The organism is Rhodospirillaceae bacterium (assembly GCA_002728255.1).
In the GTDB taxonomy this organism is placed as follows: Bacteria; Pseudomonadota; Alphaproteobacteria; order UBA7887; family UBA7887.
Genome location: PBWV01000019.1, coordinates 1 through 57671, shown reverse-complemented (window position 1 = coordinate 57671; position 57671 = coordinate 1). Strand labels below are relative to the sequence as shown.

Below are 57671 nucleotides of genomic sequence, written 5' to 3'. Positions count from 1 at the left end.
TGTGAGCTGATTGATCGGACACGCTTTGCAATGTCGACAGAGGAGACGCGCTATTATTTGAATGGTATTTTTCTCCACCCTATAATCGAGGGACAACANAACAATCTCCGAGCCGTTGCGACGGATGGCCACCGGCTGGCAAGGGTTGACGTGGACCTGCCGAAGGGTGCAGATAAGATGCCAAGTGTAATTTTGCCACGAAAAGCGGTATTAGAGCTACGCAAGCTACTTGAGACCATAGATGGGGAAGTGGTGCTGTCGCTTTCGGATACAAAAGCGAGGTTCTCAGCAGGTTCTGTGGTGCTAACTACAAAGTTGATTGACGGAACTTTTCCCGACTACCAGCGGGTTATCCCCGACGGGAATAGTAAGGTATTATCGCTAACCAATGCGCTGTTTTCGAAAGCTGTGGACAGGGTCTCAACCGTTTCAAAAGACAAGACTAGAGCTATCAAATTGGCTTTGGAAAAAAATAGACTTCTTTTGAGTACCCACATACCGGATCAGGGTAGTGCCTCCGAAGAGTTAGANGTCGACTACGATGCGGATGATTTAGAAGTCGGCTTTAATGCGCGCTACTTGCTGGAGATGACGGAACAAATAANAGGCGATCGTATTTCCTTTAAGATGGAGGATGGAGCGTCACCAGCTGTGGTTGGAGACAGCAACGATCCCGGAACTATTTATGTCCTCATGCCCATGCGAGTTTAGGCTAAAACGTTGGTTTTTTTTCATGAGAAACGGAGGTTCAGCGATGNCGCCCAGGCGATGGGGGCTGATTGGCTAACTGACTTCCGGTGGGTGGAGTCGGGCGAGGTAACGTGGAACTGCTAGATCGGCGGGTGGCCGAGAGTGGAGAAGTGCATCCCTTCAGGCTATCGGTGGAAAAAATCGTACTTACTCAGTTCAGATCCTACGCCCACCTCGTGTTGGACGTAGGCCCTGGTCCAATTGTTTTAATTGGCGGGAATGGTGCTGGTAAGACTAATTTATTGGAAGCGCTCTCTCTCTTAGCCCCCGGCCGAGGCCTTCGAGGTGCTCGTATGATGGATATGAGACGAAGAGGTGGTGAGGAAAGGGTATGGGGAGTATCAGTTGAATTGAGTACCGCTGGGGGCAGTATTCACATCGGAACAGGAACCTCTAATAAATCTGCGGGAAAAAGAGAAGTGCGAGTGCAGGGAATCCAGAGCTCTAGCCAAGAGGGTCTTGCGCGCGAGCTCCATGCCATTTGGCTGACGCCGCAGATGGATCGCATCTTTATAGACTCGCCGGGAGACAGAAGGCGTTTTTTTGATAGGCTGGTTGGAGGGTTCGATCCGGGCCACAGTGCCCGCTTAGTTGCCTATCAGCGTACCCTGGCAGAAAGAGGACGGATACTTCGTTATAGGCCGGATGACAGTGAGTGGTTGGATGCCTTAGAACGCACACTGTCGGAGAGTGCTGTTGCAATCTCGGCGGCTCGTCACGAGGCACTTTGGCGGTTAAACACTGCTCTGACTAGTCCTTTCGGTACTTTGTTCCCGCCAGCTAAAATGGAGTTGGTTGGTGTGGCCGAGGACTGGTTGCGGGACATGCCGGCTTTAGAGGTCGAGGAGCGCTTGCAAAGTGCCTTTGCCGCCGCTAGGGGAGAAGACGCCGAGAGAGGGGGGGCAGCCGTGGGTCCCCATCGCACTGATTTATCCGTGAGGCATGTGGCGAAAGATATGCCTGCTGAACATTGTAGCACTGGGGAACAAAAAATGTTGCTGGTCTCGATAATATTGGCTCATGCGCGGGCCCAATCCAAATTGTTTGGTCAGACCCCCCTGATATTACTGGATGAGGTAATGGCCCACTTGGATCAGGTGCATCGGGGTGCGCTCACTGAGGCATTATGTTCCCTAGGGAGTCAAGTTTGGATGACTGGAACCTCAGATGAGTTGTTCTCAAACTTTGGTTCCCGCGCCCAGTTCTTGTGTGTCTCAGGCGGGGCTGTCCGAAATTTGAGTATGAGGGAACTTAATTTATGACTGACAAAAATACTTCTAACGAATCCTCGGCTGATTATAGCGCTGATTCTATAAAGGTTCTTCGTGGGTTGGACGCCGTTAGAAAACGGCCGGGCATGTATATCGGAGATACTGACGATGGTTCAGGTCTGCATCACATGGTTTTTGAGGTGGTGGATAACGCGATAGACGAAGCGTTGGCCGGCTTTTGTGATGAAGTAAAAGTCACTCTAAATCCCGATGGATCTGTTTCGGTGACCGACAATGGTCGAGGGATCCCAACTGATATACATGAGGAAGAAGGTGTTTCAGCNGCGGAGGTGATCATGACCCAATTGCATGCTGGGGGAAAATTTGATCAGAATTCATATAAGGTTTCNGGGGGCTTGCATGGAGTAGGAGTGTCTGTTGTTAATGCGTTATCAGAGCGGCTAGAGCTAGAGATTTGGAGAGGTGGACAGTACCATTCCATGGTATTTCAGCACGGGGAGCCGGAAGAGGCTCTTGTCTCAGAGGCAAATACCACAGCCCAAAGTGGCACGCGCATTACTTTTAAGCCTTCAGTTAACACATTTTCNAACATCTTGTTTGACTTAAATGTCCTGGAACATCGACTCCGGGAGCTGGCCTTCTTGAATTCGGGGATAAGGATAATCCTAGAGGATAGCAGGGGGGTGGAACCNGTTATAGTTGATATGTTGTACGAGGGTGGCATTGCGGCATTTGTCGAGTATCTCGATCGAAATAAACAAGCCTTACATATGCCTGCGGTGTGTATTACCGACGAAAGGGACGATATTATTGTAGATGTCGCGTTGCAATGGAACGACAGCTACCACGAAAATATGCTGTGCTTTACTAATAATATTCCCCAGGGTGACGGAGGCACCCATCTAGCTGGGTTTCGTTCAGCGCTAACTCGGACGATCAATACTTATGCATCAGAACTGGGAAGTACAAGAAAAGAAAAATTACAGCTTGGTGGAGATGATATGCGAGAGGGCCTTACTTGTGTGTTNTCCCTTAAAGTGCCAGATCCAAAATTTTCATCTCAAACAAAAGATAAATTAGTTAGTTCTGAAGTAAGACCAGTCGTTGATGGTGTTGTGGCCGATAGACTTGGGCAATGGTTTGAGGAGAACCCAAAGGAAGCACGATTGATTGTAAATAAGGTGATTGAAGCTGCTGTAGCTCGGGAAGCGGCGAGAAAGGCTAGGGATTTGACCCGGAGAAAGGGTGTTCTTGATGTGACCTCGCTTCCTGGGAAGCTAGCTGATTGCCAGGAACGTGACCCAGCAAAGAGTGAGTTATTTCTTGTGGAGGGTGACTCAGCGGGTGGCTCGGCAAAGCAAGGAAGGAATAGGACAAATCAAGCTGTCCTCCCCCTCCGAGGAAAAATTTTAAATGTCGAACGGGCGAGGGTGGATAAAATGCTCTCCTCTACAGAAATTGGCACAATGATTTCAGCTCTGGGAATGGGGATAGGGGACGACGTAGATATTGCAAAGATTCGATATCATAAAGTGATTATAATGACCGATGCTGATGTTGATGGATCCCACATTCGTACTTTGCTCCTAACTTTTTTCTATAGGCATATGCCTACCTTGGTGGAGAGTGGATATCTGTATATCGCTCAACCTCCTCTATTTAAGATAAAAAAGGGAAGTGCTGAGGTATACAAAAAGGATGAAAGAGCGCTGGATGATTTTCTTATTGATGAAGGTCTCAAGGATACTCGTCTTCTGGTTGGTCCAGGGGTGCAACAAAAAGGGCATGCTGGGGATGATTTGCGGCAAATTTTGGATAAGGCTCGGATGCAGTGTAACTTGTTAAAAAAACTGGCTGACCGGATTATTGCACCCCTCATAGAACAAGCGGCCATATCTGGGGTCTTAAATCCAGCGCTGCTCGATGATGAACAAAATATTGAAAATGCGGCAGGCTATATTGCCCAGCGTCTGAACGTTTTGGCTCTTCCAGGCGAAGACGGGTGGAGTGGAAAAGGAATTCCAGGCAAGGCTTTGTCGTTTGAACATAATCGCCGGGGAGTGGTTAGCCGCTATGAAATTGATGAGGCGTTGATCAACAGTGCTGAGGCCCGTGCACTCAACGAAGACGCGGAAGAGCTGCAGAGCATGTTTGAGAGGCCTGCGCAATTTGAGTCAAAAACTGGNATTCAAATAATTCACGGGCCAACGGAATTATTTGAGGTTGTTTTGTCGCTAGGGCGCAAAGGCACAACTATTCAACGATACAAAGGGTTGGGTGAAATGAACCCAGAGCANCTATGGGAGACAACTTTAGATCCGGAGGCACGGAACTTATCTCAGGTTACGGTCAGTCATGCGGACGCCGCTGATAATTTATTTACAACTTTGATGGGNGAAGACGTTGAGCCTCGTCGGGAGTTTATTCAAACGCATGCTCTGGACGTGGAGCATCTGGATGTCTGATTAGGAGCGATGTCGCTGGAGCGTAGTTCATGGTGAGTGGTGGCCGCCGCTCTAAGTCTGCTAAAGAGCATCGGAAACCATCCCGTAGGCGAGAGAAGGCTAAGGGCACGCCTAGTAAAATATTGAAGCGGCTGACATACTGCACGATTGTGGCCTTTGTGTGGTTTGCAACTGCTTTGGTATTGACTACCATTTATTTTGCACATGACCTTCCCAATCCTGAGGTATTAACGGGTAATTTCCGGGCTCCAGGGATCACGATCGTCGGGGTGAACGGATCTGTTATAGGAACTTCCGGAGCTGTCCATGCTGACNTAGTTCAACTCGCTGAGTTACCGGAAGAACTTCCAGCCGCGGTTCTTGCTACGGAGGATAGGCGATTCTTCCGACATCACGGAGTGGATTGGTTTGGGATCTTGCGAGCAGTTTTCCATAACCTGCGTGCGGGCAGGGTCGTACAAGGGGGAAGCACGATTACCCAGCAGTTAGCTAAGAACGTCTTCCTAACGCCTGAGCGGAGTATACGCAGGAAATACAAGGAGCTTTTGCTTTCCTTTTGGCTTGAGTACCGCTTNACCAAAAATCAACTACTGACTATTTACTTAAACAGGGTTTATTTGGGGGCTGGAGTTTACGGAGTTGAAGCGGCGGCCAAGCGTTATTTCGGTAAATCTGCCAGAGCGTTAGACCTAGCTGAATGTGCAATGTTAGCGGGTCTGCTTAAGGCTCCCACTCGTTATGCACCAACTAATGATCTCAAGAGATCTCAAGCGCGTGCCTCCCAAGTATTAAATAGCATGGTAGTGGCTGGTTATATATCACAAGTAGCGGCAGAAGGGGCGCGGCAACGTCCAGCCATGCCGTTGGGGGCGTATACAGGAGGGAGCAACGTCCAGTATTTTGTGGATTGGATTTTGCTTCAAGTGCCTTCGCTAATCGGCCAACCTGATCGGGATATAATTGTTGATACTACTTTTGAACCGGTCCACCAAATGATAGGGGAAAGGGTTTTCCGTGACTATTTCAGTGAACTCAAAAGCCGTTCAGCTGATCAAGCGGCCCTTATAATAATTCGGCCGGATGGCGCGGTTAGCGCTATGATTGGCGGACATGAATACTCTAAGAGCCAGTTCAATAGAGCGGTGCAGGCCCGTAGACAGCCGGGGTCAGCCTTTAAGCTTTTCGCCTATTTGGCAGCCTTGGAAAGGGGATTAACTCCATCAGATACTTTTTCNGCTAATCAAATAGTTGTTAATGGTTGGAGCCCCAGAAATTATGATGGGCATTATGCTGGCCGACTAAGCTTAAAGGATGCTTTTGCGAATTCGGTGAATACCGTGGCCGTTCGGCTTGGGGAGAAAATCGGGCGGGGGAGGATTTTAGAAATGGCCCGGCGGCTGGGTGTGACTGGCCCCATTCGTGATAGCCCTAGTCTAGTTCTTGGAACAGCTGAGGTTACACTGCTGGACCTGAGTGTTGCGTATGCCGCTGTAGCTAATGGCGGTTCACTTGTTTGGCCTCACGGGATTGTAAAAATTACGGATCGGGAAGGGCAGGTGCTCTACAAGCGCATGTCTGACGGCATTCGTCGGCAGGTTCTCGATGGGGCTGTTGTTGCNTCCATGGATCATTTGTTGCNAGCTGTCATTGAGGATGGTACAGGCGCCAAGGCAGGNCTACAAGGTGCCGCTGGAAAAACAGGAACCAGTCAGGATTTCAGAGATGCTTGGTTTATTGGATATCGGGGAAATCTGACATTGGGTATCTGGCTCGGGAACGACGATGCCACTCCCATGGAAGGAGTGTCAGGCGGTGGGCTGCCCGCCAGAATTTGGGGCGAAGTAATGTCAGGTCTTTAGCCAACTCTTAAAAGGNGCTGCCCTTTTGTCTTTAGCCACACCTTGGCTTGTTTGTAGCGTGGGCATACGCTTTGCACAATAGCCCAAAATTCATTGCTGTGATTGAATTGCAATAGATGGGCAGTTTCATGCGATACCACATAGTCCATTACCCAAGGAGGTGCGAGAATTAGTCTCCACGAGAAAGATACGGACCCACCTTCAGAGCAACTTCCCCAACTAGTCTTTGGGTCTCGAATTGATATGGGGGGTGGAGGCAGGCCGAGAGATCTTGCCTTGGATGTCGAAGCTTCTACCAAAGACTCTTTTGCAAATTCCTTTAGCCATTTAATCACCTCTGTATTCGGTTCGGCATAACCACCAACAACTAGATCCCGGCCTTCTCGCCGAATTTCTTTTGGTAGGAGCGGGAGGTGTCTGATCCTGTATGGGTTGCCTAGTATGCGAAAGGTTNCTCCGTNGTTAAACGATTGGCGTGGAGGGAGTTTTTCAAGTTCTTCGAGGATCCATTTAGTTTGGCGTTGCAAGAAGCGTTGGCCCTCCCGAATTGAGGCCCTTGTTGGAAGTACTAGCAAGGCACTTCCATCGGCGACATCAATGGTTAGTGAGAGCCTCCTAGCTCTCTTACTTCGTCTCAGTTTTACCGGAAAGGGAAAGCGAAACGGGCACGTGGACATTTGTTCTTCTAAAAACTTGATAGACGACGATTCGTTCTACACAATCTAATCAGTCGCAATTTCAGTGGGTGGTGTATATCCTACTTCGGCAAGAGATTCTAACAGGGTTTTGCGGGCAATGGGTGTAAGAGGTAGCAGTGGTGGACGGACTGTCAACCATGCATCGTCTTTTAGGCTGTCAGCAAGAACAGTCTTTAGGGCCTGAATTAGTGGAAANTTTTGGATAGCTTTCCTAACTGTTGTGATTTCGGCTTGTTTTGAGGTGCCGTTCGAACCATCCCAATTTTCGAAGAGAGAGCAAATTGCAGGAGCGTTAATGTTTGCAGAAGCGGTTATTGTGCCACATCCTTTCGCTAAAAGATTATCCCGAAGAAAAACCTCTGAGCCACTGAATACACCGAAATCAGGTAGGGTTTTTAGTAGGGTATCCGTGTACTCCCAGACCCCCGAAGAGTCTTTGAGCCCAACCACGTTATGAGGGAAGTCTTTGACCAGTTTTTTTATTAATCCTATTTCTAGAGGTACTCCCGAGAATGGCGGAATGTGATACAAATACACCTTCAATCCATTATTCCCGATGTCTTCAATAACAGTGGCGAATGACCTGTAAAGACCTTCCTCTTCAACAGGCTTGTAGTAATAGGGAGGGAGCATCAGTACCCCTGCGCAGCCTGCTTCAAATGCGTGTCGGGTCAGGGCGATGGTATCTGTTAAAGCGGCACATCCTGTTCCNGGAGCGATCAGCTCTGGTGGTATGCCTGCTTTTAAGAGCTCCTCCAGAAGCTCAATCCGTTCTTTAACCGAGAGAGAGTTTGCTTCCCCAGTTGTTCCAAATACGGCAAGTCCATGACATCCTTGTCGCAAAAGGCTTTTGCAATGTTCTACAAAACGACTTGCATCTGGCCTCAATTGCTTATCAAAGGGTGTTAGTACGGGGCAGTAAACCCCTCGCAATTCGGCACTAACCATCGTATCTATCCCCCACATCCAATCCACATCAAATATTAAGGACCGCTATTTTGATGCTTCTGCGGCATGATAACAAGTCTTCTTGGGCATGGCCTGGCTATGAGGGTAGGCAGCANTTACTCAGTGCTTTATTCGTGTATCGCAAGTAATAATTTTTTGTGGAGTTTCTCNGGAAATACGAGTGACCATGCTCAAGGCCTTGTGTAATTATTGACGTAGTTTTTTCATAGATGCAGTTATGGTCTGTTTGGCTTTTATCCCTGGCGATTGGATAAGTGCAGGAACGCGAGAGGTTAGCCTGCTGGTGACTGGTGTGATGTCACAGCAGCTTGCTATGGTGACAGCGTCTTTGAGGTAAAGTGCAGGTGTTGATGCTCGTGATGAGCTCGGTCGAACTCTGCTAATGCGAACGGCTTTCCATGGTACCTCGACGATACTGGAGATGAAGGTGCCNACGTTAATTCCCAAGACAAAATGGGACGAACTGCTGTAATTGGGGCGGGAATTAGCGGGAGAGAGAATTGGATGGTTGTGTTCTTCGGAGCGGATGCGGACATGTCTGCTAGGGATCCGAATGGGCTGAGTGTTGTGGAGAGCACGACAAAGGAGGATCACATTTCACATTCGGACTGGCTAAAAAATAGGCTGCCGGCTGAGGACTAACGATAGTTGGCCAATGTCGTTAACTAATGTTATATGTGTTTATGAATAGTTTCAGTACACTCTGGTGTTTGTTTGGAGCCATAATTATTGATTTATATGCTGGCAGCTGGTTTCATGCGGGCAGCAGCTTATGGCANCCAAAAAATATTTTGAACCATTTGACGGAAAAGTTGGCCGAGAAATTAGATCGGCAAGGCCGTTCTTCCAATACTCTCCTAATACGCGGTGCGCTTAGTCTTGTGTGTACGCTAAGCTTAGCTGCTTTGGTTGGTGTACTCGTCCATTGGTTTTTCAGGGAGGTCCCTCTTGGCTGGGTCCTAGAATTAGCGATTGTGACGAGTTTGGTAAGTGTTGGAAGGTCNTGGAAAACAGGCAACCTNTTGGCGTCGTCGCTCGAATTGGGTAGTACAGAGGATGCCAGGCAACAGCTCCAGGCTTTTTCCTCTCGTGATGCCACTTACTCCAACTCAGATGAAATAACTCGGCTTGGAATAGAATCAGTGGTAACAAACTTTATATCTGACTTCATCGGACCCGTGTTGTTTTATATGGTACTCGGGCTACCAGGATGTTTCATGTATTATGGACTAAAGTTTTCTGCGTCATGTCGCGCTTCTCGTGAGTATTTAATATTCAGCANAGGCCTTATAGTTGCGGTGGATGGGCTCTTATCATGGTTAGGTTCGATATTGCTGCTATGTGCTATCTTATTGTTCTCAGAAACCTCTGCTATAGGCGCCCTGCTTCAGGGACGAAGAATGATTTTAGTAGGTCAAGGTATTAAGTATAGGTTAGCAAAATCAGTGATAGCGGGAGCACTAGATATCACTCTAGAGGGCCCAAGACGTTATCTTTCTGGCCAGGTTGAGAGACCATATTTGGGAGATGGTCCGCCTCCCTCCCCAAAAGATTTGGTCCAAGTTGTCAAACTAGCCCTAACAGCCGCAGGCATAACTGCTCTTTTAATTTTAGCCTGCGCCCCGTTTTTTTAGCGTCAAGCTCTATTGGGTTGCCAGGGCTGCCTGCAATGTCGTAGCTCTCCCGTTGTCTGAGGTATCAGAGAACAGTATCTGTTTTGCCGTTATGGCTCGGCCGTAGTAGGCCTTATTGTATGCCTTGTCGGGGCCGATGTACCCACCATCTAATACGACGCCGCCATAAAATCCTTTGCCTCGGGCAAAGGCAACGATATCGTAATCTAGATTTAAGGTGGTAGAACTTTCTATGGTGCTTCCTATCAGGCCCACAGACATTCCAGCTTCGCCCCCTAACGTTGCTGTCCCGGAGGCAATGTATTGGAGCGCCTGTTCATTCATGACTAATAACATCACCTCGAGTTTCTGAATTCCTATCTGGAGCCCAATGCTAGCTTCTCCAATGCCGCAAAACGATGGCGAGGACCAACCGTTCGTCCCCGATTCATTTCGTGCCAAAACGAGGCACTGGCCTCCGCCCGCACCTACTAATAGTCCTGCCTTCAATATATCAGGTGCTATGACCACACCCTTAGCCTGTCGAAATTGTTCCTGGTAGATAGCCCAGACTGGATCTGCCAAAAGTGATTTGGCTAATGCGGCGGAATCCTCAACTAGTTTTTGGGGGTCTTGCGCATTGCCCGGCCCAACAGTACCGAAGATGGAATACGCAAGTGCTGCAATAAATTGGAGCAAACGAAGTTTATGCATTATAGTACTACCCTGTTTGTCATTGGATGTTTCGTGCATCCACTATTGATCCTTGTGATCAAAAAACTAAGTGGGTTGTGACCCGGAATTTGTGTTCCTTTTGATGCAAACCTTGGCTCTTTGGCTAAAATTTTTGGATTTGTGTGGGCCAATGAGTCGAGATTTGCATTAAAGCGGGGTAAAAATAATTTCTGTGCACCTCATCATCTAGTGATTTGACGGATAAAGAATCCTAGGGATTAATAATCATGTTAAATCATAACGTTTTCGGGACCCGGCTAGAAGTCTTTAGGCACTAGATTGGTAAACCTTACATACCAATCTAGCCCCGGCTTGGAATTGGGCTCAAAATCTAGGCGTGTCACTGATAGGTTTTCGGTTTCGAAGCCTAGACAATTTGTTGCGCTTAGGTTGAGGGCATGGCCAAGAGCTGCACGGATCGGTCCGCCATGTGCGACCGCAATAATGTCTCTTCCTCTATACTGGTTTGTTAGCCTTTTGATCACCTCTTTAACTCTGATTGTGAGATCTATAAAGCTCTCTCCTTCCGGTGGGGCATGGTCGGCAGTTGTGAACCAATATTTATGCAACCGGGGCGCTGCGAGACTTGGTATTTGTTCATATGGGCGTCCCTGCCATATTCCAAAATTTTGCTCAGACAACCCGGGTTCCACCCTTGCTTTATCTGCTATTAAACCATGAGTGCGGATTTCCTGTAGAGTTTGTTGTGTGCGCTGAAGAGCGCTAGTTACACAAATTCCTTCGTTAGGAAGAAGCGCAGCTAAGCCCTTATATATTTCTGGAGTAGCTATATCAGCTTTCGGGTCTGATGCGCCATACATGCGCCCTTTGTTCGCGGTTACCGGTGCATGTCGTACCCACCACCAACGAGTGCAAGAAGTCCCATTTTTATCTACCTTATCAGTCATTCGCCCATTTGAAGTAGTTGCCCATGTATGCGCGCATACCTTAATATCACAAAAAAAACTGTTAGGCTCAACAAAACAAAGACTAGATTAAGGCTAAAGGCGTTGAGTAAAAGATCTGCTCGGAACGTTTGCTCTATAAGAATGGATCGTAGGCCCTCAAATATATGCGAAACAGGAATTAAAAAGGCAACAGGCTGAAGCCACTCGGGCAGAACATTGATGGGGTAAAACACTCCACTAATTGGCTGAAGAAGAAAGATCGCAGCCCAGCCTAGGCTCTCAGCCCCTTGGCCGAATCTAAGTACTAACGCGCTCACTACTAGTCCAAGGCTCCAGCCCATCAGGGTCAAGTTCAAGAAGAAGAGGGCCAGGGGAGCTCCCAGGGAAAAAATAGATACGTCAAATATCAAAATGGCTAATAGAGCTGCAGCGCCTACCCCAACGAGGGTACGGATTAGGCTTACCATCAATAGGGCTGCTATGATTTCGAAAGGGCGTATGGGGCTGACGAAAATATGGCCTAAATTCCGAGACCAAATTTCCTCAAGAAAACTCAGGAAAAAGCTCAATTGGCTCCGAAACATTATGTCCCATAATAATATGGCTGTTATTAGTATGCCGCCCGCTTGCGCTAACCAGGAACTGTGAGTTTCAAAAAAAATCGTAATGAAACCCCACAGCGTCATCTGTAATGCCGGCCAGTAAACTAGTTCAAGAATCCGCGGCCACGAACCTTTAATCAAAAAGTAGTGTCGGAGTGCTAACCCCCAAATGCGAATAGCGGAGTGCGATACAGTGTTCATCCTGCGTCCTCGTTTTTTTGTCGCATCGGTTCATGGTGTCGAGCAATATCTATAAAGACTTGCTCTAGATTTTTGCGTCGGAATTTAGCAACAAGGTTGGCGGGGGAGCCTTGGGCGACTATTTCACCCTTTTTCATGATCAGCACGTTTTGGCATAATTCCTCGATCTCTGTCATATTGTGTGAGGCTAGAATAATGGTGGCGTCAGTGTCTCGCTGGTACCGTATTAAATGCTGCCGTATTACGTCCGCTGTATCAGGATCCATAGATGCGGTTGGCTCGTCCAGTAGTAGCAACTTTGGCTCGTTTAACAGAGCTTTTGCCAGAGCAACACGAGTTTTCTGTCCTGCTGATAGTTTGCCTGAAGGCCTATCAAGAAATTGATTTAGGCCAAAATCTTGCGATAAGTCTACGATGCGTTCATTGATCTTCTGAACGCCGTAAAGGCAACCGTATATCTTTAGGTTTTCTCTCACAGTCAACCGGTGAGGTAGGTCGACATATGGCGAAGAGAAATTCATGTGTGGTAGGGCTTTATACCGATTTTGGAGCATATTGTATCCAAGCACAAATATATCTCCGGAAGTGGGCAGCAAAAGTCCAAGCAGCATAGCGAGAGTAGTACTTTTCCCAGCTCCGTTGCCTCCCAAGAGACCTATGGTCTCCCCGGAAGCAAGGGTGAAACTGATATTTTTGACTGCTAGGACGGAGCCAAACTTCTTATTGAGCCCACATACTTGGACTATCGGTTCAGACATTTTTACCTGTTGAACCCAAGTCCACATCCTTAAGGCATAACAGCTTAATTATTCTAGCCAAGATATGGGGATCGTTTTGTAGGGGAAACAAAAAGACTGATCCATGGGTTAGGTTAACTGTGGTGGTCCAATAAATCACGCTAGCGCCTGACTTTCTTGTAGATTGCTGGGAGGGTACTCAGAAGGGCCAAGCCAGCAATAGCAGCAATAGCTTCAGGTGTGAAGACGTTAGCAGAGGTCAGGGCCTTATCGCTGTCTAATAAGGCAGAAATGCTAGATCCCGCAAGAGATACGAAGTAAACAGCCGGAATGATTCCCAGGCTTGTTGCTACAAAGAATATCGTTGCTTTAACTTCTAACATAGCAGCACAAATCGTTACCAGGCTAAAAGGAAAGATCGGTATCAGTCGGAGGACAAACATGTAGCTAAGCGCATTTTTATGAAAGCCAGATGCGAAATCATGTGTTCGTTGGCCAGCCCACTTGCGGAGTAGGTTCCCGGCTGCGCTTTTGGCTATAAAAAACACGCAAACTGCACCACTTGTGGCCCCGAATACTGTGAGCAGCGTCCCCTGTACGGGTCCAAATAGAAATCCTCCTATTAAGGTGGCAAAAAATGGCCCAGGAATGAGAAATAGCACCAGTAGCATGTACAATGCGACATATGCTAGAGCAGCCTTAAACTTTTGGGCTTCAACCCAACCTGTAAGAGTAGACTGATGGGTTTTAAGAGTGTCCATGGTAAAAAAATTTGGCAGATCTAGCATTAAAGTGGCTAGAATTGCGCCACTGACCATAACAGTGGCGGCTACCCGTGCAAAAAGAACCCGGCTAGGTAAGCGGGGTTCTTTGGCATTTTGATCGTTTTCTTGGGGTTGTTGGGTCATGCAACGATCATAATAGCGTCGAAGGGGGCAAAATCCATTGCAAACTATCGTTATATGGCGTTTCAGCCAAGTGAACAGTCTTAAACTGGTTGGCCCCACCAATCTGAATTGACTAACGCACTCTGAACTCGTATACAGCCGCTGACCTTATTTCTTGTTGGATTGAATGGGAGGCGGTTGAATGAAAAGAACGTTTCAGCCAAGTGTATTGGTGCGTAAGCGGAGGCATGGTTTTCGCGCTCGCATGGCCTCCGCCGCTGGTCGTCGGGTGTTATCGAGGAGGCGGGCGAAGGGACGTAAACGCCTTTCTGCGTAACTTGGGCGAAAGATCCATGAAACGTCTTCGGAAGAGGCGCGATTTTGTGCGCGTCAGGGAGACTGGAAAACGAACTGGGGGCCGTTTTCTTTCTTTGCAGATAGCATCCGCGGTTCCGAGTTTGAAGAATGAGGCTCTTTGTAGAGTGGGATTCACTGCGACAAAAAGGTTAGGCAAGGCCGTCGAACGAAATAGAGCCCGGCGAAGGATGAGGGTTTTGGCTGCAACGATTCTTTCTGGATATGCGGTTCAGGACCTTGACTGTGTGTTGCTAGCTCGAAAACCAATATTAGAGGCGCGATTTTCCGACCTCATTTTGGAGCTTCGGACTCTTCTTGAGAGAGCACAAATAAAGGTTCTGCCGGCAGAGGATGGATTGGTGAAGGTTTCGGAATGAGTCCACTTGCTTCAGGTCTACGTGGTTTGGTGACTGTGTATCGCTTAACAGTATCTCCATATCTACCTTCTTCATGCAGGTTTTATCCATCCTGTTCAAAATATGCTCTGGAAGCTATAGCAGAGCATGGAGCTATTCTGGGTATGGTTTATACGATTAAACGGATAGCTAGATGTCAACCTTGGGGAGGCGCAGGTTTTGACCCAGTCAAGAAAAGAGGCAGATCAAGGCAAACAATCCCAACAGATGAGAAAAACCCATGAGTGAGCAGCGTAATCTTATTCTGGCCATAGTCATCTCCGTAGCCATCTTAATGGGGTTTCAGTTTGCTTTTGGGCCAAAAATTCCCACGTCTCAGAGGGCGGGAAATTTTGAGGAACCCCTCGGTGCTCCAACGGCTCCAAAAAACCGAGGTGCGGAGCGAGCCTCTACACCGGATGTATCTGGAATGGAAGAAGCAGAGGCTGTTGAGGAAGAGCAGCCGCGAATTTTGATCAATGGAGGAGATCCTGCAGCGGCCTTGTCAGGCTCAATAAGACTTCAAGGTGCTCGTATTGATCAAATAATTCTAGAAGGATATCGGGAGTCGATTTCCCCGGACAGCTCGAACATAGTCTTATTTGCCGCAAGTGCTTCTGAAAAGCCATATTTCGCGGAGTTCGGGTGGGTTGCAGAGGAGGGGGTTGACGTGAAATTACCTGGACCTGGCACCCATTGGCAGTCCGAAGATTCCACTTTGCTCCCAGGGCATCCGGTTCTCTTGACTTGGGACAATGGTGAAGGCCTCAGGTTTGAGAGGTTAATAGCCATTGATGATGATTATATGTTTACGATTACGGACCGTGTCCAGAATATAACTGATGGCCCTCTCCTATTATACCCTTATGGTCTGATACGAAGGACTCATGAGCCTGCCACCTTGGGGTTCTTTATACTGCATGAAGGCCCCCTTGGAGTGTTTAATGGTACACTGAAAGAGGTTGACTATGATGATCTGCGGGATTCACGTTCGGAGTCTATTGAAACGACAGGTGGTTGGATTGGCATAACGGATAAGTACTGGCTGGCTGCATTAATTCCGGATCAAACCACTCCAATGCGAGGGAGGTTTCGTTATAAGGAGGGATCCGATGGTGAAAAATTTCAAGTGGAGTATAGGCTCACTGGAAAAAATATTAGTAGTGGACAGAGTATTGAGGTAACCAATCACCTGTTCGCAGGGGCAAAGGTGGTAACACTACTAGATAGATACGAAGAGACACTAGGGATCCAGAGATTTGATTTAGCCGTAGATTTTGGTTGGTTTTATTTTTTAACCAAACCTCTATTTTACTTAATTCATTATTTGACGGGTTATCTAGGCAACATTGGTTTGGCGATTTTGTCTGTAACGGTGATAATTAAGCTTATCTTCTTTCCTTTAGCTAACAAATCCTATGCGGCTATGAGCCGTCTCAAAAAGCTTCAACCTCAAATGATGAAGTTGCGCGAGCAATATGGTGATGACAAAGTAAAGCTGAATACTGAAATGATGGGGTTGTATAAGAGGGAGGGCGCCAACCCTTTAGCAGGTTGCCTGCCGATAATTATACAGATACCAGTGTTTTTTGCGCTGTATAAGGTTCTCTTCGTAACTATAGAAATGCGGCACGCACCATTTTATGGTTGGATAAAAGATCTCTCCGCGCCGGATCCAACCACATTTTTTAATTTATTTGGAGTGCTGCCATATACTCCACCAGAGTTTCTAATTATAGGTATTTGGCCGTTGGCAATGGGAGTGACGATGTGGATGCAGCAAAAACTCAATCCCGCCCCCCCTGACCCCATGCAGGCGCGGATCATGATGCTGTTGCCGATAGTGTTTACCTTTATTTGTGCCCGGTTTGCTTCGGGGCTAGTGATTTATTGGACTTGGAATAATATTCTCTCTATCATCCAGCAATGGGTAATTATGCGGCGGATGGGTGTAAAGGCCTAGGGCAATGATGGCCTGCGAGGCTGGAGAGAACGCTCGGCGTCTCTTTACACAGCGGTGTACGTTTGTGACTGGGGCAGCTGACTATAGTCAGCTGCCGCCTGCGAGCTTAAATGAGATTGCTTTCGCTGGGCGGTCCAATGTGGGTAAGTCGAGCCTAATTAATGCTCTCCTGGGACGAAAAAACCTGGCCCGCGCCTCCAATACTCCCGGTAGGACTCGGCAAATAAACTTTTTTAATCTTGCCGGTGAACTTATGTTGGTGGACTTACCTGGCTATGGTTTCGCGAGCGCTCCAAAAACCGAAATTTTAGAATGGGCGCGCTTGGTTGATACCTATTTGAGATTTCGTCCGTGCCTTCGCAGGGTATGTTTGTTGCTTGATGCACGCCATGATACCAAGCCTTCTGATGTGGAGGTGATGTCATTATTGGATGAGGCTGCAGTATCTTATATGATTGTTTTGACTAAAGCGGATAAAATAGCTCCCCATCAAATGGAGGAGCGAAAGGGCAGAGTTAATGCAGCAATATCAAAAAGGCCCGCTGCATTCCCGTCGGTTGTTGCAACTAGTGCTGCTAGCAATTCGGGACTTACGGAACTAAAAATACTTCTGGCGGGTGCCAGCCCACCTTCTGAAGAAGTATAAGAGTGGTTAGGATTTGGTAGGTATGACAAACGAGCACACCAAGCAGGAGCCAGAGAAGCTACGAATTGCCCAAACACTGTCAGAGGCGTTGCCCTTTATGCGCCGTTTCAAAGGCAGGACGTTTGTAATTAAGTTTGGTGGGCATGCAATGGGTGATAACAATTTAGCAGATTTATTCGCCCGAGATGTGGTGCTTCTTAAGCATGTTGGGATCAATCCGGTGGTGGTCCATGGCGGAGGGCCCCAGATAGGTAAAATGCTTGAACGGCTTCGGATTAAAAGTTCTTTTGTGGATGGGCTTCGTGTCACCGACTCTGCCACAGTTGAAATTGTAGAGATGGTGCTTGCCGGATCAATTAATAAGCAAGTGGTTACAGCTATTAATAGGGCTGGGGGTTGCGCTGTGGGGTTATCTGGCAAGGACGCAAATCTTATCAGTGCTGTGCCTCTTAAAAGGACGTCGAAGGATCCAGACTCTCAAATTGAAAGGGTTTTGGATCTTGGGTTTGTTGGAGATCCGAGTGACATTGATCCGACAGTTCTAAATAAGTTTGCCGCTGCAGATATTATACCGGTAATTGCCCCCATTGGATTGGGCGAGGAAGGGCAGACCTTTAATATCAATGCGGACACAGTTGCGGGGGCAGTGGCTTCTGCAGTTGGTGCAGCAAAGCTTGTGATGATGACTGATGTAGAAGGTCTTATGGATAGTTCTGGTCAATTAGTGCCAAGATTGACAGAGGTAGAAGCAGCTACCATGTTGCGTGATGGGACAATTTCTGGAGGTATGATCCCAAAGATTGAAACCTGTATTGCTGCCATACAAGGAAAAACAGAGGCCGCCCACATTTTGGATGGTCGCGTGCCCCATGTCTTGCTGTTAGAAATATTTACGGAACATGGCGTTGGTACCATGATTAAGGCAGAATAGCTAAGTTTCGTGCTGGTTAGGATTTTGGGCAGCTTGTGGATTGGCTGTCTGTCGCTAACCGGTTATGGATAGGAATATTATGGGCTTTTTATGAAACAGAATTATGCTCAGTGTGAGAAAAAATTTGGTGTCCCTAAGGAGTTGCCTGAATTTTGGTTGTTTGATCTTGATAACACTCTTTATCCGGCGGACTCTGACTTATTTTCGCAGGTAGACGATCGGATGGGATCGTATATATCCAAAATACTAAAGGTAGATCGTCAGGAAGCCCGTGTTATCCAGAAAAATTATTATATGAAGTATGGAACCACATTATCAGGCTTGATACAGAATCATGGGATCGACGCCGATGCATATTTGGATTATGTGCATCAGATTGATCTGTCAGTGATCGACCCCTCCCCAACGCTCAACAAACTTCTAAAAAACTTGCCTGGAAAGAAGTACATTTTTACAAATGGATCAGTTGCTCACGCTGAAAAGGTAATGGCCAGGCTGGGAATATCTGAACGGTTTGCCGGGATTCAGGATATCAAGGCGACCAATTATATTCCCAAGCCCAACCCTTTGGCATATTCTAAAATAATTTCTCGGTTTGGGATCTTGCCCAAAACGAGTGTCATGCTGGATGATATACCGAAAAATCTTTTGCCGGCAGCTAATCTTGGAATTACCACGGTGTGGGTGAAAAATGCCCGATGGGATAGTAATATTTTGGAGCCACATATTGATTTTGTAACGGAAAATTTGGCGGACTGGTTAAACCAGATTCGGAGTGCCATGGGCGGAGCTTGAGGGCAAAAAACAGCACAGAGGTGAAGAATTAGTACATTTTTCGGGGCAGCTTATAAGGTGAAACTAAAATGAACATTGATGATTTACAAGAATCCATAAACAAAGCGTGGGAAGATCGAGATTCGGTGACGCCAAAAACCATGGGAGGGGTGCGCGACGCCGTTCGAGAATCGTTGGAGGGCTTAGATGCGGGGGTGCATCGTGTTGCGGAAAAACAGAATGGAGAGTGGGTAGTACATCAGTGGTTGAAAAAGGCGGTTTTGCTATCTTTTCGTTTGTCCAACATGGGGCTGATTAGTGGTGCTCCGGAGAGTGCAAACTGGTTTGATAAGGTATCCTCGAAATTTGCCGGTTGGGGGGCGGATGAGTTTGAAAACGCTGCCTTCAGGGCTGTCCCCGGGAGTGTGGTTAGGCACTCAGCGTTTATCGCCCCGGGAGTAGTGCTGATGCCATCTTTTGTTAACCTTGGTGCCTACGTTGACGAAGGTACGATGGTAGACACTTGGGCTACTGTTGGTTCCTGCGCCCAAATTGGAAAAAATTGCCATATTTCGGGAGGGGCCGGGATAGGCGGGGTATTAGAGCCCTTGCAGGCTGAGCCTGTGATTGTAGAAGATAATTGTTTCATAGGTGCTAGGAGTGAGGTGGCTGAGGGAGTGATCATAGAGGAAGGGTCGGTTTTATCGATGGGGGTTTACATTGGGGCCTCCACCAAAATAATTGATCGCGATACTGGAGAGATATTCCGGGGGCGTGTTCCCGCATACTCTGTTGTAGTGCCTGGCTCCATGTCTCGTCAGGGTACGAAGAGCTCTGCGTCTGAACCTTCCCTCTATTGTGCAGTAATTGTTAAACGAGTGGACGCAGGAACCAGGGCGAAAACTTCGATAAATGAACTGTTGCGGGATTAGGTTAAAGTTAGTTACATATGTTAGGGCTATTTTTGGACAGTTTTGTCAGATGTCCGTAGAGGATCGGGCAAGTAGATTGGAAATAGTGTCATCAATATTAGCCCCTTGGTGTAATACTTGCGCCACAGCCTGCATTATTGGCATTTCTATTTGAAGTCTTTGAGATAAGTGAGCTATCGAGGCGGCGGTACCAAATCCTTCCACGGTGCCACTCGATTTAATAAGGTCACTGATTGAGGTCCGCTCTTGGCCAACGCGAGAGCCGAACGAGAAATTACGAGATTGCGAGCTCGTGCATGTGAGCACGACATCTCCTACCCCAGATGGTTCCATCATAGACCCTGTTGATCCGCCGAGTGCTGCGGTAAGGCGCCCAATTTCTACGATTCCACGAGTAATAATTGCTGCTATAGCATTTTGTCCTAGGGACCTCCCCTCTGCGATCCCACACGCTATAGCCAGCACGTTTTTTGTTGCTCCAGCAACCTGGGCGCCAATGGGGTCATTTGAGACGTAGGCGCGAAATCGGGTACCGCCCATGATTTTGGCTACATAAGATGCGTCCCTGGGGTCCTTTGCTGCCAGAGTAATTGCAGTCGGAAGGCCTAGTGCCACCTCTCCAGCGAAAGTGGGGCCAGAGAGAACAACGGCGCGAGTGCCAGGCATCGTTTCTTCTAAGACATCTGTCATTAAACAGCCAGTGTCTGTCTCTATCCCCTTAGCACAGAGGGTAAGTGAAGATGGGTTTTGAATATGTGCGGCTAGTTGGGTTAATCCAGAGCGCATTAGCTGTGCCGGAACAACACCTAAGATTAGTGGACAATTACCCACCTCTTCTATACGAGAGGTTCCTCTTATCAAGGGACTTAACTTCACGTTGGACAGTGCAAACGGGTGTTTATGAACATCATTTATGCAGCCGGCGATAATAGGATTAATATCCCATAGGACCACCCGATGATTATTTCGCGCGGCAACGGTCGCTAGCGCGGTTCCCCAGGCGCCTGCACCAAGTATTCCTACTTCATTCACCGCAGCCATTACCATTTTTTGCTACACACACGTGAGGTATGGGTTCTAGCGGCCAACGAGCACGAGCGGGTGTGTGCATGCTATCAACCAATCCAAGTGATATGCTTTCGTAGCCAACCCACGCAACCATCGCTGCATTGTCCGTGCATAGGTTTGCGGGTGGTACAATGAAATTTAAGCCTAACTGGGTAGCCCTTTTTGACAGTCGGTCACGGATGCATTTATTGGCGCCTACCCCTCCTGCTAAAACTAAGCTGCTGATTGGCATGCCCTCTGGTTGGTTGATAAGGGCTTGGGCACTCTCCAGGCGATCCACAAAGACGTCTGCAATCGCTTCTTGGAAGCTAGCACACAGATCAGATAAAAAGTCGTTATCCTCACCGTGTTTTGCTATAATGTTAGCTACCGCTGTTTTCAGCCCTGAGAAGGAGAAGTCGCACCCCTTCCTGCCTTTCAGCGGCCGCGGCAGTTGGTAACGCTTTGGATCTCCCTCCAGAGCTTGTTCTTCGATGGCTGGGCCCCCTGGATATCCGAGGCCTAACATTCTTGCCACCTTGTCAAAGGCTTCACCAGGAGCATCATCCAAGGTGGTTCCTAAACGTTGGTAGTTGGAGACCCCATTTACAACCAAGAATTGGCAGTGGCCGCCGGAAGCAAGAAGTAACAGGTATGGAAAATCAGTGCTATGGGTCAATCGAGCACTCAGTGCGTGGGCTTCAAGATGGTTTGCTGCCACGAAAGGCAGGTTATGTACTAGTGCGATAGCTTTTCCCATGGTCAGGCCCACCATTAGTCCACCAATTAACCCCGGCCCAGCTGTAGCGGCAACACCATCTATTTGCTTGAAACCGACATGGGCTTCCCGCATGGCTTCTTTAATTAGGATATCTAAGTGGTGTACATGGCTACGTGCAGCAATTTCGGGAACCACTCCACCATAAGGTCCATGTTCCGCAATCTGTGAATAGACCAAATTACTAAGAATGGTTTGGCCATTAACTATGGCCGCTGCAGTCTCGTCACAACTAGTTTCTATGCCTAAGACAATCATTTTTTAATACATTTAGTTTAGCAGTCCTGCCCCAGTGATAGGAATTCTTTTTTTTCAACTATATGTGCTACCCTGAAGTGGTGTGTCCTCTACACATAACACGAAGCATGTTGGTGAAGCCATGAGTGATTTGAAAAAACCAATCCGAATAGGGAGCCGAGGTAGCCCCCTCGCACTAATCCAAGCCCGTTACGTTGAAAGGCTGTTGCGCTTTTATCACGTTGATCTAACAGTTGATGCTACTGAGATAGTGCCCATTCAAACCTCTGGAGATAAAATTCAAGGGAAGACGCTCTCCACGATAGGAGGGAAAGGCCTGTTTACCAAGGAGCTAGATGCTGCTCTTCTTGCGGCAGAAATAGACATAGCTGTTCATTCGATGAAGGATATGCCTACCGTGTTACCCAGTGGAATAATTATCGCATGTGTGTTGCCTAGGGAGGATCCTAGGGATGCTTTGATTGCTCGGAATGGGGTTTGTTATGCGGACTTGCCAACAAATGCTGTCATCGGTAGCGCTTCTCTGCGGCGTTGTTCACAGCTCCTAGCCCATCGACCCGATGTCCAGGTGGTAGCCTTGCGAGGGAATGTCGAAACAAGGCTGGCAAAGCTTGAGGCGGGGTTGGTAGATGCGACCTTGTTGGCTGTCGCGGGTCTGAAGAGGTTAGGGCGTGTAGATGCTATCACCGAAATATTATCAACAGACGACATGTTGCCCGCTGTGGCACAGGGGGCCATTGCTGTAGTTTGTAGAGCTAGTGATAGTGAGACCATAGAGGTTCTGCAGGATCTGAATCATCCTGAGACTTTGTCTTCCGTGACAGCCGAACGGGCGTTCTTGGAGCATCTCGATGGGTCATGCCAAACGCCTATAGCGGCATTGGCTAAAATAAAAGGTGCGGGCAAAATGGTTCTCTCTGGGCTGTTGGCTGCCCCAGATGGTAGCAGAGTTGTTAGGGGAGAGTCGGTGGGTGAAATCGCTTCAGCGGTTGATCTTGGGCGGTCACTTGGTGCGGAGCTTCTCGCAGAAGCTGGTTCGGACTTTTTATTGCCTTCGAGGTGATTTGGATGTTTTTTTATTTCTTTTTTAATGCGGAGCGCGAGTATTTTAGTAGTTACCTTCTTAGGGCTAGCAGTTGTGAGGGGATAATATTTTGTCCAGTGAGGTGCAATTGAAGGTACTCGTTACGAGGCCGGTTGGACGGATTCCGGCAACGATCAATGCGTTGGCAGCTTGTTGTATCACGGCTGTCTGTGATCCAATGTTGACGATAGAACCTCTAGCCAATAGCGGTGTCGAGATACCAACCTGCCAGGCGCTAGCTATTACGAGTGTGGCTGCTGCAGAATTGTTAGGCAATTATGTCTCTGATGTAACAATCCCCATTTATGCGGTGGGCGATACAACGGCAAAGACTGCTTTACAGCATGGGTTCCGCAATGTCAGATCCGCCCAAGGGGATGTATTGACTCTGGTGGATCTCATCGCAAGTGTAGCGGACCCATCGAGTGGGCGGCTTTTGCATTTGGGAAGTGAGGAGGTGGCTGGTGATTTAGTTGAAACCCTCCGCGTCCGTGGTTTTTGTGCAGAACATGTCGGAATTTATCGGGTACGTGAAGCAACAACATTTTTGTCGTCAACCATTTCAGCATTTAAGGGGGGTGAAGTTGGTGGAGTATTGTTTTTCTCTCCCAGATCAGCTCGAACCTTTGTGAGGTTGGTAAATTTGCAACAACACACTTTCTCCTTGAGAAGGGTGACTGCGGTTTGTCTTAGTACTGCAGTTGCTCACGAAACCGAAACTGCTGGGTGGGAGAAGATCCTGATCAGCGAGCAACCAACCATGGTTAGCCTAATAGAGTCGGTTTCGGCGCTTGGTAAAAGGCAGCGTGGTGACGATCGTGTCTAGCAGCGGGAACGACCCTAGGGCTGGCAAGGGTAGCTCAGGCGGGTCCCCACTCGCGTCCAAAGGACAGGGGCAGAGGTTGGTTGTTATTAGCGTTTTAGCAGTGACTGCAATCAGTGGGCTTTTGTTTGGTGGCAAGTTGCTCTGGGATGTCCAACAGAGGCAACACATGGAGACATTGGAGCGGTTTGAGATAGTGGATATTATATTGATGGAGCAGGATCGTCTCAATTTAGCTTTAGCTAATTTAGATGCGGAGCTTGAACGAATAGACACCAAGGCTTCCAAGTTAGGGCAAAGGGTCGATACCTTGAGCGGTGAACTGGCATCTATACAGGCAAGTCAGGGAGGCACTCGTGAATGGGAAGCAAGGTACAGACGTGTTGCATCACAGGTCAGTAAATTACGTCGAGAGTTTGTCGCTTTGCAGGAGAGGAGCAGCGGACAAAAATTTTCTAGAGGGGGAGCTTTGTTGTTGTTGGCCCGGTTGCGGGTTGATTTGTTGCAGGGCCGTCCCTGTGGGGTTCAGCTAGAAAGTGTAAGAAGTTTGGTAGTTGAGATGGAGGACCTTATAGAGCTTCTCGAGACCTTAAGATCACCTTGCGAAAATGGGATAATGACCAGAAGTGAATTAGAACGCGAATTCCGTTTGGTGATTAATGACATGATGCCTCTTTCCGGTGAATCAGCTGATGGGGGTTGGTGGGATAAAATCCATGGTGTTTTTAGACGCCTGGTTACGATCCGTCCTATAAACCCAGGGGGTAACAGCCGAAGGCCAGCCGATATCTTGGGGAAAACCCAGGCATTATTGATATCTGGTAATTTGGCTGATGCTCTAGCCACAATTGAAAAATTAAGTGTGGCAAACGGGGAAGGTGTGGGTTGGATCAATTCTCTGAAGCAGAGTGTTACGGCTATTGAGACGATAGACCAGATAATAGAGGTGCTTATTAAGGAAACTGACAAAACTTCAGGCCAAAATGAGTAGACATCTTCGGGACGTTATATGCTTCGCATACTCATATTTTTCGGAGTAACTTTTGCGGCAGCCTTTGTTGCTGTTTGGATAGCTGAACAATCTGGGCATATCCGGATGATTTGGGGTGGCTACCTGGTGGAAGCTTCTGTAACAGTTTTTTTTTGGTTGGCTATTGCTGTAGTTGTTTTCTCTATACTTGTTTTCGAGCTTGTCAGGATTATCGTAGGAGCCCCTAAGAGATTATTTAAGGCTAGAAAGGCTAGAGCGCAGACTAGGGGGTACAGGGCTTTGATGCGTGGTATGGTTGCTGTTGCTGCGGGAGACGCCAGTGCCGCAGAAAAAGAAGCAAAACGTGTTGAGGCCCTGGATGTTGCGCGACCACTTCGCCTCCTTCTTTCAGCCCAGAGTTCACTGCTAGCTGGGGATAACGCCGGTGCCAATGAGAGTTTTCAATCGATGCTATCAGATCCAGAAAGCGCCTTTTTGGGGTTGAGGGGCTTGCTCGTCCAGGCATTGCGAAATGGAGAGGTAGAGCGGTCGATAGACTTGGCCCGCGAAGCGTATCGACTTAATTCGGATGCAGACTGGGTTTTACGCAACCTTATCGAGCTGGAAATACGCGGGAGGAATTGGTCTGAGGCTGAAAAAGTTCTGCATACTGCTCAACGCCGAAAGATTATTAATTCATCCGAGTTTCCAAAGCGTCTAGCCCTGATCCTTTTTCATCGGGCTACAACTGTGCTTGAAGAAGGTTTTCAAAGGCGGGCGGAGCGCTTGGTGCTCCGAGCCTTGCGTCTGAGGCCCGGATTTTTGCCTGCAGTAAGGTTAGGCGTGCGCCTGCTCTTATGCAGTGATCGCCCGAGAAAGGCCAAGCTATTGGTTAGGGATGCCTGGGAAGTAGAGAAACATCCCGAGGTGGCTGAATTATATGTCAAAATATTTGAGCCTGAAACCTCCCTCGACCGCCTACGCGCTTTGGAGACATTGGTTGCTTCTAATCCTTACCATCCAGAAGCGTTGCTAATAACAGCGGATGCCGCACTAAATGCCTCCCTATGGGGGACGGCTCGGGAAAAATTGGGAAGGATAGTGGAGGCTCAGCCAGACCGGAGGCTGTGTCGACTTATGGCCAGATTGGAACAATTGGAGCATGGGGACGAAGATGCCGCTCGCCAATGGCTGCTCAAGGCCACGAAAGCACAAGATCAACCACAGTGGAGTTGCGGAGTTTGCAGTGTTGTGAGCTCGGGCTGGACAGTAGAATGTCGTTCTTGTAAAGCGATAGACTCGTTGCAATGGACGTTAGTCCAGAAGCAGAGCCCCAGTTCCTGGCAGGGTTCGCAACTACTTGAAGAAGGTCCGATTGGAAATATCGGGATGGCAATAAAGTAAAGTAGTTTTGGTGACATTGCTTGGTTAGTTAATTCAAAGGAATTTCGTTGAATCACCTGGTGCCCACATAATAGCATCCCCAATATAGTTAGTTTTTTTAAGAAGGAGACGTCAGCTTGATGGGTAGTGAAGGCGATGAGAATGGTACGGTGAGGGTTGAAGCAAAGGGAGACTTGCTTTTAATTGAAATTGACCGGCCAAAAAAATTAAATGGTTTTACTCCGAAGATGTTTGAGGAACTTGGATCCGCGTACAATGTACTGGAGTCCAATAGGTTTAGGTGTGGTGTATTGTACGCTAATGGCGGCTCGTTTACCGCTGGCTTGGATCTTCCAAAATTTTCTTCCTTAATGAAGTCAGGCAAGGAGCTAGTTCCGCAAGAATACGTCGATCCATTTGGGTTGCGACCTCCCATACGGACTACCCCGTTAGTGGTTGCGGTGAAGGGTTACTGTTACACCCTTGGGATAGAGTTAATGCTTGCAGCTGATATCGTAATCGCAGCAAATGACACAAGATTTAGTCAGTTGGAAGTCCGACGTGGCGTCATGGCAACAGGTGGGGCGACTATACGTATGGTGGAGCGCGCTGGGTGGGGAAACGCAATGAATTTCTTACTGACTGGCGATGAGTTTAGTGCTGAAACCGCGTTAAGAATGAACTTTGTCCAAGAGGTTGTAGATAGAGGTACAGAACTAGCCCGTGCCATCGAAGTTGCAGAGAAGATCGCGAGCCAAGCACCCCTTGCGGTTAGAGAGACTATGCGCTCGGCCCAAACAGCTCTAGAAAAAAATAGGGGGGCTGCTGCCAGAGAGTTTGTGTCGGTTCAGAATTTGTTGTTGAACTCTGTTGATGCGGCAGAGGGACTTGCTTCCTTCGTTGAGAGACGACAGGCTAAGTTTTTGGGCAAGTGAGTTCCGAGTCTGATGTCGCTGTTCTACTGAGCACAAAGACCACCATTTTGAGACAGCAAGTACCTTATTGCTTTGCCGCTAGGTTGGGTCCGACCTTTGAGTCCAAACTTGTGTCGATAGTAATTATGACGGACATACCCGGGACGACGCGCCCCTGCAACGTTGGCGGAAGATCGTATAGGATACGTACTGGAATTCGTTGAACAACTTTAATGAAATTGCCAGTAGTATTCTGGGGTGGAAGAAGGCTAAACTCGGCTGCACTAGCAGGTGCCATGCTATCTACGTGTCCAATAATGGGTTCGTTAGGAAACGCATCGATCTTCACTAGAGCGGTTTGGCCGGCCCGGACATTTTCTAGCTGGGTCTCCTTAAAGTTGGCTATAACCCATGTTTGTTGCAGGGGTACCAACGACATCATCGGCCACCCTGCTTCTAGGTACATGCCGGGTTCCACTTTGCGATTGCTGATAATCCCGTCCTGCGGAGCATAAACAATTGTATCCGAGAGCGCGAGCTCGCTTTTGTCGACAACAGCTTCTGCCTGGCTTACCTCGGCAAGCAGGCGCTCAACCTCACTTTCCATTCGTCTTATTTCGGTATCAATGACAGCAATTTCGTCTTGTGCTGCTGCGAGTTCCGCAATAGCCTGACTTACACCGGCCAGGGCCATATCGCGCCCAGTAAGAACTTGTTCGTATTTTTGGCGGGTCCCAATTTTCCGTTCAAAGAGTTCTTCATATCGGAGAAACTCTCGCTCTGCATTTTGGGATTTAGCCTCGGCCGAAGAAAGTTGAGCTTGAGCTTGAGCTATTAGTGACTTCTGAAGCCTTCGTTTTGCTTTCAAATTATCAACGTCAGCGAGCCCGACCTGAATATCGGCATTGGCAGCACGAAGTTTAGCCCGTTCCGCGTCCACGGCGGCCTCGTAACCCGCCGGTTTGAAACTCACCAGCGGCTCACCAGCCCTTACGGAATCGTTATTTATAACGTGAACATCTTCTATCTCCCCGGTTACGAGGGCGCTTATTACTGTAACGTGCCCGCGAATATAGGCATTATCAGTTGTCACAAGGTCCTTATTTAGCTTCCACCAGCTAAGTCCATAGGTGCCTCCGCCTGCGATGGCGGCCAAAAACACAACACTAAAAAACGCAGTCTTAAGTTTCATGCTTACTCTAGTTCAAGTTGCCTCAGAAATTCCGGGGGCCGCGAGTTAGCGGATAGCTCCTACGGGTGGGCAAAGATATTAGTTTCGCGTGGTGACAGCAAGCCATCTAGTCGCAACCCAGTCCTGCGTTTTTTGCACACCTATAGACGTTCGAATAGACATTTGTAAATATGGTGCAAGCTTGATAAACGTTGGTGAGTATATGGTCTAAGGAGTTCTGGAGGGTGTTGGTACGGCAAAAATGCTCGGTATCAGTGTGCGTGGTGCAAGCTACAGCAAGGGTCAACGGGACCATCACCGTTAGACCCTTAGTTCACTGGTAATCACACTGCTGTTTCTCAGCAAGGTTAAGCTTCTACTAGGCAAGGGCGCAAATTAATTTCTTGCACAAGGGGGTTTGACTATTATGGACAGTATACTGAACAGCCTTAAATAGTGGTGGAGCTAGTCGGAATCGAACCGACGACCTCTTGAATGCCATTCAAGCGCTCTCCCAACTGAGCTATAGCCCCTTTCCTATTATTCCTTTCACCGGCCAAGTGCGCGTTCACTCAAGTTTGTGGTGGTCCAGTTTCCCAGACGCTCTTACTTAGTCGTTAGGCTTGTCACCCACCCCAGCTTCTATTACCTCGTTAACATCGCCTTCTACATCATCCTCTTCCTGTTCCAAAAGCTCCTTGTCTTCGGTGTCGTCAGTTATAGCTATTTCGTCGTCGCTCTCAAGGTCAAGTGAATTTTCCGCTCGTACAGGTTTCTCAGGGACGACTGCTTTGGGCTGGGGTTGCGGCGCTCCTCGATTGGATGATTTAATTTTGGTGCCGCATGAAGGACAAGACGCTGGAGATTTCATCATGTCGTAAAAGACAGCACCACAATCGATGCAAGTGTACTTATTGCCCCATTCATATTTTGCCACAGCGTGCCTCATCTAACATGGTATTTATACCTATGTAGCGCCCTTTGCCACGATAACGCGCGCCTGTCAAAGCAAAAAAGAAATCCATCTTCCAGTCGCAACCACTTGGAAGCTGTGGTACAGAGATGTTTATCATTCCAAACACAGATATATAGCAATGGGACAAAACGCTGTGACCCCTATTGAAGTATCCTCCAACAACAACTTGTGCGGTGTCCTTTCTGGTTCGGGCGATAAGTCAATTTCCCATAGGGCCTTGATAATAGCGGCATTATCGGCCGGATGCAGCCGGCTTACAGGGCTTTTAATGTCAGACGATGTCAGGTGCACTATCGAAGCATTAAGGCAGCTTGGAATCCAAATTTCTGAGCCTGAGGGGAGTAGTGTTTTTGTTCATGGTGCAGGCATCGGCGGATTAATTGACCCAGTGGGTCCTTTGAACCTTGGTAACAGCGGGACTGCTGCCCGTCTACTAATGGGGGTGGTGGCAGGGAATCCAATCGAGGCTGTCTTTATTGGGGATGAATCTTTGAGCCGCCGACCCATGGGCCGGGTTGTTGGCCCTTTAACAGACATGGGGGCGAGCATCAGCCTTTCTAAAAGTGGCGGGCTGCCTGCTACTGTCAAGGGAAAGGATAGTCTACTTCCTATTGAGTATCACCTCCCCATTGCCTCCGCCCAAGTAAAATCATCTATTCTGTTGGCTGGCTTGCATTGCCCGGGAGTAACCAGTGTTACGGAGGATAGGCGAACACGAGATCACACAGAAAACCTGCTTGCAAAATTTGGGGCAGACGTCCAGGTGGAGGCGCTCAATGGTGGGCATCATATTTGCATATCAGGTCAACCCGAATTAGTCCCCCAAGATCTGGTGATAGCCGGGGATCCTTCGTCGGCAGCTTTCCCAATAGTTGCAGCGCTTCTAACAAAAGATTCAGAAGTTTGTGTGAAGGGGGTTGGGGTTAACAGGACCCGTATGGGGTTATTTGATTGTTTGCGTGAAATGGGGGCAGATCTTCAAGTGATCTCACGCGGGGCAGTTGGGGGGGAGCCGGTCGCAGACATCACGGCACGGACTTCGGCGCTCAAGGGCATCAATGTTTCGGCAGACCGGGCCCCTAGTATGATTGATGAGTATCCAATCCTAGCTGTGGCTGCGGCCTGTGCCGATGGGGCCACTGTGATGCAGGGCTTGGGAGAGCTCCGGGTCAAAGAGAGCAACCGTTTTGCTTCAATTGTTGAGGGTTTAACTAAATGTGGGGTAAAGGTTGAAGAGGAGGGAGACGTAATGACCATTATTGGGGGGGAGAGCCGGGCTAGTTGGCGTCAGATGCCCAAGATTCTCACTCACGGGGATCATAGAATCGCAATGGCTTTCTTCGTAATGGGGCTCACTTGCCCGTATCCAATAACGATAGATGATATGTCTATGGTTGCGACAAGTTATCCTGGGTTTGCTGATGATATGGCGCTTTTGGGGGTCCGGTTGTAATGGCTGAGAGAGCGGATCTATGATAATAGCAATAGATGGGCCCGCTGCTTCGGGAAAGGGAACTCTTTCGCGCGGACTCGCTGCGGAGTTCTTTTTGGCTCATTTGGACACAGGTTTGCTATATCGTTCCGTGGCTGCGAGGGTAATATCCTTGGATTTGGACCCTCTAGATGAGAAAGCAGTCTCAGAAGTAGCTAGGGCCATTGGCAAGATTAAGGCCACCGAGAGGGAGCTAAGGGAAGAAAGAGTAGGTTTAGTTGCTTCTGTTATCGCAATCCAGAAGGAAGTCAGGTTAGCCCTTTTGAAATACCAAAGGGAATTTTCTGAGGCTCCGCCTGGCTCAGCCCTCGGGGCTATCCTAGATGGGCGTGACATCGGTTCGGTGGTCCTACCGAACGCCGATGTGAAAATTTTTGTTACGGCGAGCCAAGAGGCCCGGGCGGGGCGCCGATATAGGGAGTTGCTTGCTCGAGGCGTACCAAGTATAAGGTCCAAGGTTCTTCAGGAAATCAGGGAGCGGGATGAGCGGGACAGCCGCCGCGAACTTTCCCCTTTGGTTCCCGCGAAGGACGCGTTTTTGTTGGATACCACGGAGATGGATGTCGGCTCTGCTTTCAATGCGGCGAAGGAGTTGGTGGGCCGGGTAGGTGGGGCTAGGTGATTAAGTATCGTATATTGGTATGGGGTTAAGTGGTTACACAGGGTCGCGGAAATAGGTTAATGAGGTATGGGATAGACAAAGAAGATGAATGATTTACCAACAGACCGTTCTAGTCAAAATGTAACGGAGGAGGATTTTGCTGCCCTCTTCGAGGAGTCCTTAATGGCTTCTGAAAAGCTTGAGGGGACCGTTGTAGAGGGCACAGTAATTGCCATAGAGAATGATGCGGCGGTGATCGATGTTGGTCTAAAAGCCGAAGGTCGTGTTCCAATAAGGGAGTTTGCGGCGCCGGGTCAAATCCCTCAAATCGGGGTCGGCGATAAGGTTGAAGTGTTTCTAGATCGTATGGAGAACCGGAATGGTGAGGCCGGCCTTAGTAGGGAGCGAGCTAGGCGGGAGGAGGCATGGGTTTTGTTGGAAAAAGCCTTTGCTGATACGAGCCGGGTAGAGGGCACGATTTTCGGTCGGGTTAAAGGCGGGTTTACGGTGGACCTTGGCGGGGTGGTAGCATTTCTGCCTCAAAGTCAGGTTGATGTTCGGCCGGTGCGCGACATTTCCCCACTTATGGCAAACAAACAGTCTTTTCAGATCCTTAAAATGGATAGGCGCCGGGGCAATATTGTGGTGTCTAGACGTGCGGTAATGGAGGAATCTCGTGCCGAGGCAAGAGCAGAACTTCTTTCAGGATTAAAAGAGGGACAAGTGCTGGACGGAGTTGTCAAAAATATTACAGACTACGGAGCCTTTGTTGATTTGGGAGAGGTGGATGGCTTGCTCCATGTGACTGATATCGCTTGGAGGAGAATTAGCCATCCTTCTGAAGCCCTGACAATTGGGCAGTCTGTAAAGGTGCAGGTGATACGTTTCAATCTAGAAACCGAACGTATTAGTCTGGGCATGAAACAACTTGAACAAGATCCGTGGGATGGAGCGGCAGCAAAATATCCCGAAGGGGGTAAGTTTACGGGGCGCGTAACGAATATTACCGACTACGGGGCTTTTGTGGAGTTGGAGGCTGGAGTGGAAGGCTTGGTTCATGTGTCCGAGATGAGTTGGACGAAGAAAAACATTCATCCTGGGAAGATTGTATCTACAAGCGAGCAGGTCCAGGTAATGGTGCTAGATGTGGATCCAGAGAAACGCCGCATTAGTCTAGGACTAAAACAATGTGAGGCCAATCCTTGGGAGGATATTCTTCAGAAGACCCCGGTGGGAACAATAGTAGAAGGCGAGATCAAAAATATTACTGAATTTGGCCTTTTTGTTGGATTGGTTGGCGACGTGGACGGGTTAGTTCATCTTAGTGATGTTGCCTGGGATAACTCAGGGGAAGGGTCTGTTGAGCAGTATAAAAAGGGTGATCAAATCAAAGCCCGGGTTCTCGATATTGATGTGGAAAAGGAGCGCGTTAGCTTGGGGATCAAACAATTGACAGAGGATCCATTTGCTGGGGCTGCTGAAACTCTAAAGAAAAATCAGGTTGTGACCTGCATAATTTCGAAGGTGCTCGAGAGTGGCCTTGAAGTGACCCTAGCCGACGGCGTGATCGGAAATATTCGGCGGGCGGATCTTGCTCGGGATCGGCGTGATCAGAGATCTGATCGATTTTCTGTTGGTGAAAAGCTGGATGCAAAAATTAGCAATGTTGACCAGGGAGGAAGGAAGATCACTCTGTCTGTTAAAGCTCTGGAAATTGAAGAGGAAAAACGGGCGATGGAGGAATATGGATCGTCCTCTAGTGGGGCCAGTTTAGGGGAAATACTAGGCGCCGCTATCAGCCAAAAGGAAGAGGAATCCCAAAGCGACGGAGAAAGTAATCGTACAGATGGGGGCGGTGGGTCTTCAGAGGGCGGAGATAGTCCTGATTTGAACCCGGGTAGTGAGGACAGCAAATAGGTATTTTTGAGGGCCAAAGACCAATAAATTTATGTTGGTTTCCTGCATCCACTCCCGGCCAGCAAAGTGCGGAGGGGCCTAATTGGGCACCCTAATGAAACCTACGAACAAATATAGTTGGTATGCATCTATTCATAGACATCTGTCTAGTGTATTGGGCTTGAAGGGAATATGTCATTACTAACTGATATGGTGGCGGACCGACGACGTCTGCAACGAACCGTGTTTTTTTGGCGTGCGATATCTGCGATTGTTGTCGTGCTATTTGTAAGTGCGTTGCTTGGTAAAGAGGGGATATTCGATCGTGGCGCTTACGTTGGCCTACTGACAATTGAAGGAGTTATTATTGACGATAGGAGGCGTGCCAGGGCAATTGATGCTTTGCTCGAGGACCCTGACCTAAGTGCTTTAATCATTTACGTGAACAGTCCTGGCGGGAGTTCAGCGGCCAGCGAGTCCTTGTACAGGTCTCTCCATCGTCTAGCTAATGTGAAGCCTGTGGTAACGGTGATGGGCGGTGTGGCGGCTTCTGGAGGCTACTTGGCAGCTGTAGCTGCTGAGCGCATATTTGCTAGAGAAAGTACCGTTACAGGATCTATTGGTGTTGTATTAGAGGTGACTAACTTCGTTGAGCTAATGCGGATGGCTGGAATTGGGCATGAAACTTTGCGAAGCGGTCCTCTTAAGGCCCAGCCAAACCCTCTTGAGCCCATGTCGCCGGCCGGGAGAGAAATGGGTCAGAGCCTCGTTGAGGATGTCCACCAGATGTTCCGAAAAATCGTTGGTGAACGCAGAGGCTTGCAGGGTGAAAAGTTGGACGACATTACTGATGGGAGGGTATTTAGTGGCGTAAGCGCTTATCAAAACGGCCTTATTGATGCCATTGGAGGCATGGCGGAGGCGCGCGTTTGGCTTAAGGAGACGTATGGGATCTCGGATAAAGGCGCAGAGCGTGAAATAGAAACAGGTCACTCTGTGGGCCTGTCTGAATGGGCAGGCGCTTTTTTGACAGGGAGGTCTGATTTTGTAGGTAGGCTTACTCTTGACGGGCTTGTTTCGGTTTGGCACCCTTCTGTAGGGTCGGCGCCGTAAGCCTCACTTTTGACACTGGTTTTGCCTTCGAGCAGTTAGTTTGGTGTGCAAGAGTATGGTAAAGCACCGTGAGGGCCTTTTTGGGAGCGAGAGATGACCAAGTCAGAACTTATTCTTGCGTTGGCGACACGTAATCCGCACTTGTACCAACGAGATGTTGAGAGGATTGTGTCTACCATTTTTGAACATATGTCGGCTGCTCTAGAGAAGGGTGAGCGCGTTGAGTTGAGGGGTTTCGGGGCGTTTTCGACCAAAAGGCGAAGCGCTCGCGCAGGACGAAACCCTAGGACAGGAGCGGCTGTGGATGTACCGGAGAAAGTTGTTCCCTATTTTAAGCCAGGCAAGGCTTTACGCAAGCGTCTCAATGAAACATAGCTTTTTGGCTTCTGGTATACGGAGGAGTTTTGGGTTTTGTTCGGATCTTTGAGTATGCAGTAGCATTTTTAGTCTTAATCACCCTAGTAGTATTCGCGGTTTCGAACAGGGGGTTGATGGAGTTAGATTTGTTTCCTTTGGCAGTTGTTGTTGAATTGCCCATCTATCTAGCATTAATCGGCGTTTTATTTATTGGAGTTTTGGTAGGCGGATTTGTAGCTTTTGCCTCCAGCTTTGGGGCTCGACTTGCTCTGCGTTCCGCGAACCGTCAAAAAAGGACATCAGGCAAGCGGTTTCCGCCATCTGGAGAAAATAATGGTGTTCTTCCACCGGGTGACTAAAAAGGTTGATCGTGTCGAATTCTTTTAATTTCCTATTTTGTTGCTGACTTTATGAATACGGACAGAAATTCTCGTGTTTTTTGTGCCATAGACACAGTGGATATCGATTTGGCTGTATCTATAGTGGAGGAAGTGAGAGAGCATATTGCTGGGGTGAAACTGGGTTTGGAGTTCTTTGGTCGGCATGGGCCTAATGGTGTGCACCGCCTTTTGGGTTTGGGAACATCCATTTTCCTAGATTTGAAATTTTTTGATATTCCGAATACCGTCGCCGGTGCTGTTACCGCTGTGGCCAGTTGTCGTCCTTCCTTGATCACCCTTCACGCAGCCGGTGGGGAGAATATGATAAAGGCCGCGGTTGATAGCAACAAAGAAGCTGCACTGAGATTGGGTATGGAACCACCTACTTTGTTGGGTGTGACGGTTCTAACAAGTTTTGGGCAGCGAGACTTAGCTAGTTTAGGTGTCAAAGGTACGGTTGATGATCAAGTTTTGCGCCTTGCGGAGCTTTCTGAGAGAACAGGTCTTGATGGGGTAGTTTGTTCTGCGCACGAGCTCCGAAGGCTGCGAGGTGTGTGCAGCAGTGACTTTAAGCTTGTCGTGCCCGGCATACGGCCTCATGGAGCGGACACCAATGATCAAAAGCGTATAATGACCCCCTATGAAGCTATGGCGGCTGGGGCAGATTTTTTAGTAATTGGTAGGCCGATCACGAAAGCACCGAATATTGAACACTCGGCTAGGGAGATTGCACGTGAAGTGGAAAGGGCTTTGGATACCTGAAAATGATTGGATCAGGCGTAGATGCTAAAATATGTGGGTTAAGAACAAAGCAGGACGTTGCGAGTGTTGTCAGTTTTGGGGCTCGATATGCTGGGTTTGTTTTTTATGACCCTTCCCCCCGGGCAATTGTTTTGGACGTAGCAAAATCTTTGCTGGACCAACTGCCGGAGTATATTATTCCGGTAGGCGTGTTTGTGGACCCTACGGATGATGATTTGGCTCGGGTAAAAAAAAGCCTGCCCAGCTTGGTTGTTCAGCTCCACGGGACAGAGGAACCCTACCGTGTTGCCCAAATAAAAAGCAAGTTTAATTGCCGAGTAATTAAGGCGGTGAGGGTGCAGGGCAGCCAAGACTTGGAGGAGGCTCTTGGTTATGAGAGAGCTGCTGATATGTTATTGTTCGACGCAAAAGTTACCGATTTAAATAGTCTTCCAGGAGGAAACGCTGTAGCATTCGACTGGAACTTGTTAGCGGGTGCTTACGTGCCCTTGCCCTGGATTTTGTCGGGTGGGCTTACAGTTGATAATGTTGCTAGTGCAGTCGACATTACAGGGGCGAAAGTAGTTGACGTTTCTTCAGGAGTTGAGGATGCACCCGGTTTCAAGAGTAGTCATAAGATCGAGGAATTTCTCTCAATCACAAAAACGTTGTAGGATTCGAGGGCCGGCCAACATGAACGCTATAATGGCCCCGTTGCCCTCCTCCCTGAATAATTTCGACCATAAGGGCGGCTATTTTGGCTCATTTTTTACCAGTGGACGTATCACCTAGGACATGAAGCATCTTAATACATACAGAAGTGGGCCTGAAAAAGATGGCCGATTTGGAGTTTTTGGAGGCCGTTTTGTCGCTGAGACTTTGATGCCTCTAATTTTGGAATTAGATGAGGCTTATCGGGCGGCCAAGGTTGACCCAAGCTTTCACTTGGAAATGGAGAGATATCTCAAGCACTACGTGGGGCGTCCCAGTCCCTTGTACTTCGCAGAGAGACTGACGCCGCATCTTGGTGGAGCAAAGATCTATTTCAAACGAGATGAGCTCAACCATACAGGCGCTCATAAGATCAACAATTGCATCGGTCAAATTCTTTTGGCTAAAAAAATGGGAAAAACCAGAATAATTGCAGAAACTGGAGCCGGGCAACACGGAGTAGCAACTGCAACTGTTTGTGCATTATTCGACTTGCCATGTGTCATATATATGGGTGAGGTTGATATTGAACGACAGCAACCAAATGTTTTTCGAATGAAAATGCTAGGGGCTGAGGTTCGCTCAGTGGCCTCAGGCTCTCGTACTTTGAAAGATGCCATGAATGAAGCTTTGCGCGATTGGGTAACAAACGTTGAAAATACATATTATCTTATTGGCACGGTGGCGGGTCCTCATCCATATCCGGAAATGGTCAGAGACTTCCAGGCTGTTATAGGAGAAGAGGTCAAAAGTCAGCTAAAAGATTTAGAAGGTTCAGAGCGATTGCCAGATACATTGGTCGCCGCGGTAGGCGGCGGGTCCAATGCCATGGGGTTATTTTACCCGTTTCTTGATGACACAAACGTCGGTTTAATCGGCGTTGAGGCTGGGGGGAAGGGCATTGCTAGTGGCAATCATGCGGCCTCTCTGGAAGGGGGGCGTCCAGGTGTTTTGCATGGCAATAGGACTTATTTATTGCAAAATGAGGATGGCCAAATTCTCGATGCCCATTCTATTTCTGCTGGCCTCGATTATCCGGGAATTGGCCCTGAACACGCGTGGCTACATAATAACGGTAGGGCGGAGTACGTTTCTATTACAGATGAAGAGGCTCTTAGAGCGTTCCAATTATGCTCTAGATTGGAGGGGATACTACCGGCGTTGGAGCCAGCTCATGCTCTTGCCCAGGTTGTAAAAATCGCCCCTAAATTGCCGGGCAGCCATATTATTGTGATGAATATGTGTGGACGTGGGGACAAAGACATCTATACCGTGGCGGAAGCATTGGGGGTTAGTATATGAGCGGCCTTCCGCTACAGGATGATCGTCTGATCAGCCGGTTTGATTTACTTCGCCGTGAGAATAGGGGTGGCTTGGTGACTTTTATAACAGCGGGTGACCCTGATTTCGCGCGTAGCTGCCGAATCATGAAAGGGTTGCCAGGTGCTGGTGCTGACTTCATTGAACTAGGAATGCCCTTTACTGATCCCATGGCTGATGGGCCGTCAATTCAGGCTTCGGCTCTCAGATCCTTGAAGGGCGGCCACACAATGGCCTTGACATTGTCAATGGTGGAAGAATTGCGCAAGGAGGATGTGGAGACACCGGTGATATTAATGGGATATTACAATCCAATATATTCATATGGAGTGGCGAGGTTTTTGAAGAATGCAAAGGCGGCCGGTGTTGATGGGCTAATCGTCGTTGACTTACCTCCTGAGGAGGATGCGGAGTTATGTTTGCCAGCTCTTGAGGCAGGCGTTCATTTTATCCGTTTGGCAACGCCTACTACTAATGCCAGTCGGCTACCAACTGTTCTGAAGAACACTACAGGATTTCTCTACTACGTTTCCATAACAGGAATAACGGGAGCTGGGACTGCCAGTACAGATAAGGTCAAGACAGCCTTGCAGTTTTTACGCCCCCATACCGATCTTCCTATAGCGGTAGGCTTTGGCATTAAGACGCCGGAGCAGGCGGCAGATGTTGCGAGGCACGCGGATGCGGCGGTTGTTGGGTCGGCCTTAGTCGAAAAAATTGCGGAAAGTGAGAGAGTGGGTGGAGATCCGGTAGGGGCAGCGCTTATGTTTGTTAAAGATCTCTCTAGTGGCATCCGGGCAGCTCGCAGAGGAGCTAAGCGATGAGTTGGTTAACTAATTTTGTTCGACCAAAAATCCGGGCTCTGGTCCGTCCAAAGCGTGTTCGTGAGTCCCTGTGGGAAAAGTGTCCAGAGTGCGATCAGATGATATTTCATCGAGAGCTGGATGAGCGGATGAAAGTTTGCCCCCATTGTGAACACCATATGTTTTTTAGTCCCGAAGAGCGGTTGTCCCATTTATTTGACGACAGCGACTATGAGAGGTTGGTTTTACCTACAGCGATATCAGACCCACTTAAGTTCAAGGATCGAAAACGTTATACCGACCGACTTAAAGAGGCTCGCTCAGGGATTACAGATAAGGATGCCATTGTTGCTGCTTATGGTAAGGTTTGCGGTAATCCATGCGTGGTTTGTGTGTTGGATTTTGCGTTTATGGCTGGTTCGATGGGAGTTGCGGTCGGCAGTGGGTTTTTAAGTGCGGCACATGTGGCAGTGGATCGCAGGGCACCCTTCGTGGTTTTCACGGCTTCCGGAGGTGCTCGTATGCAGGAAGGAGCCCTGAGTTTGATGCAGATGCCGCGCACTATTGTAGGTCTGACTGCAGTTAAAGAGGCAAGTCTTCCCTATATTGTCGTGCTAACCAATCCTACTACTGGTGGGGTTACCGCGTCGTTCGCGATGCTGGGCGACATAACACTTGCGGAGCCAGGCGCTTTAGTTGGATTCGCAGGACCGCGTGTTATTGAGGATACTATTCGGGAAAAGTTGCCAGACGGATTCCAGAGATCTGAGTATTTGGAAGATCATGGAATGGTAGATAGAGTGATACCTAGGTCTCAGTTGAGAGAGGAGCTAGGGGTTTTAATAGATCTTTTCGTAAACAAAGAATTAAAGCTATCGCAGGGCTCGTTGACTTCCCGAACAGAACTTCGGGGAACGCAGGTAGGTAGCCAGTTGGTAGATGAAGAGAGCTCCATCGGCAACCAGGCTGGAGTTGGTTAGGGGGCTGCGTGCCATCTCATTCAATTCTGGAGGTTTTTGATGAAACGCTCCCAGTTTCTATAGACTTAAATTTGGCTCGGATGGGGCGGCTTTTGAGGTCGTTGGGCTCGCCCCACAGGTATATGCCGCCCGTAGTACATGTAGCTGGAACCAATGGCAAAGGTTCTGTGATTGCCTTCCTGCGGAGTATTCTTGAAGAAGGCGGGTATACAGTCCACGTCTACACATCGCCGCATTTGGTTCGTTATAATGAGCGAATAAGGTTGGGCGGCAGGCTCATTGCAGATGAAGAGCTACAGCGGTTCTTAAAGACCTGCCTCCGCCTCAATCGGGGAAGGCCGATAACTTTCTTTGAGATTATAACTGCTGCGGCATTCCTTGCGTTTAGTCAAACTCCCGCTGATATATGCTTGATAGAGACGGGTTTAGGCGGTCGTTTGGATGCCACGAACTTGATCAAGCAGCCAGAGGTGTCGATCTTAACCCCAATATCCGTTGATCATGAGTTTTATCTTGGGCAAGGAATTAGGCGAATAGCGAAGGAAAAGGCGGGTATATTAAAGCGTGGCCGGCCCGCTATTGTATCTAAACAGAGTCCAGAGGGTTCTAGGGTCCTAGAGATGGCCGCCAGACAAAAAGGGGTCCCCTTATGGCGGTATGGATGCGAATGGAAGGTAAGTCACAGAAAATTTGGATCAGTTTTCGAGTCCTTATCTAGTCGAAGAATACTGCCTCTTCCCGGATTGTTGGGGCTTCATCAGCGTGATAATGCTGCTGTGGCGGTAGCGGCATTAGATTTTTTGCACCAATTTCCGGTTTCCAGTCGAGCAGTACGCCGGGGCATATGCAGAGTGAAATGGCCTGCTAGATTGCAGATTTTGGGCCCGGGTAGCCTTAAAAATATGGTGGGGCCGAGCACAAAAATTTGGGTTGATGGGGGCCATAACGCCTCTGCAGGGGAGGCTTTGGCGGAGGCGATCAGGATTAATTTGGGAGGTGAGCCCGTTGTTCTCATTCTAGGAATGCTGCAAACTAAGTCGCCTGCTGAGTTTATCGCACCGCTATTACCATGGGTTGAAAAAGTGTATCCTATTACCCTCGATGCAGAGGCAGGTCTGACTGAAGCGGCTTTGGCCACCCAACTCAGGGAGGTAGGAGCCCCGGTTCTCTGCAGCGGTTCATTAGAGGCGGCCGTCCAACAGGCAGGTTCTGAGGGGAATAAGAATATAGTAGTGTGTGGATCTCTCTATCTGGCTGGTCAAGTTTTATCAATGAACGATGAGTATATAAATTGACGCAATACCGGTGTCCAACTTGGGCCCAGGTTTTTCAACTGATTACTCGATCCACATTTATTCATATTCCGGAGGTTGGTGGCTTCGCCAGTTTGTGGATTAGTCCGCCAAAGGCGACTTATAGAGAAGTGCTTATCCACTCCGATAGTTGTCGCTTAGGAGCCGCGCCAACTTTTGTGGCGGCAATTTCGCCATTCTTAAAAAGGATTAGAGTAGGGATTCCTCGTACTCCATATTTAGCCGGCGTCTCAGGGTTCTCATCTATGTTAACCTTTGCCACGGTCAGGCTGTCTTTGTACTCATTTGCTAGTTCTTCCAGCATCGGGGCGATTTGTACACATGGCCCACACCATTCAGCCCAAAAGTCCACCAGAACAGGTTTCTCCGATTTAATGACATCGGCCTCAAATGATGAATCAGTAACTTTATTAGAGGTCATTCCACATCCTTTCATCGCATTATACAGCCTGTAGGGCAAACTCAGTCGCCGAAACTTAAGGTTGTCGAGGTCTATCGTCAAGATAGGCATTTCTTGAGCAGATCACTGGAGAGATGTTGAAGCTTTTGTTCATCTACCCAAAGGATCGCCGAAGTTACATCCTTTTGTGGGAACACTAATTTGGCTAAAGATGCCCTTACAGCAATTTTTCGTAAGAAAGCGGCCGGAAGCGGAGGGCCGGGCCTGTTTGTGTGAGAGTTGTTTCCAACTAGAAAATTCACCAGCAATAAGGAATCATCCGAGTCGACAAGCCTTTCAATGGTTTCATGAAATAACAAAGTCCGCTCACGATATCTTATGGGACCAGAGATGGGGAGACATCCTCGCGTATTATCTTGAAATAGAAAGGAGAGAGTTTTGGTTCCAAGAATCTTTAGGGCCCACTCTTTGATCGCATGGAGTAAGTTTGTGTCGTGCCTGTAGGAAAGGCGAGATACAAATTTATTGGCGGTCTGTTCTCTTTCAGATTCAGTTATGTGGTAAAGGGAGTCGACTAACTGGGCGATTAATGCTTCGATGGGTTGTTTATTGCCCATAAAGGTGCCTGATGTTCCAAATGTGGGGGAAGTCCGGTGTATGGATTGGTGGTCATGCCTCGTTAAGTTTGAGTTAATCCAGGTGGGGAGAGGGGTGGGGTTTTTGAACGGAGGCCCAGGATAGGCGATAGTTTTTTTCCCAGGCGTAAAATTAGCAAGGCGTAAAATGCTAGAAATCCCATTCTTTTGTGCGCTGTCTGGGATGTTTGTATCAGTTTCTTCAACAACTTTTTCCAACGTTTGGCTGACAATAGTGTGCCAACAATCGGATGCTATATTGGATGTCTCACTCCAACCACATATATAGAGTTGATCCTTCGCTCTCGTCATCGCCACATATAGTAGTCGCTTGTATTCCTCCGCTTCTCGCTTTTTTTTCTCCAGGACCCACTTTCTGGTCAGTGGGTCCAAAAGAGTGGCATTTGGGATCCAGATAGGGAAGGGTGCTTTGTCGGGCCAAAAAACAGGATTGTGGGCCCGACTCTTCTGGACCGTGTCTGGAAGAAATACAACGGGTGATTCTAACCCCTTCGCACCATGCACCGTAAGAATTTTAACGGCATTATTTCTTTTTAGGGCTGGTTCGCGTGTGCTGATGGCGCCATTGTTCTCAAACCAATGAATAAAGCCTTCAAGAGATGAATTATTTTTAGCCTCGTATTCAATGCTTTTATTGAGAAATGCATTTATGGGGTCGATACATTCAATTCCAATTTTAGATACAAAGTATTTTTTATAATTCCGTGTTAAAAGTAAATCTGCATATAATTCGGAGGGAGTAAAAATTTTTGACTTCTCTATCAAGTCTTCCAGTAGGAAACGAGCCTCCTGAAATTGTGAATTGGTGGTATCCCAATCGCAGAGTGAGTGCCATATCGAACCATGTCTATTATGGGCGAGCTTAAATAGATCTTCGTCACCTAAGTTGCATAGAGGGCTTTTAAGAACTTCGGCCAGGCTGAGGTCATCATCAGGATTAAGTAAGAAATGCCCCACAGAGATAAGGTCCATGACCGCAATATTGTCCGTTAGAGCCATTCCATCGAGCCCAGTCACTGGTATCTTCAAGTTCTTAAGTGCTTTCAGCAAATCTAAGACGAACGGCCCACGACGCCTCACTAAAACCATGATATCTTCAGGTAGAAAACAGTTGGAATGGCCGCGCCTGCTGTCCGACAAGATCTCATTTATTTTGCTGGCCACAATTTGGGCAAGTGTTGTTCGTGAAGAGCGCTCTGCAGACACGTGGGTCGGGAGCCGCCTTGCAGCTGGCTTTGGGTCTCTACTGGGCTGTATTATGGGCCAAACCTCAACTAAGCCAGGGGCTCCATCGCGCCAACAAAAATGCTTGAGAGGAGGCAGTGTTTCATCAGAAAATTCAACTGGCGCAGCGAAGACTTCATCGAAGACAAGGTCAACGGATTCTAATATTGGGGAGGTGGATCTAAATGAGACCTGAAGGCCAATATCAGCCCAGGGAGCTGATGCGTTATTAGCGCGATCTCTAAAATAATCACGCATCTTGTTGAAGGACTCGGGATTTGCACGTTGGAAGCTATAGATGGATTGTTTATAATCCCCAACCGCGAAAATTGTTCTTGGGTGTTCTTCCGCTCCTTCTCCCGCAAAGAATTCGGATGCCAGGGCGCGGATAATTTCCCACTGGTCCAAACTAGTATCCTGGGCTTCATCTATCAGAAGGTGATCAACACTTCTATCAACCTTATAGAGCACCCACGATGACACGTCGGCCGATGTTAAGATGATGCCAGATTTAATGATTAAGTCATTGTAATCCAAGCAATTTTGTTTAATTTTTTCCTGACTAAACTGCTCCAGGATTTTTTTGGTTAAATTTAATAAGGCCGAGCTACATTGGACGATTTTAGCCCGTTTAATTTTGGTGGTGATTTCTAGAAGACGAGATTGCTCGGCTCTGAGAGCTAGTAGAGCATCTGGTTTCTTTGCGAGGGTGGACGCTGACACCAATGTTTTTATCGGCAATTGGTCGCGTGTGAGAAAGGCAGCACAATATTTTTCGAATAACTCTCTTCGTGTATGTTGTGAAGCAGAGATCCATTCATCAATTGTTTGCGCTCGGGCGTGGTCTGTTTTGGAGCCGGCTTGTAGGTAGCATACTGAAGATCGCCAACTTTCGGCATCGATATGGGTGTTTGCACATGCGACTTGGACTAGCAGGTCAGGAGAGGTTAGCCTTGATAGGCCCAGCATTTCTGCAATTGCACATGATATTCGATTTTCATCGTTGTTCCTAAGAAATTTTTCTAGTCGCCATCTATCGGCGACTAATAGATCCAGGAGACGAGAAAAACTTTCGTTATTAACATATTGGCTAATGCAGGAAATATCGCCTTCGGATTTGTTGCTTTTTGGACCTTGGAGTTGTTGTAATATGAGTTCGCTGGCTGTTCGCAGAAGGGTTTTGGCGCCATGCTCATCTAGTATGGTAAAGTTAGTATCAACACCCGCTTCTTGAGGAAACCTTCTTAAAAGGGTTTCACAGAATGAATGGATAGTATGAAATTTTGGCTGAAATTCAGAGTTAGCCACGCGTTCATAAAGAGTCTCGGCGGCCCCTAATTGGTGTGAGTCGACAGCTCTTGCAGTCAGAGATTCAAGGTCATTTTGGAGCGCTTGTTTGGACATGGTTGACCATGAAAGGAGGCGCTCGTTTAAGCGCTCCTGCATCTCCGCAGCCGCTGAACGAGTATATGTAAGGCACAATATATTAGATGGTTGATTGCCGTGAAGTAAGAGTCGGAGGACTCGATCTACAAGCACTTTGGTTTTTCCGGTACCAGCTGACGCCTCAACCCATGCAGATGTTACTGGATCAGCCGCTTTCTGTTGCAGCGAATTAATCTTGGGAAGTCCCGATTTCATTCTTCCGTTCTCTGTTTTTGGCTAAGTGCTATCCATTCCTTCATTCGGGCAAGGTGCTCAAATTCGTTGTATTGAGGTGCAAAATCATTGTGAGGCACGAAGTAATAAGGTGTATTTTCATTATCAAAGGATTCGATCAATTCGATGATCGTGGATAAAAGTTCTGTGGCTTTTGTTGAAATCCCTTTTTCGATCGTCCGGCGATTTCCAGCAGTTAACGCTCCGCTCAATTGGGTTGAAACAATGGAGTTGATTGCTCTCGTGTCAATTTCTTCGAAGCCATTATTTAAGATAATCAGGGCTTCTAGCAAAAGCTGAGGCTTGCTCCCATTTAGTATCTTAGGAGTTGTTGGTAATGCACCAGTTTTGTATTCGATTATGTCCACTTTTCTATCGACACGTATATTTATACGATCTGCCCTTGTAGTTAGGGTAAATGGGCCAGAGGGTAAATCTATGGTAGTGGTGCCACTAACTTCTGCATAGGCGGCGGTAATATGTTTCCGGCTTTTGTTCTCTTGGTCTATAAAATATCGTGCTAATCTTTCAAAGCGGGGCCACCAGAATGCGTATGCTTCCGGCTGCGTCCGCACTTTCCTAAAAGAAATCTGGCCGAATTCGAGTAATTTCTGATAGGGGTTGGGTGGTAGATTTGTGGGGTAGGTTTGTAAAAATCTTTCCAGGGCTTGGTGGACCATTCGGCCATAGTCAGATGGATTTACTTTCGCATCGATAGACCGAAGTGGTCTAATTTTAAGAATTGTAGATACAAAAATGCCATATGGATCCTGCATCCAACGTTCAATCTGGGTTGCAGACAAGGTTCGGGGCCGTGCCGATATGGGTGGGGTCGGCGCAGGGCGGCGGCTTTGTGGAATACTGAGTGTTTTGTGTTCTAAATTTTGACCCATGTGATCCCAGTAGCGGCTTTTGTCTACAGCTTCGTGCATTCCTTCCTTTTTCGCGGCGTTCTCTATACGTGCGAAGTGATAGGCTGGGGTGGTCTGAACCCCGTTAGCCACTTTGCTTCGAGTAAGAACTATTTTGGAGGCTGTGGATGCCTGGCAGATATGGAGATTAGCAAAGGCCTTCGTTTTCTTTTTGCTAGGTAAGCTGAGGGCTCTCCGCATTTGTGGACTGAGCCACTCATCGTTCTGTGAAAACGAGGGCCAGGTTGTTTCGTTCATTCCTGCTAAAATGTGTAAGGGCGAAGAACTGAACAGTGTTCGTTTCGGATCATAAGCATAGATACGAGTGGTATCAAAATCTTGAGTGTCATTTGGAATATTGTGGAGAAGGCACTTAAAGATATCCGAGTATTCAGTTCCCTCTATAATAAACGAGTTTTTTAAGGTGGAACATAGCGAAAGTAGATGTTGGTTAAGACGTTTGCCTTCATAAGATTTCCAGAGCCGCGTTGCAGGATACTTTCCCGTCTCGGAAAGCCATATTGAAAAATCGATATGGGCGGCCAGGAGACTCTTGAGTGGCGCCTTTTTGCTTTTCACCAGTCGGCAGAAATAAAGGGAGGCTTTTTCAAGGCTTTGGAGCCAAGTTATTAATTCCCTATTTTTGTCGGCGCTATTGTTTAGTGAAGCTATTATGCCAGAAAACCCAGGTTCTGGCCTGATGCCCCTCAAGCATTTCAGTTCTAGCTCGTTACGCAAATTCTTGAAAAGGGTTAAAGAAGTATGACCAGTGCACATTGGGTGTTTAAGGGTCGACAACAAGGAAACCGGCGAAACAGCTGAACATATCATTTCTCCAACTAATTGAAGGAAAGACCCGGCGCCCGCTGGGTCGGGGCTGTGAGCTATATAGTTGCAAAGATCAAGGTTCCAGCGTCGAAGTTGCAGCGCAACTTGTTTTACGAGGTTTTGGTCCTCGGCAAAAAGGCTCACATCCCCCTTATTGGTGGTGAGGAACTCTTTGATAATAAGCGAAATTGTTTGAGCCTCACTGTAGATGTTGTGAGCCGTGATCATGGTCAGATCACTCGATGTTTTTCGTCCAGTGTTAGTAGCCTGCTCGTCTTCTCGCGGGCTAAAGACAGATGTAATAAAGTTAACCGGATGCTTGGGTGGAGCACTGGAATTTGAATAACCAAACGGACTAAACCACTCTGGCACTAGGTTGTTTTCAATTTTCAGGTCAACTAGGAGTTTCTTTAGTGCGTGTTGCGGATGATCTTCTGGGAGATTTTCCCAGGTCTTTTTGCCCAGTTTATGATCCAAGCTGGGTATTACCACGTGTCCTGTTGGCAGTGAAGCAATGAACGATAAGAGATTAGCAATGTGAGGAAGATTTCCCGTGAAACCGGCAACTATGATATTATTTTTAGGCGGTTCTTTTTCCCAGTGCTGGATTAGTAATTTTGTAATAAGTTGATCATACAAAATAGGGTCTTGCCAAATTTGTTCACTCAGAATGAGGGGCCACTGTTTTATGATAATTTTAAGAAATTTGTTTATGGACTCCCAGTGTAAGGCATCATCTGATGTAAAAGAATCGTCCAAGGACAAATAGTTGGTTTGAAAGGACTGCAATTCATCAAAGAAAGAGCCTAGGGTAGGTGCAATTTTTAGACAACGATGTAAAGACTGAGAATTAGTTTGGTCAGGCCCTTTTTGCCATTGGAAGATCAGCCTTCCTAAGAGGAGATCTCGATATACTGAGGGTATGGGGAGCGTATCGGGCAAAAGGTTACAAGGAAGAATCAAGTCCAGGTCTCCCTCGCGGTGAGGTCTTTTAAGCGGCAGACTTTCGGAAACAATATACGTCCGGGGAAGCAGTAATGCCTTGGGTTTAGCCATTATGGTTAGAAGTTTGAGTAAATTGCGGCGAGCCTCCTCAGCGGGCAATATGATTACTGTATTTCCTAAATTAAATGTCTCGTGCCTAGCCAGCAGGCCGCTTGCAAGATTGTCAAGAAAGGGCGTTCCAAGCGCTACGGCACTTATTTTGGGAAAAGAGTTCCTCATACTTTGCGATTCATTTCAGGTCCCTAAGGTAAGCTTGGGCATTTCCTAAGGCTTCAGGAGTTCCCACATGTAACCAATGGCTATCATGGACCAGGCCAAAGAGAGTTTCGTTTTTCTGGGCCCGATCATACAACAAGTTTAGTGAAAATGCCCCTATGGGAAGAGAATGGAACAAGCTTCTTTTCAGTATTTGTACGCCCGTAAATACGAATGGGGCCGAAGATGGTTTAACTTCCCGTTTTAGTAGTCCGTTGACGTTCATGTGGAAGTCTCCCTGACCACTGAAACCGAAAGATTTAGTGAAGGGCTGAACTAGGAGTAATGCATCCATTCGTGTCGGATCCCAGGCTTCAATCATCCTGGTTATTAGAGGTTTTTTGCCACTTATAATAACTACATCACTGTTTGCTACTATGAATGATTCGCCATTGAGGGTTGGCAAGGCATTTGCTACTCCTCCACCCGTGTCGAGGAGTTGTGCCTCGTGCACGAGCTTTATGTGAAACCCGATTTTTTTTCTGAGATGATCCACAACTTTTTCCGCTAGATAATGGGTGTTGATCACAATGGTCTTAATTCCCCCTCTTTTTAAGTGAGCTAACATTCTATCAATCATCGTTATTCCACCCACTTCTAGGAGCGGCTTCGGAGTAACGTTTGTTAAGGGGCGCATTCGCAAGCCAAGGCCGGCTGCGAGAATCATTGCGTTCATTGGCTCGTTTTTCACAAGGTGCCACTATGCCTTAAGGCTCTGGTGCTTTGCGGGAAATGTTCCCCAAACCACTTCTGGAGGGTAGATAAGGCCGGGTTTTTTAAGCTGTGGTCAAGAAGCCGCCATGTCCGTGGCAAAAGCTCCAAATACTGGCTTTTGCCATCCCTCCTCCAAAGCCGGGTAAAAATACCAAGAATTTTCGTGTTGCGTTGTGCGCTCAAAGCAGCATAGACGTATTCAAACTCATCAGGTGCCAGTTTGCAGGATGCAAGGTACTGGTTTTTTAGATCATGGACCAAATCTTTGCGAACATCCCGCCTAACGTCTTCGAGAAGTGACACTAAGTCATAAATTGGTGATCCGGATAAAGCATCTTGGAAATCCAAGATGCCTATCTGCTTGGGTCCTGTGCGATTAGTTATCCACATCAAGTTATCGACGTGAAAGTCGCGTAATACCACGACGTTTCCTAGAGTGTCGGTGGTGGCTAGGACATTTTTCCATGCCTCCCGATATTCTTTAAGTGCTGAGGTAGTTATGGGGGAAAGTTTTGCCATCGGCCAAAACCAATTAATGAAAAGACCGACTTCTTCCATAAGAATTTCAGTTGTGTAACGGGGGAGCCACGATGGGGGCGAGGAGTTTTGCAGCGCAAGTAGAAGGGAAATGGCAGCGCCGTACAGTCTGTGTTCCTCTTCATGGTTGGAGATTTCTAATATTGTACTAAACTTTTGGTCGCCAAAGTCCTCGATCAATAAGAAACCATTCTCCGCGTCCTCTCCAAAAATTTGTGGAGCGTTTATCCCAATGCCACGTAAATATTTGGCAATTGCGATAAATTCCTGAGTACTTTCTTTGGCTGGAGGAGCATCCATTAGCACCCAAGACTTGCCATCTTTCTGTATTCTGTAATAGGTCCGGAAGGACGCATCTGCCGCCAAAATTGTTTGATTCGACTGAGTGAGGCCTTGTGATTGGAGAAACTCCTTTTGCTCTTTTGCCCTACTCATTCAAATGGATCCCAACTTTGTGCAGGCGTTGCTTCCAGGCTCCGTCGCATCTTAACAATACCTTCCGAGAGCAATCTTCCTGGTAAAAAAACTCGAGTTCCAGTCGTTTTGTTGGAAGAATCGTGGCCATAATTTTTGGCCACTCAATAAGACAGATGCCATTTTCGAGCGCATCTTCTACCCCTAGTTCATATACATCAGACAAACGCTCTATTCTAAATAGATCAAAATGCCAGAAAGTTACGGAGCCGAGCTCATAAGTATGTAGTAAATTAAATGTTGGGCTGGGCACCTCTTCGATACAACCTAACGTTTCTAGTAACGCGCGAATGAAGGTTGTTTTCCCAGTGCCGATACAGCCTTCCAATGTCACCACGTCGCCCGGGTGCAGCAAGGGGGCCAATGTATCAGCCAACTTCCTTGTTGCCTTTAAGTTAGGGAGTGACAGGTCTAACAATGCGTTCATTAGTGTAGACCTGTCTTTCCAAATTTGTCGCCTATAGTATTAATATCGGTAATGAGCCGGCTTAAATGGTCCTGCTTGAGCGACACCTATGTAGTCTGCTTGCTTCTCAGATAATGTAGTTAAGACTGCCCCCACTTTCTCAAGGTGTAAAAGAGCGACTTTTTCATCTAAATGTTTGGGCAGAATGTATACTTTGGGCTCATAATTATCTGAGTTAGTCCAGAGTTCAATTTGGGCTAATACCTGGTTGGTAAAGGACGCACTCATAACAAAACTAGGGTGCCCAGTGGCGCAGCCTAGATTTACCAAGCGTCCTTGCGCTAGCACTATTAGTCGTTTCCCGTCAGGAAAAGTCACCTGATCGACTTGAGGCTTTATTTCCGTCCATTCAAGGTTTGATAGAGAATCAATTTGGATTTCCGAGTCGAAGTGGCCAATATTACAAATTATCGCCAAATCTTTCATCTCGCGCATGTGGTCGAGAGTAATCACGTCCACATTCCCAGTTGCAGTTACGAAGATATCTCCTTGGCCCGCAGCGGCACTCATGTCTACAACCTCGTATCCCTCCATCGCTGCTTGCAGGGCGCAAATGGGGTCAATCTCAGTAACGAGGACCCGAGCGCCAGCCGATCGAAGAGATTCGGCTGAGCCTTTTCCGACCCCGCCATAACCGCATACCACAGCTACCTTTCCAGATAACATAACATCTGTAGCTCGCCGAATTCCGTCTACTAAGCTCTCTCGGCAGCCATATAGGTTGTCGAACTTAGACTTAGTTACGGAATCATTAACATTAAACGCTGGAACCTTTAAGGAGCCATCATGCTCCATTTCATATAGTCGATGGACACCGGTTGTTGTTTCTTCGGAGATCCCTTTTACCTTTGTTAGTAGGGTAGGGTATTTCTCGTGCATCAATTTAGTCAGATCTCCCCCGTCATCTAAAATCATGTTGGGGGTCCAGTTGTTTGGGCCACTGATAGTTTGTTCAATGCACCACCAAAATTCTTCTTCTGATTCGCCTTTCCAGGCGAATACCGGCACTCCTAAATCTGCTACTGCGGCGGCTGCATGGTCTTGAGTAGAAAAAATATTGCAAGAGCTCCACCTCAGGTCGGCACCTAGGTCTTTCAGTGTTTCTATAAGGACGGCTGTTTGTATTGTCATATGTAGACAGCCGGCAATCCGCGCCCCCTTTAGGGGCTCCTGTCCTCGGTACTCTTCTCTTATGGCCATTAGACCAGGCATCTCCGCTTGAGCAATCTCAATTTCTTTATGGCCCCAATCAGCAAGAGATAAGTCAGCCACTTTGTAATCTATGGTTTTCGGCATTTGCGTTAATCCTACGGTTTTAGAAAGTTTGATGAAATTAGTGGAGGTGGGACCATTATGTAGCAGTGGCCACAAAATAAGCCGTGTAGTCTAATCATTAGGGTTGAAACTATCATATTTTAGCCTGACAAAGCGAGATCTCTGTGCCGAACTGTTGCCTCGTATTCCTCCCGGATCAGTTGCGCTCCAAGTTTTTCTGCAACCATCACAGACCGATGGCGGCCGCCCGTGCACCCTATAGCGATAGTGAGGTAGCGTTTGCCTTCATTTTTGTAAAGGGGTAGCAAGGGTTGCAACATCTTGTGCATCCGGCAAAAAAACTGGGAATAGGCGGGGTCAGAGCTGATATAGTGGCAAACCTTTTCATCTAACCCACTAAATTCACGTAGTGCTTCTACATAGTACGGATTCCTTAAAAAACGGACGTCAAATACAAGATCTGCCTCGCGGGGAAGACCTAGCCGAAAAGCGAAAGAGACAACGCTAATGGTTATTGGGGCGGGATGGCCCACCAGAAACTGACCCTCGACTAGCTGGCGCAGGGCTGCGATAGATAGGTGGGTCGTATCGAAGATGTAGTCAGCTTGTGTTTTTAGAGGTTCCATCATTTGCAGCTCGAGTGCGATCCCATCTACTACGGGTCGGTCAACGGCTAAGGGGTGACGCCGGCGTGTTTCAGTGAATCTCAAACGGAGAACATCGCTGTCGCTGGTCAGGAAAATGATTTTGAGCTGGATGCTCCGGGTAGTCTGAATGCTTCGCACCGCAGCCAAAAAGGTTTTAATTGAAAATCCTCTGCTGCGCGAATCGACCCCTACTGCTAGCTTGGCCCCGTCTTTGCTGCCGTCCACGAAAGAGTGAAGGAGTCGAATAGGAAGGTTATCAACTACTTCATATTGCAAGTCTTCTAAGACGTTTAAGACTGTACTTTTGCCAGCTCCAGATAGTCCTGTCACGAGAAGGAGGTTACTTGCCATCCTTATTGTTCCTCTTTTTTACCATCGAATAGACTAACTCTCTTTCGGAGGTTGCTGACTAGAAAACGCAGCCGCCGGGGTTCCGCACCCCTAATCTAATTTCGGTTAACGGGACAGCAGGAGCTTTGATGCTTTATTTCTACCTAAAAGTTTCTTGAGGGATGATAATGGCATAATACTATCTCTTATAATATTTATTTGCGCGCGTTTTAACTTGAGCGGCCTGTGAGGAGCGCATAAATGGCATCAGACGTTGTGCTTCCGCGGAGTTTATCGCAGAGAGATCTATCGCGAAACAAGCGAGATATTTCAGCCAAGAGTTGGAGATGCTGGTTGTTTTTAGATTCCCCGGTAACAAGGAGTAAAATCAAATCAAATGGCTCGTCCTTAGCTGTCGTGAATTCCACGCGGGTGGCTAGCCGAGCGAAGACAGCACGCGGGGTCTTTTGGTTGGGTAGGGTAATGTGCAGTATGGCTGCGCCCGTTGATAGGTGTTGCAGAGCACTTGGGGTTTGGCTCCGTATGGCATCAGACATTTGACTGCTATCTATCTCAATGACGTTGCTGGCTTTTTTTGCCAGGGTGGAGGTTACGCTACGTTCACTTGTTCCTCTGAGCAGGGGGACTATAGCTTCTGGAGAGATTATTGTATCGATTGGCATATTTTCTAAGTGGCCTCGAGGGTTTTTAATTTAAGTTTGTAGGCTTTTTTTGATCTAGCAATATTTGTGGTGCAAATCTCTGCGTCGCCTAGCAGGTTTTTATGCGCTTTTAAGCCATCTAGAGGCGGAAGCGCTCGCCAAGGTACACCTTCCGTACGCCCTCGTCGGCAACTATTTCGGTTGGCGAGCCTTCCATAAGTAATTTTCCTTCATGCAAAATATAGGCACGATCTACTATTTTTAATGTTTCTTGGACATTGTGTTCAGTTATTAAAACGCCGATTCCCCGGTCTCTCAGGTGGGAGACCAATGTTCGTATCTCTCCAACTGCAATTGGGTCTATGCCCGCTAAGGGTTCATCAAGAAGCATAAAGCTTGGTTGAGACGCAAGTGCTCTTGCGATTTCGACTCGGCGGCGCTCTCCACCAGACAGCGCGAGGGCGGGTGTTCGTCTAAGGTGATTTACGGAGAATTCCGTGAGCAAATCGTCTAGTAGAGCCTCTCTCTTGTCCCTGACTGGTTCGACTACTTCCAGAACTGCCCGAATATTGTCTTCTACAGACATGCCGCGGAAAATGGAGGCTTCCTGGGGCAGGTAACCAATCCCCACTCTAGCCCGACGATACATTGGCAAGGAAGTAATATCATGTCCATCCAATAATACATTCCCGTAATCAGCGGAAACCAGGCCAGTGATTACATAAAAGCATGTAGTTTTACCTGCGCCATTGGGTCCAAGAAGTCCCACGGCTTCACCGCGTTGCACGTGCAAGCTCACGTCTCGGAGGGCGGGTCGCTTTTTATATGATTTTCCAATGTGTTGGGCGACTAGTCCTTGATTTTCCGCAGCTAGCGGGGTTTCTTCGTTGTTCATAATTCCGTCAGTAATATGTTGCCGAAGGCCGAAAAGGTCGCTCATATTGGTTTACGCCAAAGTTTTCTATTGGGGTTCATTCACATTTTCGGGATTGAAAATAGCTTTCACGCGCCCATCGTCTGTCGGGTCTGTGGGCCCCGTCGCGCCTTCAAGCCGGCTGTGCCCTGTATTTAAGTCCATGGTTAGCCGTTCCCCGTGAAGTACATTCTCGCCCTGAGTGAGCACTACACTCCCTGTGAGGACTGCGGTTTTATTCCGCACATCGTATATGCCTATACTCCCGCGTGCTTTTTCATTTGGCGTGATTAATAACACGTCGCCCTCAGCCTCAATGAGGCTGATTTGCGAGTTTGGTTCTTGGTTACCATTCGGCTCATCGGCGATATGGGCAATTAAAACATGAGCGCTGAGGGTGTACCGACCCTGTACAGCGTCGGCATTCCCTCTCGCTATTGCTATTTTTTCCTCATTTAGCCATTCCATCGAATCTGCAACAATTTCAATGGGTGCGGCTGAGTCACTCTCAAATTGAGCGTAGGAGGTGTCCAGATTGGCGTGGAAGTGAAAAACGTAAAGCCCCACCAGCCCCAATATTTTTCCGTTAAAGGTCATTTTATTCCGACTTCTTGGTGTCCGTGCAGCAAAAGAACAGGACGGCCGGAGAACAGAAAGACTTGGCCATCAGGTGAGTATTGGAAACCATTGGCTTTGAGGATGCCCCAAGGGCTCTGGCTAAGGACTGGCTCATCCCCATGAGCGCTACCCTGAGCGAGGTCAAACTCCACCTTTTCCGTATGCATTTCGAAACCATTGTCCACATACATGCTCACAGCTCCCTGCAGTTCTAGGGTTTTGGTCTCTCCGTCATAGATGCCTTGCTCGGCTTTAAGTGTCAACCAATCTCCATTAGCTAAGGTGATGTCTGCGGCGGGTTTCATCAGGAACACCTGTTGGTGCCCTCTCTCAGGGCGCATTGCGACTTCAGCGGTGACGGTATAGCGCTGCTGCTTATCGTCTACGCCTAGAAATTGAGGTCGCAACATTTCGTCCTGTCCTGAAAAATCCATATGTCGGGTAGCATAATCCAATCGAAAGGACTTAGTTGTCGGATTGATCCAGGCAAAAGTTATTATGCCAACTATAGTTAGGGCGATCATCGGCAAAAGCCACTTTAGTGCTCTGGCCTGCTTCTGATTTTCAAACTGCACCCGAATTTGGTCGATTCCGAGATATCGTCCATGCCATCTTCTCAGAAATCTTTTGCTTTCAGGAGCTATGTCACCCTCTCGAGGTTGGCTGATTTCGGGTGTCTTCCCACTCACGCTACAGCTGCGCGCAGACAATCATGCATATGAAGTATACCAAGTGGCTTGCTATTTTCTGCGACGAATAAGCTAGTGATTGAGTTTTGGTTCATGGTCCACACGGCTTCGGCGGCCAGTGCGTTTGGAAGTATTGTTTTGGGGGACGGGGTCATTATCATCTCCACTTGGAGCCTTAGCAAATCAGAGGCCATATTTCTTCGTAGGTCGCCATCTGTGATAATCCCGTTCAGGTGACCCCGGTTATCAATAACCCCAACACAACCAAAGGCCTTAGCTGTCATAACTAGAATGGCATCCGAAACCAAAAGCCCACTCTCTACAAGTGGCATTTCGTTGCCGTGGTGCATAATGTCCTTAACTGTCACTAAATGATGTCCAAGACTCCCCCCCGGATGGAGTTCTTGAAACATCGAAGGCGAAAATGATGCCCTTTCCAAGAGTGCCACAGCCAAAGCATCCCCAAGTGCTAGGGTCATTGTTGTAGAGGTAGTAGGAGCAAGGCCAAGGGGGCACGCTTCCGGCGAGTCGGGCAACACCATGGATATGTCGGAATTTGATTCCAGGGAGGTACCTCCCCGCCCGATAACAGTGATCAGAGTTATATTAAATCTTTTGGTGTATTGGACTATATCGTTGAGTTCGGTAGTTTCTCCCGAATTAGATAGGGCAATAACGATATCATCTCGTGTGATCATGCCAAGGTCCCCATGGCTCGCTTCAGCCGGATGGACAAACAATGAGGGTGTTCCAGTGGATGCCATGGTAGCTGCTATTTTACGTCCTATGTGACCACTCTTACCCATGCCAGTAATGACAACCCGCCCTTTAGCGGCTGACAAAGCTTCGACTGCAGCTATGAAGCTTGGGCCGAGGGAGGAGGATAAATTCTCGAGCGCCCGGGCCTCGTTCTCTAAAACTCGCCGGCCTATCGATAGATCATCAGGCTTTTCTTTGGGACTTGTGCCAGTGTCATTGTTCATAATTATGGTAGTATCCGCAGTATTTATTCTCAGATAACTTGTTATAAATAATGACCCGCAGCGATCCTTATCTGGAAAGGTTGACCATAACCATTACATCATCGCTGTAGTCCAAATAATGCGCGAATGACTAGAATAAATCAATCGACACTCAGAATATAAATAGGCCCTGTTAGTGGGAAAAAATATCGCTGGCTCCCCAGCCTGCTAGGTCTAATTTTGCGCGGGTTTTAATAAAAGAAAAGCACTCCAAAGCTAGAGATTTTCTTCCCTCGCGTTCAAGCATTAAATTCAATTGTTTTCTAAGTTCGTGGAGGTGAAGCACGTCGTGAGCAGCATATGCTTTCTGCTCTGCGGACAGGATTTCTGCTCCCCAATCAGAACTCTGTTGTGCCTTGGAGAGGTCTTGGCCTAGGAGCTCCCGGCACAAATCTTTGAGGCCATGCCTATCGGTATAGGTTCTAGCAATCTTGGAGGCTATCTTTGTACAATATACGGGCTCACACCAAACCCTGAGATGCTCGAAGAGGACCGCGACATCGAAACGAGCAAAGTGGAATATTTTTTCACTGTCGGGGTTTTGGAGCAAAGCCGAAAGGTTTGGAGCAGCATAGCCTTGGTTTGAAAAGCGAATAAGGTGGGCGCTTCCATCACCACTGGAAAGTTGGACTAAACATAGCCGATCGCGCTTTAGGTTCAACCCGGTGGTTTCCGTGTCAACCGCTATAGTTCCGGAAAATTTAAGGTCTTTTGGGAGGTCATTTTCGTGAAGATATATATTCATAGGTTTGTGCTGCCTCCTTGGGCATTAGGCTATTAGCACTGTACCGGTGTGGATCCAAGTGGTAGGGCACATGGGTATAATCGCGCAATTACTATTTGTACTCAGAATACAATATTGGCTCAGAATGTCAGAAAACCGAGAGAAACGCAAAATGGTTTGGTTAAAGATGGGTGAAACAGTTAGTTAGGCACAGATAAATTTTAATCTCACACGGAAAATAGGGCAATAGAGCCTGATTCTGCACTTTCCCATACGTGGCCACATAAATAACAGGATTAGAACCTAACTAAAGACGTTACTAACCCCTTTTTTTCTACCGTAACTTCCTAGCTAAATCCTCTGCCCTGAGATGGGTATACCTCTGCAGCATCTTTAAATCCTTGTGGCCTGTTATTGCTGCTACTTCCACAACATTCAGACCTAGCTCAAAGAACCTGCTGGTAGCTTCGTGTCTCAGGTCATGGAAATGAAGATCTTGTAGATCAGCTCTTTTCATAGATCTATCCCAGAGTCCTCTCAGGGCACTAGTCGAAATAGGAAAGACAACTCCGGAGATATCTCTTGGGAGAGCCTGGAGTTCTTCACAAGCCTTCTGGGAGAGGGGAAGATTTCTCTCTTCTCCGTTCTTGGTCAGGGGCAGGTGTGCCCAGTTCTTATCCAGATGTACGTGTCTCCATTCCAGAGAAAGTAATTCTCCTCGTCTCATTCCGGTTTCCAGAGCCACCACTACAAGAGGTTTGAACCAGTGATTGTTTCTTCTTCCACACTCCTGGACCAATCGTTCGTATTCCCCCTCAACGAGCCTTCGATCTCTTGGCTTGTTTTCTTTGGGTTTCTTTACAAGGGCAACAGGATTGCTGGGCAGCTTAAAGCCCC

Annotated in this window: 57 protein-coding genes and 1 tRNA gene (1 of these 58 running past the window's edge); 31 read left to right on the top strand and 27 right to left on the bottom strand. The window is 47.8% G+C overall.

The annotated features are described in order from the left end of the window. The 4 genes from CMM32_04745 to CMM32_04730 all read left to right on the top strand — a co-directional run. On the top strand, positions 1–711 hold the 3' portion of the coding sequence (locus tag CMM32_04745) for a DNA polymerase III subunit beta (protein ID MBT06208.1). It extends 408 nt beyond the left edge of the window; only the last 711 of its 1119 coding nucleotides appear in the window; its start codon lies off the left edge, out of view; its stop codon occupies positions 709–711. Between the two features lie 116 nt (positions 712–827). Beyond that, on the top strand, positions 828–2012 hold the full coding sequence (locus tag CMM32_04740; protein MBT06207.1) for a DNA replication/repair protein RecF: 1185 nt from the start codon (positions 828–830) through the stop codon (positions 2010–2012). After that, entirely contained in the window at positions 2009–4447 is a 2439-nt protein-coding gene (gene gyrB / locus CMM32_04735; GenBank protein ID MBT06206.1) for a DNA topoisomerase (ATP-hydrolyzing) subunit B, read from the top strand. Before CMM32_04740 ends, gyrB begins: the two co-directional genes overlap by 4 nt. Positions 4448–4476: 29 nt before the next feature. Further along, positions 4477–6306, top strand: a complete 1830-nt coding sequence (locus tag CMM32_04730) for a penicillin-binding protein (GenBank protein ID MBT06205.1) — start codon at positions 4477–4479, stop codon at positions 6304–6306. Here CMM32_04730 and CMM32_04725 read toward each other — a convergent pair. Then, positions 6303–6983: a metal-dependent hydrolase gene (locus tag CMM32_04725; GenBank protein MBT06204.1), complete on the bottom strand. Its 681-nt coding sequence runs from the start codon at positions 6981–6983 to the stop codon at positions 6303–6305. The genes CMM32_04730 and CMM32_04725 overlap by 4 nt on opposite strands. A gap of 45 nt (positions 6984–7028) precedes the next feature. Beyond that, positions 7029–7952 (bottom strand): dihydrodipicolinate synthase family protein, encoded by a 924-nt coding sequence (locus CMM32_04720; GenBank protein ID MBT06203.1) that lies wholly within the window; start codon positions 7950–7952, stop codon positions 7029–7031. A 474-nt stretch (positions 7953–8426) separates the two neighbouring features. On the opposite strand from CMM32_04720, the gene CMM32_04715 reads away from it, so the two are divergent. Together CMM32_04715 and CMM32_04710 are read left to right on the top strand one after the other, a co-directional pair. Further along, positions 8427–8615 carry a hypothetical protein gene (locus tag CMM32_04715; GenBank protein MBT06202.1) on the top strand — a complete coding sequence of 63 codons (189 nt, stop codon included), beginning with the start codon at positions 8427–8429 and terminating at the stop codon, positions 8613–8615. Between the two features lie 26 nt (positions 8616–8641). Further along, a complete protein-coding gene (locus tag CMM32_04710) occupies positions 8642–9607 on the top strand; it encodes a hypothetical protein (GenBank protein MBT06201.1) in 966 nt (321 codons plus the stop codon). 9 nt (positions 9608–9616) lie between these two features. Here the strand turns inward: CMM32_04710 and CMM32_04705 are convergent, their stop codons facing one another. The 5 genes from CMM32_04705 to CMM32_04685 all read right to left on the bottom strand — a co-directional run bounded on the left by CMM32_04705 (position 9617) and on the right by CMM32_04685 (position 13677). Further along, positions 9617–10339: a hypothetical protein gene (locus CMM32_04705; GenBank protein ID MBT06200.1), complete on the bottom strand. Its 723-nt coding sequence runs from the start codon at positions 10337–10339 to the stop codon at positions 9617–9619. Positions 10340–10578: 239 nt separating this feature from the next. Next, a complete protein-coding gene (locus CMM32_04700; GenBank protein MBT06199.1) occupies positions 10579–11229 on the bottom strand; it encodes a hypothetical protein in 651 nt (216 codons plus the stop codon). Next, on the bottom strand, positions 11226–12032 hold the full coding sequence (locus CMM32_04695) for an ABC transporter (GenBank protein ID MBT06198.1): 807 nt from the start codon (positions 12030–12032) through the stop codon (positions 11226–11228). The genes CMM32_04700 and CMM32_04695 overlap by 4 nt, the downstream gene beginning before the upstream one ends. Next, positions 12029–12790, bottom strand: a complete 762-nt coding sequence (locus CMM32_04690; protein ID MBT06197.1) for an ABC transporter — start codon at positions 12788–12790, stop codon at positions 12029–12031. The genes CMM32_04695 and CMM32_04690 overlap by 4 nt, the downstream gene beginning before the upstream one ends. A 140-nt stretch (positions 12791–12930) precedes the next feature. Continuing rightward, entirely contained in the window at positions 12931–13677 is a 747-nt protein-coding gene (locus tag CMM32_04685; GenBank protein MBT06196.1) for a hypothetical protein, read from the bottom strand. 181 nt (positions 13678–13858) lie between these two features. On the opposite strand from CMM32_04685, the gene CMM32_04680 reads away from it, so the two are divergent. From CMM32_04680 to dapD, 8 genes are all read left to right on the top strand, one after another. Continuing rightward, complete coding sequence (locus CMM32_04680) at positions 13859–13993, top strand: 50S ribosomal protein L34 (GenBank protein MBT06195.1); 135 nt, start codon at positions 13859–13861, stop codon at positions 13991–13993. Further along, positions 13905–14390, top strand: coding sequence for a ribonuclease P protein component (rnpA, locus tag CMM32_04675; GenBank protein ID MBT06194.1), 486 nt, complete (start codon positions 13905–13907; stop codon positions 14388–14390). The genes CMM32_04680 and rnpA overlap by 89 nt, the downstream gene beginning before the upstream one ends. Further along, on the top strand, positions 14387–14653 hold the full coding sequence (locus CMM32_04670; protein MBT06193.1) for a membrane protein insertion efficiency factor YidD: 267 nt from the start codon (positions 14387–14389) through the stop codon (positions 14651–14653). The genes rnpA and CMM32_04670 overlap by 4 nt, the downstream gene beginning before the upstream one ends. After that, on the top strand, positions 14650–16371 hold the full coding sequence (locus CMM32_04665) for a membrane protein insertase YidC (protein ID MBT06192.1): 1722 nt from the start codon (positions 14650–14652) through the stop codon (positions 16369–16371). Before CMM32_04670 ends, CMM32_04665 begins: the two co-directional genes overlap by 4 nt. A 4-nt stretch (positions 16372–16375) precedes the next feature. Beyond that, a complete protein-coding gene (locus tag CMM32_04660) occupies positions 16376–17017 on the top strand; it encodes a YihA family ribosome biogenesis GTP-binding protein (GenBank protein ID MBT06191.1) in 642 nt (213 codons plus the stop codon). Between the two features lie 22 nt (positions 17018–17039). After that, a complete protein-coding gene (gene argB / locus CMM32_04655) occupies positions 17040–17948 on the top strand; it encodes an acetylglutamate kinase (protein MBT06190.1) in 909 nt (302 codons plus the stop codon). A gap of 90 nt (positions 17949–18038) precedes the next feature. Beyond that, positions 18039–18743: a pyrimidine 5'-nucleotidase gene (locus CMM32_04650; GenBank protein MBT06189.1), complete on the top strand. Its 705-nt coding sequence runs from the start codon at positions 18039–18041 to the stop codon at positions 18741–18743. A gap of 68 nt (positions 18744–18811) precedes the next feature. Beyond that, positions 18812–19654, top strand: a complete 843-nt coding sequence (gene dapD / locus CMM32_04645) for a 2,3,4,5-tetrahydropyridine-2,6-dicarboxylate N-succinyltransferase (GenBank protein MBT06188.1) — start codon at positions 18812–18814, stop codon at positions 19652–19654. A 45-nt stretch (positions 19655–19699) separates the two neighbouring features. Here the strand turns inward: dapD and CMM32_04640 are convergent, their stop codons facing one another. Together CMM32_04640 and tsaD are read right to left on the bottom strand one after the other, a co-directional pair. Next, positions 19700–20701, bottom strand: coding sequence for a glycerol-3-phosphate acyltransferase (locus tag CMM32_04640; GenBank protein ID MBT06187.1), 1002 nt, complete (start codon positions 20699–20701; stop codon positions 19700–19702). Further along, on the bottom strand, positions 20679–21737 hold the full coding sequence (tsaD, locus tag CMM32_04635; GenBank protein MBT06186.1) for a tRNA (adenosine(37)-N6)-threonylcarbamoyltransferase complex transferase subunit TsaD: 1059 nt from the start codon (positions 21735–21737) through the stop codon (positions 20679–20681). The genes CMM32_04640 and tsaD overlap by 23 nt, the downstream gene beginning before the upstream one ends. A gap of 121 nt (positions 21738–21858) precedes the next feature. On the opposite strand from tsaD, the gene CMM32_04630 reads away from it, so the two are divergent. The 5 genes from CMM32_04630 (at position 21859) to CMM32_04610 (ending at position 26932) form a co-directional block, all read left to right on the top strand. After that, a complete protein-coding gene (locus CMM32_04630) occupies positions 21859–22800 on the top strand; it encodes a hydroxymethylbilane synthase (GenBank protein ID MBT06185.1) in 942 nt (313 codons plus the stop codon). Between the two features lie 91 nt (positions 22801–22891). Next, the gene (locus tag CMM32_04625) at positions 22892–23647 is read left to right on the top strand and encodes a hypothetical protein (protein MBT06184.1); all 756 of its coding nucleotides are present in this window, start codon (positions 22892–22894) and stop codon (positions 23645–23647) included. Further along, on the top strand, positions 23640–24635 hold the full coding sequence (locus CMM32_04620) for a hypothetical protein (protein MBT06183.1): 996 nt from the start codon (positions 23640–23642) through the stop codon (positions 24633–24635). Before CMM32_04625 ends, CMM32_04620 begins: the two co-directional genes overlap by 8 nt. A gap of 18 nt (positions 24636–24653) precedes the next feature. Beyond that, positions 24654–26018: a hypothetical protein gene (locus CMM32_04615; protein ID MBT06182.1), complete on the top strand. Its 1365-nt coding sequence runs from the start codon at positions 24654–24656 to the stop codon at positions 26016–26018. Positions 26019–26137: 119 nt separating this feature from the next. Continuing rightward, the gene (locus CMM32_04610) at positions 26138–26932 is read left to right on the top strand and encodes an enoyl-CoA hydratase (GenBank protein MBT06181.1); all 795 of its coding nucleotides are present in this window, start codon (positions 26138–26140) and stop codon (positions 26930–26932) included. Between the two features lie 64 nt (positions 26933–26996). Here CMM32_04610 and CMM32_04605 read toward each other — a convergent pair whose 3' ends face one another. From CMM32_04605 to CMM32_04595, 3 genes are all read right to left on the bottom strand, one after another. Then, positions 26997–28103: a hemolysin D gene (locus CMM32_04605; protein ID MBT06180.1), complete on the bottom strand. Its 1107-nt coding sequence runs from the start codon at positions 28101–28103 to the stop codon at positions 26997–26999. A gap of 436 nt (positions 28104–28539) precedes the next feature. Next, a tRNA-Ala gene (locus CMM32_04600) sits at positions 28540–28615 on the bottom strand. Between the two features lie 77 nt (positions 28616–28692). Beyond that, positions 28693–29019, bottom strand: coding sequence for a TIGR02300 family protein (locus CMM32_04595; protein ID MBT06179.1), 327 nt, complete (start codon positions 29017–29019; stop codon positions 28693–28695). Positions 29020–29176: 157 nt separating this feature from the next. Here CMM32_04595 and aroA point away from each other — a divergent pair, with 157 nt between their 5' ends. The 12 genes from aroA (at position 29177) to CMM32_04535 (ending at position 40747) form a co-directional block, all read left to right on the top strand. Beyond that, positions 29177–30511 carry a 3-phosphoshikimate 1-carboxyvinyltransferase gene (gene aroA / locus CMM32_04590; protein ID MBT06178.1) on the top strand — a complete coding sequence of 445 codons (1335 nt, stop codon included), beginning with the start codon at positions 29177–29179 and terminating at the stop codon, positions 30509–30511. Positions 30512–30530: 19 nt separating this feature from the next. Further along, a complete protein-coding gene (locus CMM32_04585) occupies positions 30531–31172 on the top strand; it encodes a cytidylate kinase (protein MBT06177.1) in 642 nt (213 codons plus the stop codon). An 84-nt stretch (positions 31173–31256) separates the two neighbouring features. Continuing rightward, complete coding sequence (locus tag CMM32_04580) at positions 31257–33068, top strand: 30S ribosomal protein S1 (protein MBT06176.1); 1812 nt, start codon at positions 31257–31259, stop codon at positions 33066–33068. A 171-nt stretch (positions 33069–33239) separates the two neighbouring features. Further along, a complete protein-coding gene (sppA, locus tag CMM32_04575; GenBank protein ID MBT06175.1) occupies positions 33240–34160 on the top strand; it encodes a signal peptide peptidase SppA in 921 nt (306 codons plus the stop codon). A gap of 93 nt (positions 34161–34253) precedes the next feature. Continuing rightward, positions 34254–34535 carry an integration host factor subunit beta gene (locus CMM32_04570; protein MBT06174.1) on the top strand — a complete coding sequence of 94 codons (282 nt, stop codon included), beginning with the start codon at positions 34254–34256 and terminating at the stop codon, positions 34533–34535. A 29-nt stretch (positions 34536–34564) separates the two neighbouring features. Next, entirely contained in the window at positions 34565–34876 is a 312-nt protein-coding gene (locus CMM32_04565; GenBank protein ID MBT06173.1) for a hypothetical protein, read from the top strand. Positions 34877–34927: 51 nt separating this feature from the next. Next, entirely contained in the window at positions 34928–35659 is a 732-nt protein-coding gene (locus CMM32_04560) for an orotidine-5'-phosphate decarboxylase (GenBank protein ID MBT06172.1), read from the top strand. A gap of 2 nt (positions 35660–35661) precedes the next feature. Further along, positions 35662–36312 carry a phosphoribosylanthranilate isomerase gene (locus CMM32_04555; protein ID MBT06171.1) on the top strand — a complete coding sequence of 217 codons (651 nt, stop codon included), beginning with the start codon at positions 35662–35664 and terminating at the stop codon, positions 36310–36312. 121 nt (positions 36313–36433) lie between these two features. Further along, a complete protein-coding gene (gene trpB, locus CMM32_04550; protein MBT06170.1) occupies positions 36434–37651 on the top strand; it encodes a tryptophan synthase subunit beta in 1218 nt (405 codons plus the stop codon). Next, positions 37648–38493, top strand: a complete 846-nt coding sequence (locus CMM32_04545) for a tryptophan synthase subunit alpha (GenBank protein ID MBT06169.1) — start codon at positions 37648–37650, stop codon at positions 38491–38493. The genes trpB and CMM32_04545 overlap by 4 nt, the downstream gene beginning before the upstream one ends. After that, positions 38490–39452, top strand: a complete 963-nt coding sequence (locus CMM32_04540; GenBank protein MBT06168.1) for an acetyl-CoA carboxylase carboxyl transferase subunit beta — start codon at positions 38490–38492, stop codon at positions 39450–39452. Before CMM32_04545 ends, CMM32_04540 begins: the two co-directional genes overlap by 4 nt. 80 nt (positions 39453–39532) lie before the next feature. Next, the gene (locus CMM32_04535; protein ID MBT06167.1) at positions 39533–40747 is read left to right on the top strand and encodes a bifunctional folylpolyglutamate synthase/dihydrofolate synthase; all 1215 of its coding nucleotides are present in this window, start codon (positions 39533–39535) and stop codon (positions 40745–40747) included. A 118-nt stretch (positions 40748–40865) separates the two neighbouring features. Here CMM32_04535 and CMM32_04530 read toward each other — a convergent pair whose 3' ends face one another. The 15 genes from CMM32_04530 to CMM32_04460 all read right to left on the bottom strand — a co-directional run. Further along, on the bottom strand, positions 40866–41186 hold the full coding sequence (locus CMM32_04530) for a thiol reductase thioredoxin (GenBank protein ID MBT06166.1): 321 nt from the start codon (positions 41184–41186) through the stop codon (positions 40866–40868). A gap of 77 nt (positions 41187–41263) precedes the next feature. Next, positions 41264–44686: a double-strand break repair helicase AddA gene (gene addA / locus CMM32_04525; protein ID MBT06165.1), complete on the bottom strand. Its 3423-nt coding sequence runs from the start codon at positions 44684–44686 to the stop codon at positions 41264–41266. Next, on the bottom strand, positions 44683–47667 hold the full coding sequence (gene addB, locus CMM32_04520; GenBank protein MBT06164.1) for a double-strand break repair protein AddB: 2985 nt from the start codon (positions 47665–47667) through the stop codon (positions 44683–44685). The genes addA and addB overlap by 4 nt, the downstream gene beginning before the upstream one ends. Positions 47668–47677: 10 nt before the next feature. After that, entirely contained in the window at positions 47678–48379 is a 702-nt protein-coding gene (locus CMM32_04515; protein MBT06163.1) for a mannose-1-phosphate guanylyltransferase, read from the bottom strand. Between the two features lie 11 nt (positions 48380–48390). Continuing rightward, entirely contained in the window at positions 48391–49389 is a 999-nt protein-coding gene (locus tag CMM32_04510; protein MBT06162.1) for an aminoglycoside phosphotransferase, read from the bottom strand. After that, entirely contained in the window at positions 49382–49855 is a 474-nt protein-coding gene (locus CMM32_04505) for a tRNA (adenosine(37)-N6)-threonylcarbamoyltransferase complex ATPase subunit type 1 TsaE (protein MBT06161.1), read from the bottom strand. The genes CMM32_04510 and CMM32_04505 overlap by 8 nt, the downstream gene beginning before the upstream one ends. Before the next feature lie 39 nt (positions 49856–49894). Next, a complete protein-coding gene (locus CMM32_04500) occupies positions 49895–51190 on the bottom strand; it encodes an adenosylhomocysteinase (GenBank protein ID MBT06160.1) in 1296 nt (431 codons plus the stop codon). Between the two features lie 119 nt (positions 51191–51309). Next, complete coding sequence (locus tag CMM32_04495; GenBank protein ID MBT06159.1) at positions 51310–52167, bottom strand: RNase adapter RapZ; 858 nt, start codon at positions 52165–52167, stop codon at positions 51310–51312. A 209-nt stretch (positions 52168–52376) separates the two neighbouring features. Beyond that, positions 52377–52829 (bottom strand): hypothetical protein, encoded by a 453-nt coding sequence (locus CMM32_04490; GenBank protein ID MBT06158.1) that lies wholly within the window; start codon positions 52827–52829, stop codon positions 52377–52379. A gap of 118 nt (positions 52830–52947) precedes the next feature. Continuing rightward, entirely contained in the window at positions 52948–53703 is a 756-nt protein-coding gene (gene lptB, locus CMM32_04485) for an LPS export ABC transporter ATP-binding protein (protein ID MBT06157.1), read from the bottom strand. A gap of 66 nt (positions 53704–53769) precedes the next feature. Continuing rightward, positions 53770–54318 (bottom strand): organic solvent tolerance protein OstA, encoded by a 549-nt coding sequence (locus CMM32_04480; protein MBT06156.1) that lies wholly within the window; start codon positions 54316–54318, stop codon positions 53770–53772. After that, on the bottom strand, positions 54315–55028 hold the full coding sequence (locus tag CMM32_04475) for a hypothetical protein (protein ID MBT06155.1): 714 nt from the start codon (positions 55026–55028) through the stop codon (positions 54315–54317). Before CMM32_04475 ends, CMM32_04480 begins: the two co-directional genes overlap by 4 nt. After that, a complete protein-coding gene (locus CMM32_04470) occupies positions 55025–56011 on the bottom strand; it encodes a KpsF/GutQ family sugar-phosphate isomerase (protein ID MBT06154.1) in 987 nt (328 codons plus the stop codon). Before CMM32_04470 ends, CMM32_04475 begins: the two co-directional genes overlap by 4 nt. A gap of 172 nt (positions 56012–56183) precedes the next feature. Beyond that, positions 56184–56795 (bottom strand): ribonuclease D, encoded by a 612-nt coding sequence (locus tag CMM32_04465; GenBank protein ID MBT06153.1) that lies wholly within the window; start codon positions 56793–56795, stop codon positions 56184–56186. 313 nt (positions 56796–57108) lie between these two features. After that, positions 57109–57671: integrase (locus CMM32_04460; protein MBT06152.1), on the bottom strand; the 563-nt coding region annotated here is incomplete at its 5' end.

Coding starts and splice junctions, on each gene's coding strand:
- CMM32_04715 (MBT06202.1), top strand. CDS start 8,427: ATGGGACGAACTGCTGTAATTGGGGCGGGAATTAGCGGGAGAGAGAAT.
- CMM32_04705 (MBT06200.1), bottom strand. CDS start 10,339: ATGCACGAAACATCCAATGACAAACAGGGTAGTACTATAATGCATAAA.
- CMM32_04700 (MBT06199.1), bottom strand. CDS start 11,229: ATGACTGATAAGGTAGATAAAAATGGGACTTCTTGCACTCGTTGGTGG.
- CMM32_04695 (MBT06198.1), bottom strand. CDS start 12,032: ATGAACACTGTATCGCACTCCGCTATTCGCATTTGGGGGTTAGCACTC.
- CMM32_04690 (MBT06197.1), bottom strand. CDS start 12,790: ATGTCTGAACCGATAGTCCAAGTATGTGGGCTCAATAAGAAGTTTGGC.
- CMM32_04685 (MBT06196.1), bottom strand. CDS start 13,677: ATGACCCAACAACCCCAAGAAAACGATCAAAATGCCAAAGAACCCCGC.
- CMM32_04680 (MBT06195.1), top strand. CDS start 13,859: ATGAAAAGAACGTTTCAGCCAAGTGTATTGGTGCGTAAGCGGAGGCAT.
- rnpA (MBT06194.1), top strand. CDS start 13,905: ATGGTTTTCGCGCTCGCATGGCCTCCGCCGCTGGTCGTCGGGTGTTAT.
- CMM32_04670 (MBT06193.1), top strand. CDS start 14,387: ATGAGTCCACTTGCTTCAGGTCTACGTGGTTTGGTGACTGTGTATCGC.
- CMM32_04665 (MBT06192.1), top strand. CDS start 14,650: ATGAGTGAGCAGCGTAATCTTATTCTGGCCATAGTCATCTCCGTAGCC.
- CMM32_04660 (MBT06191.1), top strand. CDS start 16,376: ATGATGGCCTGCGAGGCTGGAGAGAACGCTCGGCGTCTCTTTACACAG.
- argB (MBT06190.1), top strand. CDS start 17,040: ATGACAAACGAGCACACCAAGCAGGAGCCAGAGAAGCTACGAATTGCC.
- CMM32_04650 (MBT06189.1), top strand. CDS start 18,039: ATGAAACAGAATTATGCTCAGTGTGAGAAAAAATTTGGTGTCCCTAAG.
- dapD (MBT06188.1), top strand. CDS start 18,812: ATGAACATTGATGATTTACAAGAATCCATAAACAAAGCGTGGGAAGAT.
- CMM32_04640 (MBT06187.1), bottom strand. CDS start 20,701: ATGGTAATGGCTGCGGTGAATGAAGTAGGAATACTTGGTGCAGGCGCC.
- tsaD (MBT06186.1), bottom strand. CDS start 21,737: ATGATTGTCTTAGGCATAGAAACTAGTTGTGACGAGACTGCAGCGGCC.
- CMM32_04630 (MBT06185.1), top strand. CDS start 21,859: ATGAGTGATTTGAAAAAACCAATCCGAATAGGGAGCCGAGGTAGCCCC.
- CMM32_04615 (MBT06182.1), top strand. CDS start 24,654: ATGCTTCGCATACTCATATTTTTCGGAGTAACTTTTGCGGCAGCCTTT.
- CMM32_04610 (MBT06181.1), top strand. CDS start 26,138: ATGGGTAGTGAAGGCGATGAGAATGGTACGGTGAGGGTTGAAGCAAAG.
- CMM32_04605 (MBT06180.1), bottom strand. CDS start 28,103: ATGAAACTTAAGACTGCGTTTTTTAGTGTTGTGTTTTTGGCCGCCATC.
- aroA (MBT06178.1), top strand. CDS start 29,177: ATGGGACAAAACGCTGTGACCCCTATTGAAGTATCCTCCAACAACAAC.
- CMM32_04585 (MBT06177.1), top strand. CDS start 30,531: ATGATAATAGCAATAGATGGGCCCGCTGCTTCGGGAAAGGGAACTCTT.
- CMM32_04580 (MBT06176.1), top strand. CDS start 31,257: ATGAATGATTTACCAACAGACCGTTCTAGTCAAAATGTAACGGAGGAG.
- sppA (MBT06175.1), top strand. CDS start 33,240: ATGTCATTACTAACTGATATGGTGGCGGACCGACGACGTCTGCAACGA.
- CMM32_04570 (MBT06174.1), top strand. CDS start 34,254: ATGACCAAGTCAGAACTTATTCTTGCGTTGGCGACACGTAATCCGCAC.
- CMM32_04560 (MBT06172.1), top strand. CDS start 34,928: ATGAATACGGACAGAAATTCTCGTGTTTTTTGTGCCATAGACACAGTG.
- CMM32_04555 (MBT06171.1), top strand. CDS start 35,662: ATGATTGGATCAGGCGTAGATGCTAAAATATGTGGGTTAAGAACAAAG.
- trpB (MBT06170.1), top strand. CDS start 36,434: ATGAAGCATCTTAATACATACAGAAGTGGGCCTGAAAAAGATGGCCGA.
- CMM32_04545 (MBT06169.1), top strand. CDS start 37,648: ATGAGCGGCCTTCCGCTACAGGATGATCGTCTGATCAGCCGGTTTGAT.
- CMM32_04540 (MBT06168.1), top strand. CDS start 38,490: ATGAGTTGGTTAACTAATTTTGTTCGACCAAAAATCCGGGCTCTGGTC.
- CMM32_04535 (MBT06167.1), top strand. CDS start 39,533: ATGGGGCGGCTTTTGAGGTCGTTGGGCTCGCCCCACAGGTATATGCCG.
- CMM32_04530 (MBT06166.1), bottom strand. CDS start 41,186: ATGACCTCTAATAAAGTTACTGATTCATCATTTGAGGCCGATGTCATT.
- addA (MBT06165.1), bottom strand. CDS start 44,686: ATGAAATCGGGACTTCCCAAGATTAATTCGCTGCAACAGAAAGCGGCT.
- addB (MBT06164.1), bottom strand. CDS start 47,667: ATGAGGAACTCTTTTCCCAAAATAAGTGCCGTAGCGCTTGGAACGCCC.
- CMM32_04515 (MBT06163.1), bottom strand. CDS start 48,379: ATGAACGCAATGATTCTCGCAGCCGGCCTTGGCTTGCGAATGCGCCCC.
- CMM32_04510 (MBT06162.1), bottom strand. CDS start 49,389: ATGAGTAGGGCAAAAGAGCAAAAGGAGTTTCTCCAATCACAAGGCCTC.
- CMM32_04505 (MBT06161.1), bottom strand. CDS start 49,855: ATGAACGCATTGTTAGACCTGTCACTCCCTAACTTAAAGGCAACAAGG.
- CMM32_04500 (MBT06160.1), bottom strand. CDS start 51,190: ATGCCGAAAACCATAGATTACAAAGTGGCTGACTTATCTCTTGCTGAT.
- CMM32_04495 (MBT06159.1), bottom strand. CDS start 52,167: ATGGCAAGTAACCTCCTTCTCGTGACAGGACTATCTGGAGCTGGCAAA.
- CMM32_04490 (MBT06158.1), bottom strand. CDS start 52,829: ATGCCAATCGATACAATAATCTCTCCAGAAGCTATAGTCCCCCTGCTC.
- lptB (MBT06157.1), bottom strand. CDS start 53,703: ATGAACAACGAAGAAACCCCGCTAGCTGCGGAAAATCAAGGACTAGTC.
- CMM32_04480 (MBT06156.1), bottom strand. CDS start 54,318: ATGACCTTTAACGGAAAAATATTGGGGCTGGTGGGGCTTTACGTTTTT.
- CMM32_04470 (MBT06154.1), bottom strand. CDS start 56,011: ATGAACAATGACACTGGCACAAGTCCCAAAGAAAAGCCTGATGATCTA.
- CMM32_04465 (MBT06153.1), bottom strand. CDS start 56,795: ATGAATATATATCTTCACGAAAATGACCTCCCAAAAGACCTTAAATTT.